Annotated in this window: 43 protein-coding genes (2 of these 43 cut by a window edge); 13 read left to right on the top strand and 30 right to left on the bottom strand. The window is 32.8% G+C overall.

All coding sequences use genetic code 11. The annotated features are described in order from the left end of the window. Window positions 1-160, top strand: the 3' portion of a protein-coding gene (locus Q4Q40_RS13065; RefSeq protein WP_303302291.1) for a hypothetical protein. It extends 47 nt beyond the left edge of the window; only the last 160 of its 207 coding nucleotides appear in the window; its start codon lies off the left edge, out of view; its stop codon occupies window positions 158-160. A gap of 239 nt (window positions 161-399) precedes the next feature. On the opposite strand, the gene Q4Q40_RS13060 is transcribed toward Q4Q40_RS13065, so the two are convergent. The 13 genes from Q4Q40_RS13060 to Q4Q40_RS13000 all read right to left on the bottom strand — a co-directional run bounded on the left by Q4Q40_RS13060 (window position 400) and on the right by Q4Q40_RS13000 (window position 17498). Then, entirely contained in the window at window positions 400-933 is a 534-nt protein-coding gene (locus Q4Q40_RS13060; protein ID WP_303302290.1) for a hypothetical protein, read from the bottom strand. A gap of 301 nt (window positions 934-1234) precedes the next feature. After that, the gene (locus Q4Q40_RS13055) at window positions 1235-2494 is read right to left on the bottom strand and encodes an acyloxyacyl hydrolase (RefSeq protein WP_303302289.1); all 1260 of its coding nucleotides are present in this window, start codon (window positions 2492-2494) and stop codon (window positions 1235-1237) included. Between the two features lie 268 nt (window positions 2495-2762). Beyond that, window positions 2763-3239 carry a DUF6155 family protein gene (locus Q4Q40_RS13050; RefSeq protein WP_303302288.1) on the bottom strand — a complete coding sequence of 159 codons (477 nt, stop codon included), beginning with the start codon at window positions 3237-3239 and terminating at the stop codon, window positions 2763-2765. A gap of 498 nt (window positions 3240-3737) precedes the next feature. Further along, window positions 3738-6317 carry a DUF6923 family protein gene (locus Q4Q40_RS13045; protein ID WP_303302287.1) on the bottom strand — a complete coding sequence of 860 codons (2580 nt, stop codon included), beginning with the start codon at window positions 6315-6317 and terminating at the stop codon, window positions 3738-3740. Between the two features lie 512 nt (window positions 6318-6829). Then, window positions 6830-9403, bottom strand: a complete 2574-nt coding sequence (locus Q4Q40_RS13040) for a DUF6923 family protein (protein ID WP_303302286.1) — start codon at window positions 9401-9403, stop codon at window positions 6830-6832. A gap of 404 nt (window positions 9404-9807) precedes the next feature. Continuing rightward, window positions 9808-10527: a LytR/AlgR family response regulator transcription factor gene (locus Q4Q40_RS13035; protein WP_303302285.1), complete on the bottom strand. Its 720-nt coding sequence runs from the start codon at window positions 10525-10527 to the stop codon at window positions 9808-9810. Between the two features lie 9 nt (window positions 10528-10536). Beyond that, a complete protein-coding gene (locus Q4Q40_RS13030) occupies window positions 10537-10857 on the bottom strand; it encodes an Hpt domain-containing protein (RefSeq protein ID WP_303302284.1) in 321 nt (106 codons plus the stop codon). Between the two features lie 12 nt (window positions 10858-10869). Then, on the bottom strand, window positions 10870-11919 hold the full coding sequence (locus Q4Q40_RS13025) for a sensor histidine kinase (protein ID WP_303302283.1): 1050 nt from the start codon (window positions 11917-11919) through the stop codon (window positions 10870-10872). After that, the gene (locus Q4Q40_RS13020; protein WP_303302282.1) at window positions 11919-13052 is read right to left on the bottom strand and encodes an FIST signal transduction protein; all 1134 of its coding nucleotides are present in this window, start codon (window positions 13050-13052) and stop codon (window positions 11919-11921) included. The genes Q4Q40_RS13025 and Q4Q40_RS13020 overlap by 1 nt, the downstream gene beginning before the upstream one ends. Before the next feature lie 3 nt (window positions 13053-13055). Then, window positions 13056-14645 carry a PAS domain-containing sensor histidine kinase gene (locus Q4Q40_RS13015; protein WP_303302281.1) on the bottom strand — a complete coding sequence of 530 codons (1590 nt, stop codon included), beginning with the start codon at window positions 14643-14645 and terminating at the stop codon, window positions 13056-13058. Next, the gene (locus tag Q4Q40_RS13010; protein ID WP_303302280.1) at window positions 14645-15184 is read right to left on the bottom strand and encodes a heme NO-binding domain-containing protein; all 540 of its coding nucleotides are present in this window, start codon (window positions 15182-15184) and stop codon (window positions 14645-14647) included. Before Q4Q40_RS13010 ends, Q4Q40_RS13015 begins: the two co-directional genes overlap by 1 nt. Window positions 15185-15192: 8 nt before the next feature. Further along, on the bottom strand, window positions 15193-15606 hold the full coding sequence (locus tag Q4Q40_RS13005; protein ID WP_303302495.1) for a response regulator: 414 nt from the start codon (window positions 15604-15606) through the stop codon (window positions 15193-15195). 677 nt (window positions 15607-16283) lie between these two features. Further along, window positions 16284-17498 carry a glycoside hydrolase family 88 protein gene (locus Q4Q40_RS13000; RefSeq protein WP_303302279.1) on the bottom strand — a complete coding sequence of 405 codons (1215 nt, stop codon included), beginning with the start codon at window positions 17496-17498 and terminating at the stop codon, window positions 16284-16286. A 605-nt stretch (window positions 17499-18103) separates the two neighbouring features. On the opposite strand from Q4Q40_RS13000, the gene Q4Q40_RS12995 reads away from it, so the two are divergent. Both Q4Q40_RS12995 and Q4Q40_RS12990 read left to right on the top strand, forming a co-directional pair. Beyond that, window positions 18104-21367, top strand: a complete 3264-nt coding sequence (locus tag Q4Q40_RS12995; protein WP_303302277.1) for a SusC/RagA family TonB-linked outer membrane protein — start codon at window positions 18104-18106, stop codon at window positions 21365-21367. 38 nt (window positions 21368-21405) lie between these two features. Further along, a complete protein-coding gene (locus tag Q4Q40_RS12990; RefSeq protein WP_303302276.1) occupies window positions 21406-23181 on the top strand; it encodes a RagB/SusD family nutrient uptake outer membrane protein in 1776 nt (591 codons plus the stop codon). A 286-nt stretch (window positions 23182-23467) separates the two neighbouring features. On the opposite strand, the gene Q4Q40_RS12985 is transcribed toward Q4Q40_RS12990, so the two are convergent. From Q4Q40_RS12985 to Q4Q40_RS12975, 3 genes are all read right to left on the bottom strand, one after another. Beyond that, window positions 23468-24898 (bottom strand): rubredoxin, encoded by a 1431-nt coding sequence (locus Q4Q40_RS12985; RefSeq protein WP_303302274.1) that lies wholly within the window; start codon window positions 24896-24898, stop codon window positions 23468-23470. Next, a complete protein-coding gene (locus Q4Q40_RS12980; RefSeq protein WP_303302273.1) occupies window positions 24898-28419 on the bottom strand; it encodes a nitrate reductase in 3522 nt (1173 codons plus the stop codon). Before Q4Q40_RS12980 ends, Q4Q40_RS12985 begins: the two co-directional genes overlap by 1 nt. Window positions 28420-28551: 132 nt before the next feature. Beyond that, on the bottom strand, window positions 28552-29973 hold the full coding sequence (locus Q4Q40_RS12975) for an MFS transporter (RefSeq protein ID WP_303302272.1): 1422 nt from the start codon (window positions 29971-29973) through the stop codon (window positions 28552-28554). 681 nt (window positions 29974-30654) lie between these two features. On the opposite strand from Q4Q40_RS12975, the gene Q4Q40_RS12970 reads away from it, so the two are divergent. The 3 genes from Q4Q40_RS12970 to Q4Q40_RS12960 all read left to right on the top strand — a co-directional run bounded on the left by Q4Q40_RS12970 (window position 30655) and on the right by Q4Q40_RS12960 (window position 32836). Further along, window positions 30655-31218 carry a hypothetical protein gene (locus Q4Q40_RS12970; RefSeq protein WP_303302271.1) on the top strand — a complete coding sequence of 188 codons (564 nt, stop codon included), beginning with the start codon at window positions 30655-30657 and terminating at the stop codon, window positions 31216-31218. A 187-nt stretch (window positions 31219-31405) separates the two neighbouring features. Beyond that, window positions 31406-31993, top strand: coding sequence for a GrpB family protein (locus tag Q4Q40_RS12965; protein ID WP_303302270.1), 588 nt, complete (start codon window positions 31406-31408; stop codon window positions 31991-31993). Window positions 31994-32026: 33 nt separating this feature from the next. After that, the gene (locus Q4Q40_RS12960; protein ID WP_303302269.1) at window positions 32027-32836 is read left to right on the top strand and encodes a CPBP family glutamic-type intramembrane protease; all 810 of its coding nucleotides are present in this window, start codon (window positions 32027-32029) and stop codon (window positions 32834-32836) included. Window positions 32837-32906: 70 nt separating this feature from the next. Here the strand turns inward: Q4Q40_RS12960 and Q4Q40_RS12955 are convergent, their stop codons facing one another. Together Q4Q40_RS12955 and Q4Q40_RS12950 are read right to left on the bottom strand one after the other, a co-directional pair. Then, window positions 32907-33161 (bottom strand): hypothetical protein, encoded by a 255-nt coding sequence (locus Q4Q40_RS12955; RefSeq protein ID WP_303302268.1) that lies wholly within the window; start codon window positions 33159-33161, stop codon window positions 32907-32909. Next, the gene (locus tag Q4Q40_RS12950; RefSeq protein WP_303302267.1) at window positions 33118-33975 is read right to left on the bottom strand and encodes a class I SAM-dependent methyltransferase; all 858 of its coding nucleotides are present in this window, start codon (window positions 33973-33975) and stop codon (window positions 33118-33120) included. Before Q4Q40_RS12950 ends, Q4Q40_RS12955 begins: the two co-directional genes overlap by 44 nt. 212 nt (window positions 33976-34187) lie before the next feature. Between Q4Q40_RS12950 and Q4Q40_RS12945 the strand changes: the two genes are divergently transcribed. The 5 genes from Q4Q40_RS12945 to Q4Q40_RS12925 all read left to right on the top strand — a co-directional run bounded on the left by Q4Q40_RS12945 (window position 34188) and on the right by Q4Q40_RS12925 (window position 38829). Next, a complete protein-coding gene (locus Q4Q40_RS12945) occupies window positions 34188-34751 on the top strand; it encodes a TetR/AcrR family transcriptional regulator (RefSeq protein ID WP_303302266.1) in 564 nt (187 codons plus the stop codon). Between the two features lie 63 nt (window positions 34752-34814). After that, window positions 34815-35561 (top strand): SDR family NAD(P)-dependent oxidoreductase, encoded by a 747-nt coding sequence (locus tag Q4Q40_RS12940; RefSeq protein ID WP_303302265.1) that lies wholly within the window; start codon window positions 34815-34817, stop codon window positions 35559-35561. 156 nt (window positions 35562-35717) lie between these two features. Beyond that, on the top strand, window positions 35718-36698 hold the full coding sequence (locus tag Q4Q40_RS12935; RefSeq protein WP_303302264.1) for an alpha/beta fold hydrolase: 981 nt from the start codon (window positions 35718-35720) through the stop codon (window positions 36696-36698). Window positions 36699-36843: 145 nt separating this feature from the next. Further along, window positions 36844-37824 (top strand): alpha/beta fold hydrolase, encoded by a 981-nt coding sequence (locus Q4Q40_RS12930; RefSeq protein ID WP_303302263.1) that lies wholly within the window; start codon window positions 36844-36846, stop codon window positions 37822-37824. Window positions 37825-38034: 210 nt separating this feature from the next. Then, window positions 38035-38829, top strand: a complete 795-nt coding sequence (locus Q4Q40_RS12925; protein ID WP_303302262.1) for a cation efflux transmembrane domain-containing protein — start codon at window positions 38035-38037, stop codon at window positions 38827-38829. 57 nt (window positions 38830-38886) lie between these two features. Here Q4Q40_RS12925 and Q4Q40_RS12920 read toward each other — a convergent pair whose 3' ends face one another. The 6 genes from Q4Q40_RS12920 to nirB all read right to left on the bottom strand — a co-directional run bounded on the left by Q4Q40_RS12920 (window position 38887) and on the right by nirB (window position 46139). After that, window positions 38887-39540 (bottom strand): response regulator, encoded by a 654-nt coding sequence (locus Q4Q40_RS12920; protein WP_425555821.1) that lies wholly within the window; start codon window positions 39538-39540, stop codon window positions 38887-38889. Window positions 39541-39593: 53 nt separating this feature from the next. Next, window positions 39594-39983 (bottom strand): RidA family protein, encoded by a 390-nt coding sequence (locus tag Q4Q40_RS12915; RefSeq protein ID WP_303302261.1) that lies wholly within the window; start codon window positions 39981-39983, stop codon window positions 39594-39596. Between the two features lie 575 nt (window positions 39984-40558). Continuing rightward, a complete protein-coding gene (locus Q4Q40_RS12910) occupies window positions 40559-42382 on the bottom strand; it encodes an ATP-binding protein (RefSeq protein WP_303302260.1) in 1824 nt (607 codons plus the stop codon). 11 nt (window positions 42383-42393) lie between these two features. Further along, window positions 42394-42978 (bottom strand): DUF4202 domain-containing protein, encoded by a 585-nt coding sequence (locus Q4Q40_RS12905; protein ID WP_303302259.1) that lies wholly within the window; start codon window positions 42976-42978, stop codon window positions 42394-42396. 92 nt (window positions 42979-43070) lie between these two features. Then, window positions 43071-43448 (bottom strand): nitrite reductase small subunit NirD, encoded by a 378-nt coding sequence (gene nirD, locus Q4Q40_RS12900; RefSeq protein WP_303302258.1) that lies wholly within the window; start codon window positions 43446-43448, stop codon window positions 43071-43073. Between the two features lie 171 nt (window positions 43449-43619). Continuing rightward, window positions 43620-46139, bottom strand: coding sequence for a nitrite reductase large subunit NirB (nirB, locus tag Q4Q40_RS12895; RefSeq protein WP_303302257.1), 2520 nt, complete (start codon window positions 46137-46139; stop codon window positions 43620-43622). Window positions 46140-46404: 265 nt separating this feature from the next. Between nirB and Q4Q40_RS12890 the strand changes: the two genes are divergently transcribed. Then, window positions 46405-46905, top strand: a complete 501-nt coding sequence (locus Q4Q40_RS12890; RefSeq protein WP_303302256.1) for a hypothetical protein — start codon at window positions 46405-46407, stop codon at window positions 46903-46905. A 46-nt stretch (window positions 46906-46951) separates the two neighbouring features. On the opposite strand, the gene Q4Q40_RS12885 is transcribed toward Q4Q40_RS12890, so the two are convergent. The 5 genes from Q4Q40_RS12885 to Q4Q40_RS12865 all read right to left on the bottom strand — a co-directional run bounded on the left by Q4Q40_RS12885 (window position 46952) and on the right by Q4Q40_RS12865 (window position 53811). Then, a complete protein-coding gene (locus tag Q4Q40_RS12885) occupies window positions 46952-49249 on the bottom strand; it encodes an FdhF/YdeP family oxidoreductase (RefSeq protein ID WP_303302255.1) in 2298 nt (765 codons plus the stop codon). Window positions 49250-49295: 46 nt separating this feature from the next. Then, window positions 49296-49910, bottom strand: coding sequence for a nucleotidyltransferase family protein (locus Q4Q40_RS12880; protein ID WP_303302254.1), 615 nt, complete (start codon window positions 49908-49910; stop codon window positions 49296-49298). Between the two features lie 11 nt (window positions 49911-49921). Continuing rightward, the gene (locus Q4Q40_RS12875) at window positions 49922-50935 is read right to left on the bottom strand and encodes an XdhC family protein (protein WP_303302253.1); all 1014 of its coding nucleotides are present in this window, start codon (window positions 50933-50935) and stop codon (window positions 49922-49924) included. 9 nt (window positions 50936-50944) lie between these two features. Then, window positions 50945-53161 (bottom strand): xanthine dehydrogenase family protein molybdopterin-binding subunit, encoded by a 2217-nt coding sequence (locus Q4Q40_RS12870; protein WP_303302252.1) that lies wholly within the window; start codon window positions 53159-53161, stop codon window positions 50945-50947. A gap of 188 nt (window positions 53162-53349) precedes the next feature. Then, window positions 53350-53811, bottom strand: a complete 462-nt coding sequence (locus Q4Q40_RS12865) for a (2Fe-2S)-binding protein (RefSeq protein WP_303302251.1) — start codon at window positions 53809-53811, stop codon at window positions 53350-53352. 415 nt (window positions 53812-54226) lie between these two features. On the opposite strand from Q4Q40_RS12865, the gene Q4Q40_RS12860 reads away from it, so the two are divergent. After that, entirely contained in the window at window positions 54227-55366 is a 1140-nt protein-coding gene (locus tag Q4Q40_RS12860) for a sodium:calcium antiporter (protein WP_303302250.1), read from the top strand. A 603-nt stretch (window positions 55367-55969) separates the two neighbouring features. Here the strand turns inward: Q4Q40_RS12860 and Q4Q40_RS12855 are convergent. Next, window positions 55970-57671, bottom strand: the 3' portion of a protein-coding gene (locus tag Q4Q40_RS12855; protein WP_303302249.1) for a CASTOR/POLLUX-related putative ion channel. Its footprint extends 236 nt past the window's final position; only the last 1702 of its 1938 coding nucleotides appear in the window; its start codon lies off the right edge, out of view; it ends in the stop codon at window positions 55970-55972.

Below are 57671 nucleotides of genomic sequence, written 5' to 3'. Positions count from 1 at the left end.
CATTTTGGTTTTAGAATATTTGTATGTACTTAGGCAAGCGTATTATGAAGAAAGTGGACAAAAAGGCACGCGGCTTATTATGTTTTTAAACTCTGTTTGGTTGGATGTGTATAGGCTATTAATAAGTTTTTATTTTAGCTTACGTTTAAATGGTGTTTGACAGTATAAGGTAAACTAGCTGGCTTTATCTATAACAAAATGATGCCTATTATGTTTGTCTACAAGAGAATATCATGCCATTTAACAAATTGTTTTTAGACTAAAAAAAGCCCCTAAATTAAGGAGCTTTTGAGTTAAATTCTGTATGTTTTTAGAGACTTGTGCAACGATTACCGTTGTTGGCAACAATACTTTTATATTCTGATTTTATAGTTTAAAATTTTATAATCAAGTACATTTTTATAAAGCTGTTATACTTTTAATTGTAATTCCGATAAAGCAATCATCCATACATCCGTTTTCAAAATAACCGCAAGTTGAGATTAGCCCATTGTTTTCTATTTCGAAGTATGTCGTTGCATTGTCTCTTTTTATTAACCATACCTCTTTAGCTTTATCATATATTTCATCTAAAGTTAAAGCAGAAAAAGCACTTGTATGTTCGTGTTCTGAATTATTAATGTCATTTTCATTCTCTGTCCATTCCAATTGGTCTACAGGAATAAAGTTTTCTGCCCCAGATGTGTATTTAAAATCCCGTTCAATTATAACCCCATTTGATACGGTTATAGTCGTTTCCCAACCATAACTTGTAAAAACAGAGCCCCCAGATACCACATATTTATATGAATTATTTGAAGATTCTTTAAAATCCAACCAAGCTTCTTGGCTATTTTCGAAATCAGTTTGATAGTTCAAATCGTCATCAGACTCGCAAGAAGCTATTAAGAAACTAACTAATAATATTGTAATAAAATAAATTTTATTTTTCATATTTATACTTTATCAAGTAGATGTGAAATTCACTTATAGGTTGCGTCAAATTATTAGGTTGCGTCAAATTATTACCAATATTTGACACAACTTACTTGTATAAATTAAAGTTTGAAATATTCTTTTAAATTCTATTTATGAATTTAGTTTTTGAGTTATTAATAGTCAGCGTTTTATTCCTCAAATAACAAAATTCGATTTTTGTCTCACCCAGAACTTCAAAAAAAGGCAGTTCTGATGGTTCCAAAAGAGTCATAAATTGGAAATCCCAATCCAAGGATCGGAGAATTTTTACATTCAATCATCTACTTCTGGATTTAAAGGTTTTCACATAACCTACGGCTAATTCTGTAAAATCTGCTTGTCCAAGATTTGAATTTATAAAAACACCCGTGTAAAGATTGTTAACAGGTCTTTTAGCAGTTCCTATCAGGTAATATTTTAGTCCTAATCGAGCAGATATTGTACGCTTAACTTTGTAGTAAGACTCATCTAAATTACCGAGTTTATAATAACCACCGCTTTCGGTAATAACTCTTGGTACATCTCCCCAACCTTGATTAATACGCCAATCAATTTTATATGCTGGTTTATAAATGTTTATACCCACCTGTAAGTCTATTCCAAAATGATTTAATAATAATTCGCTATTGGCTGTTATGCCAACGTTTAAAGCATTGGTAAATGCATTAGACTTTAAGCCTGAAAATTCTCTGCCATCTTGAACTAGAGATTCATTATTTGTAATATAATTGTAATACGCTTCATAAAACCTGAAATATGCCCCCAGACCAAGTTTTAATACATTGTTGTATACCTTACCGTAATCGCCAGAGATAGTATATACACTTTCTTTATCATCAAAAACTTCAGAAAGTACATTTAGACCATAACCATAACGTATTGAAAAATAATCAGAAATAGTCCTTTCAGATATTTTTATAGGTGTTGCATTTTTTGACAAATTTTTAGAGGTTTTTATTTCTGCTCCAACACTAAATAAAAAAGCGTTGTAACCTTGGTTTGGCAATTTTGTATGTCCGTTAGAATTATGGGCATATCCCAATCCAATTCGCCAATTAACTTGTTTAGATTTTATCATGTTATAATACATAAATAGTCTAAATGACCAAGTAAAATCTGTAGATACTGCTTTATTAAATTCGTTTGTAATTGGGTGGTGTTTTTTAGTAAGATAAGAAATTCCTGTGCCTAAATACAGGTTTATATCTTTACATTTAAAAGCATTGAATTCTAAAAAAGGTTGTAGTGTAAAAATATCTCCTAGTTGCGCTTTGTTCCCTAGATTAGCGTATCCTATATTTATACCTGTTTTCTGAACTTTCAGGTATGAAGCCCATTCTTTTGTATATTTTGTGTGATGCCAGCCTAAACTCATAAAGACTTGTTTTTGAAGACCTCTATCTGGAAAGTTAGTATTTGGTTCTCCTGTAATACCAATAAGAATTTCTGGAGTAATACTAAATAAATTAGAATCATTTCCTTGTCCTGTCGAAATTAAAACACTCAAGAACAATAGAAAGGTTAGTCTGTTTATCATAAATAAAATTATATAGGGATTTTTTTAGGAATAAATATGTGAACAGCGTTTATGTATAATAGTGCGGTTTTGTGTGCGAGTATTTCCCATCCTGTTACACTTTTTTATCGAGGAGGAAAATAAGACATAGCAAATGTATACTAACATTTGATTAAGCTAACTATCTGATTATTTTTTATATGACGGTGGCGGTTTATGCACTGGTTTTTATTTTTTTCTACTTCGGTCAGTTTTATATCCATGGCATAAATGTAAGGTTTTATTAAAACTAATAAATAAGTTCTATTCCAAATTCACTTGCTTTATCCGAAATTAAGTTAATTTTTTCTTGGTATTCTTCCTCTAATCCTAATTCTGAAATTCCGCTTGTTGCACTGTCAAACATTTTTTCTAATGCTATATAATAACGCTCATCCCAATATCCAAAATCTTCAATAATTTCCAAACAGCAACTTACATAGTGTAATTCCAATTCAACATTAAGTTCCGTAATTTTCATTTTTCGGAGGGTTCTGATTAATTTTCGTGCTTCAGCTTCACGTAAATTCATATTTCTACCGCTAGGGTAAATATATTTTTCGACTTCTTTTTTATATTTTTCTACCAGTAGTTTTATTTCTCCAGTTGAAAAAATATCTAAAAAGGTTTTTACGGACGGTATTTTTTTGTACATGTCTGAAATCAGTTTAATGATTTCAGTTTTGTCCATTTTATTCAATTCTTTTTTTACCTCTCTAAGTGCCATTTTAAAATCTAATGTTGTTTTTTTTATTTGTGATTAATGATTTGTAAAAAAACATCAAGTTCGTGCTATATTTCCTGTATGCACAATGTCATTAAGTTAAGGATTTTTCAACCTCAACTGTCTGGTTGAGCGCAATCGAAACCTCTTTATTTGTTAGAATGATGAGTTCTCGACAAGCTATGCTTGCTGCTTTCACAACAAAATATATTTTGTTGTTCAGTAATGCTCGAACAGACATAAATCACCTTAACTTAATGACATTGTCCTGTATGCCACTAAAGTAATAAAATTTCTCCTTTGATTTATTAGTGCAAAATGTAAATAAAACTATATGATTTAACACATTACGTTTCCAGCTTCTAAAACTTTTGACACGAACCAGCCTCCTGGCTGGTTTCACGAAATAGACTTTCTGTCTGTCTAAACATTTTAAAATATAAAAAGGCAAAAAAACTTACGTCTTTTGCCTTTTCAAAAACAAATTAGAGTAGCCACTAGTTATTCTAGTAGTAATTTAATGGTTTTATAGTTTCTATACTTGCTTTTCACTTTACAGAAATACATTCCAGAACTTAGATGGTCTCTCTTTATTCTAATGTTGTTTTGACCTTTTACAGTTTGAAAGTCAATTTGCTTTACCAAATGCCCTATTTGATTATACATTAACAGTTCTACTGCTTCTGAAGCTTCTGCTGTAAAATGAATTTCAGTATTAGATTTCATCGGGTTTGGTATGGCTGTAATTTGTAATGAATCGTCTGCGTTTAAAGTTGCAACTGACAATGTATTACTTACCGAGAAGCGTAATTGCTCTAAGGTCATTTCTTTAGTTTCCTCTTCGCCACTTTCAGATAGCATCGTAAACACGACAGATGTTACATCATTTACTGCCATAGCTTCATCTGTAATCGATTTAAATTCTGAAAATGGGATACTGTAATCTTGTAAATTATCTGTTAATGTTATCACAGCCTTGTATTGAGATTCCCAATTACTCACACTTTGTTTAACTAATCTTATAATCATCGTACCTGTTCCTTTGGCTTTTAATTGAAAGCTATTATAACCAGATAGGTCTATAGGGTTAAATTTTGGTGTTAAAGCTCTGTATGCTGCAACATACTCGCTGGTGTTCGCTTTTAATGTGATGTTTCTCTCAATAGGGAATTCATCATCATTAAACTGTTCTTTATTAACTTCAACTTCATAATTATTAACGGTGGTACTAGGCGCTGCATCATCATAACCCCAAGGACCATCAGACATAAACAAATCGTCTGGAGTTGCTACACCATCCCCTATTCTAAAACCAATATCAAACAGATTTCCTGCATCAAGTTCTATATTAGTAATGTAGTTTCCATCTAAATCTAAAGAAGAGGCTACATATTCAACGGTGTTTGTTTCTGTGACTCTTAAACCACCATCAAAATTTACAGTTGCTGTTCTATTAGTATTTACAATTTCTAAATCAAGTTTTCCATTAATGTATTTTCCTTTTCTAACAAATACTGATGGTGGTGCTGAATTGTTATACTCTGAAATTGGTTTTTGAACTTCTAACAGTCTAACAACCTCTTCCCCTAGCCTTAATAAATCATCTAAAGAATTAGACCATATTTGAAAGTTATAAAAAGGCACATTAGTTTCATACTTATCTAAATTCCAGTGGCTTTCTATTGAAAAATCTGTATCATTATTTACTGATTTTGCCGACAAGCTTAATACAAACTCTAAGGAGCCATCAACATTTTTTATAAGTGCTTTTATGAATTGTTGTTCTCGTATTTCTATCGTTGACACGGATATTAATTCTGCACCTAATAAACGATCACAGATGTATTTTGTATGCTCGTAAACCCCTTTTTCTGTTTTTAACAATAGTATGGAAGCGACTGCTTCACCTTGTTTCATATAATCTACCGAATATACATTTGTAGCATTGGTTATGCTTAACAGATCTGTTGGTGATGATTCTATAACCCCATCTTCTCCTATGGTTTCAAAAGGAATAAAATCGCTTAATTGTAAACTTCCTTTTGCTGTTTTCTTTCCATATTTGGCAGATTTCGAAAAACGTTTCGCCGTGTTTTTATCAAACTTATAACTTGCTTTTGCTCTATTAAAGTTTCGTTTACTAATTTGCTCGGATAGTCTGTTGTTACTTTCTAATCCTCCTGCATTAGCACTAGATGTTGGTGCTGCTATAACAGGACACGCTGCATAACCAGAACATGAAGGATCTTCACAATCTATCAATCCGTCGCCATCATCATCAATACCATTGGTACAATCTTCTTGTGGTACTGGAGCTGTTGGACAACGTGCTCCATCATTTTGTGAACTTGATGGTCCGAACGCAAAAAGATTTGAGTCCATAGCATTTGTACCATTTAAATCTTGAACATTTTGAATCACATATATGGTCCCCGTTTGATTAGCTGACACATAAAAACGACCAGAAGCATCAAAATAAACGGCACCATAGGTATAGTTTAAACCAGAAAGGATAGGGACTTCACCCATATTTTCTATACTACCTGTTTCTGCATCTATACGGTATAAAATATTTGTTTTCTTTTCTACGGTATATAATTTACCATCTACTGAATTAAATGCCCAGTCGTGAATGCTTATATTTTGTGATAAATTCTTAGTTGCTATATAATTTCCATAATTATCAGATTCTGGATTTAAATCTATGGCATAATATGGCGTTCCTCCTCCTTTTAAGTAATAAACACCTTCGGCACTTACATCACCTACATAACGTCCGCTAGTAGGTAACTCATCAACATAAAAAATAAGCGTTGAAAAGTTTTTACCTATTCTAACTATAGATTTTGATGGAAAACTTAATGAGCCCCAGATAAATCCATCTGCTGGATTATAGGCAGCAGCGTTAATAGTTCCTTCGGTTACATCGGTGGCTACGGCATATGAACTCCCCGAAGCTAAATCTATAGCATACACGTCGTTATATTGAAATAAGTAAGCATTATAATCACAATTGAATGGAATATCTTGTGTATAGGCATTCGTGTAGATAAGTACGAGTAATAGTAGTATTTTTTTCATAATAGTTGTATTTAATACTCTAAAGTTATATGACTATAAGGGGTTATATTTTTATTTTCGGTAGATGAAAATTAAGTGTAGACGAATGGAGGTATTACCTAGATTAGTTATTTTTCACCTAAAGAATGGACAGGAAGTCTACAGGTTTGCTTTGTTAGACTGAAAGTCTGCTTCGTGTTTATGGTAGACATAGAAATCTCAAATACATTGAGTTTCTATTCGTATAAATTTGTGCAACCTGCCATTCGGCAGGCTGGTTCGTGTCTTAATTATCGTTTGATACTCAAGCCTTAGTTTGCAGTCGTAGTTTATATAGATTAAAGTTCTATAGGGAAAATAATTTAAAAAAGATGTGGGTACACCTTAGCAACTAGCAGGCTGGCTCGTATCAAAAAATTTTTAAAGATTGAAAAAGAAGTACACTAAAACATCTTTTTAACGTCATTCGAGATCAATAAAAAAGGCAAAAACATAATGCTTTTGCCTTTTAGGTCTAAAAATAATTGTCAATGTTACTCAATGAGCAATTTTATCGGGTCATAAGTTTTAGTATTACTCTTTATACTGCAGAAATACATTCCTAAGTTTAATCCTATTCTGCCCAATTTTATTTCATTTTTACCTTCAACAGTTTCATGTGTCGTCCTTTTCACCAAGCTTCCTAATTGATTATAAACCAATAATTCAACGCTTTCTGAGTCTTCACTTGTAAAATGTAACGTTGCATTAGATATCATAGGATTTGGAGATATAACTATTTTATCATTTAATGATTCCACTAAAACGGCTTTACTTGTTGAAAAACGTAATTGTTCTAAGGTCATTTCTTTAGTTTCTTCCTCGCCCGTTTCAGATGTCATAGTAAATATCATAGATGTTATGTCATGAGTCGTAAAATTATTACCGTTAGTAGATGTAAACTCAGAAAACGGCATACTATAGTCTTGTAATTTATCTGTTAACACAACGTCTGTTTTATATTGTGCATCCCAATTACTTATACTTTCCTTAATTAATCTTACAGTCATTGTTCCTGTTCCTTTGGCTTTAAATTGTAAGCTATTATAATTGGATACATCTACAGGATTATATTTAGGTGTTAACGCACGATAAGCCGCTATATAGTCATTAGTATTCGCTATTAGCTCTATATTACGCTCTATAGGGAAATCAGCAGCATCAAATGCTTCTTTATTTGGTACTATGTCGTAGGTAATAAGCTCTGTTCCTGAAGAAGCATCATCATACCCCCAGGGACCATCAGACATAAACAAGTCATCTGGTGTTTGTATTCCGTCTCCTATTCTAAAACCAATATCAAATAGACTCCCTGTATCTACTTCTATATTAGTAATGTAATTACCATCTAAATTCAATGTTGATGTTATATTCTCTAAAACATTAGTTTCTGTAGCTCTTAAGCCTGCATTAAAATTAATAGATTCACTCTTATTGCTATTTACAATTTGTAATTCCAACTTACCATGGTGGTATTTTCCTTTTTTAACAAATACTGTTGGAGGAGCCGAACTATTATAACTTGTTACTGGTTTTTGAATGTCTAATAATCGTACCACCTCTTCACTTAAGTGTAATAGATCATCTAATGAATTAGACCATATTTGAAAATTATAGAATGGCACATTACTTTCATATTTATCTAGATTCCAATGGCTTTCTACCTCAAAGTTATTATCACCATTAGATGGTTTTGCCGATAAACTGAGTACAAACTCCAAAGAACCATCAACATTTCTAATTAAAGCTTTTATAAAACTGTGGTCTCTTATTTCAATAGTTGATACCGAAAGTAATTCTGCTCCTAATAATCTATCACAAATGTATTTAGTATGTTCATAGACACCACTATCTGTTTTAAGAACCAGTATGGTTGCTATAGCTTTATCTTCTTTCATATAGTCTACAGAATATATATCTGTAGCATTGGTAATGTTTAACAGATCGGTTGGAGACGATTCTATAATATAATCTTCGCTTATCGTTTCTATGGGCACAAAATCGGATAATTGTAATCCTGTTTTACCTGCTTTTTTACCATACTTTGCAGATTTTACTAATCGTTTTGCTGATGCTTTATCAAACTTGTAATTATTTTTTGCTCTGTTAAAGTTTCGTTTATTAATAAGTTCTGAAAGTCTGTTGTTACTCTCTAAACCACCTTCATTACCACTAGATATAGGTGCTACTATAACTGGACAAGAAGCATACCCAGAGCATGAAGGATCTTCACAATCTACAAGGCCATCTCCATCATCATCAATGCCATTAATACAATCTTCTTGAGGTACTGGTGCCGTTGGACAACGTGCTCCGTCATTTTGAGAACTCGAAGGTCCAAAAGCAAATAAATTAGAATCTATAGCATTAGTACCATCTATATCCTGTACATTTTGAATCACATAAACGGTTCCTGTTTGATTCGCTGATACATAAAAACGACCAGATGCGTCAAAATATACAGCACCATAAGTATAATTTAAACCAGATAAAATAGGCACTTCTCCTAAGTCCTCTATAATATTAGTATCTGGGTCTATACGGTATAATTTGTTCGTGTTCTTTTCTACCGTATACAATTTATCATCTACAGCATTAAACGCCCAGTCATGGATGCTTAAACTTTGGGAAAAATCGTTTGTAGCTATATGATTTCCATAGTTTTCAGAATTCGGATTTACATCTATGGTATAGTAGGTTGTTCCCCCACCTTTTAAATAGTAAACACCTTGGGTATTTATATCACCAATGTAACGTCCACTTGTAGATAATTCATCCACATAAAAAATTAATGTTGAAAAATCTTTACCTATTCTCACTATGGATTTTGACGGATAACTTAACGATCCCCAAATAAATCCGTCTGCAGGATTGTATGCTGCTGCATTAATTGTCCCTTCGGTAATATCGGTTGCCACATTGTATGAACTTCCAGATGCTAAATCTATAGCATAAACATCGTTATACTGGAATAAATAAGCATTGTAATCGCAGTTAAATGGCTCGTCTTGTGCATTACTATGGGTAATAAATGCAAAAACGAAAACAAAAAGTAGGTTTTTATTCATGGTTTTGTTGTTTTATACTACAAGTATAAGTTATTATATGTTTTGAAACTTTAATTTTCGGTGAATGCAAGAAAAAGTGTCGACGAATTGATTGTTTTAATCGTTAAACGGTAATTATGAGACCAATAAAAAGGCAAAAACCTAAGTATTTGCCTTTAAATGACACATTATATTAATTGCATAATCACTCAATTATAAAAGGATCACTATAGTATTGTTTCAAGTCACCTCATCACTTATATTTCGCTCTGTAACAAACGGATTAGGAACATGGAATTATAATTTAGGAATCATGTCGAAATAAGGTACGATTTTGAGACATCGCATTATAAAATGAACTCTTATATGATATCTCGTCACTCATACTTTGTTCAGTCAAAAATAACGCCCTGTTGTTTTAAAGTTTACAACAAATTCAATCGTTTCATTAACTCTGGACGGTTTGAGCGACTTACTGGAATTACATCTTTTTTAATCAATACACTATTATCTTCAATATCTATGATTTTTTTAATGTTGATAATATATGAGCGATGTACTTTTAAGAATAAATCGTTAGGCAATTTATCTTCTATTTTCTTTAATGTAGAATGTACTGTATAGTTTTTGTCTTCGGTTTTTACATTGATATAATCTCCTTTAGCTTCTATAAGATAAATACTAGGAATATCTAGTTTTATTAAACGCCTGTCTATATTTATATATAAATCATTACCAGATAACGTTTCAACATCATCTGTTGCCATTGCCGTTGTTGGTACTTCTGTTTTTATTTTAGTTGATTCTGCTTTTTGAATCGCCTTTTCAAAACGCGGCAATGTAATGGGTTTTACTAAATAATCGACAATACAATCATACTCAAAAGCTTCAATAGCAAATTGAGAATCGGAGGTCGTTAAAATTATTTTAGGCAGACTTTTTAGTGTTTGAATAAAATCAAAGCCTGTAAAATCTGGCATATGAATATCTAAAAAGATAAGATCTACATCATTCTGATTTAAATATTTGATAGCTTGTAGTGCATTTTGGAATTCTTCTAAAACATTTAAACTTGGAATATTAGTACATAGTTGTGCTATAATAGCTCTGGCAGTGGATTCATCATCAATTATAATACAATTCATAAAATAAAATTATAAAGTATCTAAAAAGTTGGTCATGTTTTCAAGAATGATTTTAAACGTTTCTTTTTCCGCATCATCATGATTGTTTTTTAAATTGTTTTCATAATCTGTAGCGACCTCATAACTCTTTTCAAGCCCTAAAATACTAATTTTATGTTTAAGTTTGTGTACATTTTCCGAAGCTTCGTTAAAGTTTTTAGCTTCAATGTTTTTAAAGTATACCGCTTTTTCTTCTGGAAATTCAGCTTTAATAATAGAAATCATCTTTTCTTTAAAGGCTTTATCATCTCCAGAAAGCGTATCAATGTATGATAAATTAGGTTGCTCCATAAGCTGTGTAAGTTACTTTTTTATGGTGAAATAGAAAGTTGTTCCTTTACCTAATTGAGAGGTTAACCAAATCTTACCATCGTACAGGTCGATAATTTTCTTAACTATAGATAGTCCAATACCTGTTGATTGGGTGTTATTCTCTAATTTATGAAAGGTTTTAAAAATTTTATCGAAATAGGGAGCATCAATCCCCTTACCATTATCCTTTATATAAAACTCCCAAAAGTTTTCCTGGCTTTTTACACCAATCTCAATAAGCCCTGATGTTTTATCATTATTATTTATGGCATTATCGATTAGGTTTTGAAAGAGTTGTTGTAACCTATACTTATTCCCTATTAAAACAGGTAAGCTTCCTTTTTTCACTATAGAAATATGTTTAGGTATCTCAATAACATTCAGAATGTTATCTATAATTTTATTGAGATCTACATCATAGCTTTCTAATTGATTTTTACCAATGGTAGAATATTCTAAAATACCCGTAATAAGGGTATCCATTTTTTCTACATTATCTCTAATAAGTTTTATATTATCCTTACCACTATCGTCAAGCTTATCGTGATAATCACTATTTAACCAAGACGTTAATGCATCAATGCTTCTTAACGGGGATTTTAAATCGTGAGATACCATATGTGCATAATCACTTAACTCCTGATTTTGATGCGCTAACTCATTTAAGAGCTTTTCACGTTGCTTGTTCATCTCTACGATCTCTTTAGTTTGATTGTCTATAAAATCTATCAATTTTATACCATCTAAATCTACATTTTCCAGACTGTTATTATTTGGAAGTTCATAAAATTTAAGTGTTTCTATAACCCGCTTTAATTTATTTATAACTTCTTGTTGCGTATTCGTTTCTTGTTTTAATTGTTCGTTTGCAACAGACAACTCATCAGAACTAATAGCCATAGCCCGTTGCTGCATAACATATTGTTCGTCAAAATTATGATACGATCTATCTACAGCATCTATAAATCGCTCCAAATCTTTAGAGCCTGTCAATCCTTCTGGAAAACATTTACGTAATTGACGTTTTAGTAATGAATTCATTATTCGCTAATTAACGTTATAGTCATGGTTTGATTATGAAGTTGACAATTATTCTCACCATGAAAAGGTGCAATTTCTCCGTAAGAATAAAAGCCACAAATAGTGGTGTCTTGTCCAACAACCGCAACAACTTCTTCAATTTCTTCTTCAACACGTTGGTCTAAAACCAATTTTCTCCCAATACAACTTACTAATAATGCCAATTGAGAGGTATTGGTTCTTAGTTCTAATGCTTGTTTAGCTGCACGCTCTGAGGCATTGGCAATATTATCCACATTGGTCATCATGAGTTGTACCTTAGAGTTTTCTGGAATATCTCCAGCGAGAATCATGGCATTATCTTTTTCATTAATATTTAAAATAGTTCTAACAAAAGATTGTTTTTCTTTTAAGGATTTTACGTTAAGAGGATACAATAAGGCGGCGGCTGGTAATTCGTTAGATTTATCTCCTAAATATTTTTTATATAAATCGAGCGCTGGTTGATTGTCTAATTCATAAAGGACATTCGACTCTGATTTTGTTACCACACGCTCTGGACCAAAGGGTGTCCAACCACCATGAATAGAAAAAGAAGCTTCCAACGTCTCACCATAAAATCCTATGGCAACAATTTCTCCTGGTTTAGGGTTTTCGTTATAGGATGCTACCGTTTTTTCAAATCTGGCGGCATCACCACAAAGTCCGCCTGTAATTAAAATATTGTTTTGGATTGAGGCATTCATACCTTTGGTTAACTCACTACCATTAATAAAACTACCTTCAGACAATACAAAAATGTATTTTAATCCTTTTTCTGGAAACTGATTTACTAAATCGACTCCTGTTTTATAACTATCTAAATCTGAATTTAAAATATTACTGGTTTTAATTAAAAACTGACTTTTTTCAAATTCAATGGCTGTAACTGTAATGCTATCATCATCAACACTATTGGACGTTATATCGCCACTGGTAGAACCAAACACTAAATGTCCGTCTGGATAAAGCGCTTTCACATCTTCAAAAATAGTGTCGTCTTCTAGCATATACCTATTACCAAAAACTAAAACTAATGGTTTTTTTAGTGTTATATTTTCTGTTAAATAGTTCCAATCAGCAGTTTTGTGTTTTTTTAATTGTACCGTTTTCATCTTTTATTTTTTAAGAGTGAAGAAGAATGTAGTTCCTTCACCAGGGTTACTTTCCAACCAAATTTCTCCTTCATGCAAATCAATTATCTTTTTTACTATGGATAATCCAATGCCAGTAGAGTCTTTACTTTTATTTAAAGCATGAAATATTTTAAAAATCCTATTATGAAATTGCTTCTCTATCCCCATGCCATTATCTGCTATAGAGAACTTATAATGTGTACGAAGTGATTTAACCTGGATAGTAATGAAGCCTTTTTCTTTATCAATAAATTTAATAGCATTCCCAATTAAATTTTGAAATACTTGTTGTAGTTTCATACGTTCTCCTTTAATGGTTGGTAACGTATTTTCAATATTGATAGAAATATGATCTGGCACATAAAGAATCTTAATTAGATCTTTAACAACTTTATCCAGATCGACGTCTGTTTTCTCATTTTTTTCGGAACCTATACTCGAATAACTTAGCACATCAGATATAAGTTGTTCCATTTTCTCTAATGTCGTCTCAATTAACTCAAAATTCTGAATACTGGTAGGATCTAATTTACCTTTATTATCTTCTTTAATCCAACTAACTAAAGCATCTATACTACGTAAAGGTGATTTTAAATCGTGCGATACAACATGTGCATATTCTTTTAATTCTTCATTACTTTTAGATAAATCATTCAGTAATTTTTCTTTTTGATGTTCTAATTTTCTTATACCAGTTATATCTAAATGAACCCCTATAGAACCTACAACCTTTCCTTCTAAATTATAATTTGCAGCACCACTTACTAACCAATACCTGTCTTCTCCTAATTTGTTTCTAACCTTTATTTCATAAGAATGCGCTTCACCTCTATGGCGTTTCGAATCTTTAGTTTCAATAATTTCCGCATTTTCTTCTGTTATAAATAGTTCTTTTCCTGTTTTTCCTATTATCTCTTCTTCTGAATATCCAGACATTTTGGAAAAACTTTGATTAACCATTAATATTTTATCGTCAATACCAGTTTCAACCAAACCTAAATTCATATTAGCGATAATGTTACTATACTTTTGGCGCTCTGTTTCTAACCGATTTTTATATTTATTATCTAATGTTATATCTCTAACAATACCTTGGGCTGCTACAGGTGTTCCATTATCGTAAATAATACTGGCATTAATATGTACTAATTTCGGTTCGTTTTTCCTTGTAATAATATTTAAATGAAAATCTGTAAGTGACCCCTTTTTAAAAAGAATATTAAACGATTCTAAAACACGCTGTACCTCTTCAGGGGCTGCCATTTTTATAAGGTTGAAATTTTCTTTAGCGTGATTAAAACCTAACAAAGATACAGCAGCTTCATTCATTTTAAGAATATTGCCCAAAAGATCCATAATAACATAGGCATCTACAATGTTTTCAAAAACACCCTGTAATTGCGAGTCTTTTTTATTCAACGATGCTTCCAACTCTAAATATGATTGTTCTAACTTTTCTTTAGCATCGTATAACTCTAAAGATTTATCTTCAAGGATTTTTTCCGCCTGTTTTCTGGCAGCTTTTTCGCGGGCAAGTGCACGCTGTAGTACGTCAATTTTATCTTGACTCATTAATTTTTATTAATTATAAACTTAACTTCGGTACCGTCTTCTTTTATTTTTTCTAACTCAATCGTAGCAGCTGTGTTAAAATGTTCAAATGTTTTATTCATTAATCCCAAACCAAAATGATGCATCGCTCTACTTGATTTGTATATCATTATAATCGAATGGCCTGTTTTCTCAAGAACTTCAAATGTTGGTAGTTCTGCATCTGGATATATTTTTCTAACTTCTATATGTATATGGTTTTCAATAGATGAAATCATTTCTATAGGGTCTTTGTAGGTCTCTAGGATTTCAGGATAGCTAGTTTTTAAAACACTAAAAAAATGTTCTGCATATACCAATAGTAAATCATCGATAGATATTCCTGTATTGGTACTTAAATGATTAAGCAATTGTAACATTTCTGAAAACTTGTAGGTACCTACAGAAGTGTAAACACCACCAGATTCTAGATTAGACTTGTTTATTATTTCATCAACCATTTCTAATCCAAACTTATCTTCTACTAAATCTAAAAATTCGGTAAAAACAATACCTTTCATATTATATTTTATATTTGTTTTAACTCGTTAATACTCCAATACGCTAATATCTTTTCCATTTTAGAAACATAATCATCGTATTTCAAAGGTTTTAAAACATATCCTGCAATCCCTATTTTATAACATTCTAATAAATCATTCTGGTTATTAGAGGTTGTTAAAATAATAGTTGGTATATATTTTAAAGTGTTATCTTTTTTAAGAATATTTAAAAATTCTATGCCATTAATTTTTGGCATGTTTAAATCTAATAAAATTATGTCAGGTAATTCGTCTTTTTTTTGTAAAATTTTTAAAGCATCTTCTCCATTGTTCGCTTCAATGATAGTATGCTGAAGTTTTAAAGACGCCACAACCCTATTAAATTTCATGATTTCAATCATATCATCTTCTATAAGAAGTACTTTTAAATTATTTTTCATCATTTCCAAACTTTAATTATAATGTAAAAATAATGTAGTAAGATAAAATGAATGACCACCCTTAGCTAGATTGAAATTAAGTGTAGATGAATAACGGTTAAGTGTCGACGAATGGTTTTTTTGTATAGATTTTAACCTGTTCTTAATAAAAGGACAAGTTTATCCTTTATTAAATTTAGTATTAGATTTACAGCATAAAATAAAAAAATCTTGAAACTGATTATCCTTGCCTTTGCAGATTCTAGACAAGCTATAGTAGTATTTCGTCAGTTTTATTTTGACTTTAGAGGCAAAAACCTAATTTTTTTATTTTGTCTCACCCATAACTGTGAAAAAAGGCAGTTCTGGGTGAGGCAAAGGAGAGGCTATTAAGAAATCCTACCTGTATCTGCTACGGTGTACCGGCATCTTTTATATATTTATTAATTACTTTTAGTTCACAAATCTTATTTGATAAATTAGGAATTCATGAATCTTCAATTTCTTTGCTCATCCAAAGAAAAGTAACAAACCTGTATAGGTGTTATAACTGACTGAAAGTCTGATTCGTGTTTACGGTAGACATAGAGATCTCAAATACATTGAGATTCTATTCGTGTAAATTCGTGCAACCTGCCATTCGGCAGGCTGGTTCGTGTCTTAATTATTGTTTGATCTTCAAGCCTTAGTAACACTATTTATTTTTGGGTTTGTGCGGCATTATTTGCTGCCTCCATCTTTTTTAATCGCGTTAAAGCTTCCATATAGTAATAATCTGCATAAATTATTGGTACGTCAATTTCTGAATTCTTAGGATGATTTCCTGTAGAGTGTAATAAGAGAGCCTTACTTGTATCTCCACTAAAGTAATCTTTAGATGATAGTTTTTCTACAAAATTATTTGCTGCTTTTATATATTTTTCTTTCAATTTTTCATCTTTAACTAAACCTGTCAATTCTAGCAACCCACAAGATGTTATAGCTGCAGCTGATGCATCTTTTGGGGCATTTGGTATTTTTGGATCATCAAAATCCCAATACGGTATACCATCTTCAGGCAAACGGTTTAAAAAATGATTCGCTAGCTTTATAGAGGTATCTAAAAATTCTTGCTTTCTTGTTTCTCTATAAGCAATTGCGAAACCATAAATGCCCCATGCCTGACCTCTAGCCCACATAGATTCATCTGCATACCCTTGGTGTGTATGCCCTTTAACAAATGCTCCTGTATTACCGTCAAATTCTCCTACATGAAAAACAGCATCATCTGGTCTAACTAGATTCTTCATAGTAACTTCTGCATGGCTTACTGCAATATCATACAAACGCTTATTACCTCCATTTTTAGCTGCCCAAAAAAGCAACTCCAAATTCATCATATTATCTATTATCGTATTATGACCATACTCCTCTACCTTTACTGGCCAGGAAAGAATAGACCCAACCTTTGGATTGTAAAGTGTTGCCAAAGTATCTGCCGCAGATAGTAATACTTTTTTATATGCTTCGTTACCTGTCAATCTATAACCATTTCCATAACTACAGTATACCATAAAACCTATATCATGATCCTCTGCTGGCGAGTAGGCTATTGTTTTTATAGAAGCTGTAAAATTTTCGGCACGTTTCTTTATTGTTTCATCCCCAGAATTCTCATAAGCATACCACAAAATACCTGGCCAAAAACCACTACACCAATTTTTAACTCCTACAACTTTCCAATCTGATTTCCCTTTCGGAATATTTCTTAGAAAGCTATTTGAATCGGATATTCCTTTAAGGTTCTCTTTGGTTTTTAAAACACTTAAATCCAACATTTCTGTTGGGCTAAATACTGGTTCCTGCTTTTTGGGTGAAGCACATGCAACTATTAAAAAAACGGTCGATATTAATAATGATAATGATCTAGTCATGTCTATGGTTATATGTTTTTGGTTAAAAAGGACTTTATTCCTTTTAAATCTTTCTGAAAATTCCTGTGAATTATATCGCAAGTATAATAAAGAATGATGAATATAAAGGATAAATTATCGTTCAATAATTATAAATTATCATCCTTTTTCATTGTATTCTCACTAATTACACATCTTTTAACTCCATGGAATATAATATTTATTTATGAATCTTAATAATTAAGATATTTTTATAAGAATAATTATACAAAAAAATATTAAGCCTTCATAGATGGTAAAAAAAAATGCACATTCTTTATAATATATTCATACTAATATATTAAAAATAAACACATTACATGTATTTTCATCTTTTTAATAGCCTCATATAATCTTATCCAAAAACTATTAAATAGATGTACATTAAATTTTGGTTTTCAAAATAATATTGAGCCAAAAAACACTCTCTAAATAACATTTTAATAGAAATCATTCAATTAAAACTTATTTTTTCTTACAAAAAGAACCATAATTTACAGCTATTGAATGAAGGTTTATTATTACTTATATTCTTAATAATTACATTGTATTAACAAATTAAAACTAATCTTTTTAAATTAAAATTTATGATTAAACTAAGTCCCAGTAAGTTAATACTTAATTTTTTCGCAAGTCTATTTTGGATAATAGGTTTTCTATTTTGTGGTACATTTACACAAGTACATGCAACCACAGAAATTTCTTATCTCGAAAAACCAATTTCAAATTTAGACATTGAGCAAAATAGAACCATTTCGGGTAAGGTTATAAGTGCCGAAGACAACATGAGTGTCCCTGGAGTAAACGTCATTGTAAAAGGAACCTCCAAAGGAACAGTAACAGATTTTGATGGGAATTTTTCTATTAATGTACCATCAAATGAAAGCGTAATCATTTTTTCTTATTTAGGATATGTAACTCAAGAAATAACAGTAGGAAAAAACAATACTATTCATGTAACATTGCAAACCGATCTTGCTGCTTTAGACGAAGTTGTAGTAGTCGCATACGGAATAGCAAAAAAGGAAACACTTACAGGATCTATTGAGCAAGTAAAAGCTGAAGCTTTCGAAGATTTAGCAGTTGGTAGCACTGCTTTAGCACTTCAAGGTAGAACCCCTGGTTTGGTAATTACTCGTAATTCATCTCGTCCAGGTGATGAAGACATTAACTTTCTTGTTCGTGGGGTTAGTTCTATAAATGGAATATCTCCTCTTATTGTTATAGATGGCGTTCCAACAATAAATGATGCCTCTTTCAATGATATGAATCCAAATGACATTGAAAGTATTAGTGTTTTAAAAGGCGGGGCTGCATCTGTATATGGTTCTCGTGCTGCTGGTGGTGTTATTTTAGTTACAACCAAAAAAGGGAAAGGAGATGTTAAGATTGAAATAAGTAGTATTTTACGTGTAGGTACCATAGGGATTCGTCCACCAACACCAACAATGCAAGAATGGGGAGCCCTTTGGTTAGCAGCTACTTCTCAGGATGAAACTCCTAATTTTGGTTTTTGGCTAGGAACTGAAAATTTAGAAAGATTCGCTGCAGGAGAAGAGGGAATCTATCATTTTACTAATTTTTTAGGAGATGTATATGTAAGTGATTCCAATAGATTTGATGAAATGTTTGGAAATTCTTATTCTAACCAACATAATATAAGTGTATCGGGAGGTAGTGAAAAAAGTAATTTCCGTATGGCTGCAGGTTACGACGAAAATGTTGGTGGTTTAAAGGTTGCAGATGATAGTAGAGATAGATATAATTTCTCATTAAATTATGGTGTTAATGTAAGCGAGAGGTTAAAATTAAGCACAAACATATCTTACTTTCATACGTCTTTTTCTGGGCCATCAGGTGGTTTAGATAGAGAAGCTACAACCATTGATCCACCAATATTTGCCTCGAAAAATCAATTCGGTCAATGGTATGCAAATTTCGGGGGTAATATTGCTGGAGGTAGAAATGCTGTTGCAAGAGTTATAGATGGGGGTCGAGAGAATAATATAGACAAACAGTTAAGATTAACAACATCAATAGAATATAAATTAACCGATAATTTAAATATTACAGGGTCTTACTCTTATAGCGATCAAGATTCAGAAGATCAGATATACCATTTAACTGTTCCAACATATAATTGGTTTGGAGATGTAGCTCCAGCCCAGATAAATGGCACATCATATATTCAAGAAACAACAGATAGAATTACTTATAAAAACTATAAAGCATCTTTAAATTATAGTAATAATATTGGCAATCATAACCTCTCTGGTTTATTAGCAATAGAAGCCGATAGAAATACAAATAAAAGACTCAGAGCTAGAAGAAATGGTTTTGTTGATTATGGGGTTTACGATCTAGCCATAGGATCTGAAGATTTAGCAGTTACAACCTTCGGAGGAGGTAACACATGGGGCTTTTTTGGCTATATAGGACGTATAAATTACGACTACAAGGGTAAATATTTATTAGAATTACAAGGGAGACGAGATGGTTCTTCTAGATTTGCTAAAGGACAAAAATGGTCTAATTACGGTAATGTGTCTACTGGTTGGGTTTTAAGCTCCGAAAATTTCTTAAAAAATAGCAATGTCGTGTCGTTTTTAAAAATACGTGGTGGTTATGGTGAATTAGGAAGTACGGCTGGTATTGATGAATTTGGATATTTATCGACCGTTGCCCTTAATACGATCCCTAACATTGACTCTATAAAATCCAGAATTACTGTTTTTGGTGCTACTGCAGCGCAACAAGGAAATTCTTCAGGAAGCAATTTATTTAGCACTACAACGACATGGGAACGTATTGTTTCTAAAGAAATTGGTGTCGACTTTAAATTATTCAACAATAAAGTATTTGGTGCAATCGATTTTTTTAATAAGAAGAATATCGGCATGCTTATACAAAGGCAAATCCCTGCTACCATTGCACCTTTAGCTCCATATACAAATTCAGGTACATTAGAATCTAAAGGATGGGAAGTTGTTTTAGGATATGCGAATACATTTGGTGATTTCAATGTTAGCGTTAGTGCTAATATGAGTGATAGCAGAAACAAAGTAACTTCATTTTTCTCTGAAGATAATTTTGGCGGGGTACCAGTAGCGGGGCTTAATGCTGCAGATGATTCTGAAATAATTGAAGGCAAACCTATTAACTCGTTTTATATGTGGGAAACTGATGGTTTTTTCGCAAACCAAGCAGAAGTTGATACCTATTATAGTAGTCTTAAACCAGGAGGCGAATTACCTTCGCAAACTTCAACAGGTGCATTACGCCCAGGAGACACTCGTGTTGTAGACACTAATAAGGATGGTACAATTGATAGTGAAGATTTAACTTACCAAGGAGATGCTTTACCTCATCATGTTTATGGGTTCAATTTTGATATAAAATATAAGAGTTTTGATTTTAGTGCATTTTTTCAAGGGGCTTTAAATCATAAAATATTAAGAACAGGTTTTTTTGCATCACCCTTTCAACAAGTATGGCAAAACCAGTCTAATACATGGTTAGGTAGAACTTGGACCGAAGATAATCCCAATGCAGAATTCCCTAGGTTGACTACTATTAGTCCTTTAGCTGCTTGGAACTATACAAATAAAGATTTCATGTTACAAAACAACAGATATATTAGATTAAAATCTCTTATTCTTGGTTATAATATAAAAGACCTCAAAATGGGGAATACGCTAATAAATACACTACGTATTTATTTCTCAGGAAATGATTTATTCGAGTGGAGTCAAGTAAAAGACGGATGGGATCCAGAATCAAGGGCAGACACCAATGCGAGTGCATATCCATTTATGCGTACTTGGGCACTAGGTGTAAAAGTATCCCTATAACTAACATTATAGTTCTTTAATAATTAAAAAATATAGAAATGAAAAAAATAATATATATAATATTACCTAGCATCCTATTGCTATTTGCATCTTGTGCAGACGAATTTATAGATTTAACTCCACCTGCAGAAATAACGAATGAGGTTTACTACAACGAACCAGAACACTTTTTAACGGGCTCTAACACGTTCTATACTGGTTTGATCCAATGGAAAGGTAATATGGGATATCTTATGGATCATGGTTCCGATTTAACTGGTTTGAAAGAAAATTCTGATGAACAAAAATATAGTAGAGGAGATTTGGTTGCCTCCGAAACTGATGATTTTTATAATAATACTTACACATCCATTAGAGATATAAACCTATTAATAGAAAGAGCAGAAAGTTATGCTGGAGATCCAAATGATATCGCAGAGTATGTAGCAGTCTCTTATTTTTTTAGAGCTTATCAACATTTCTTTTTAGTACAACGATTTGGCGGTGTTCCTTTAATAACAAAATCATTACTGGTTGATTCTGAAGAAGGATATGCCCCTCGTAATAGTAGATATGAAGTTGTTGCCCAGGTTTTATCTGACTTAGATGTGGCTATAGCTGGTTTACCTACAGAACAAAACATTGCTTCTAATGATAAAGGTAAAATTAGTAAATGGGCGGCTATGGCATTTAAAGCAGAAGTTTTGTTGCATGAAGCCACATGGATGAAATATGTAGGAACAAGTACAGATGGTGATGGTGTTTCTTCTGGAGCGGGAAGTGCAGGGTTTAATGATTCTAATATTGATTTGTATTTACAAGAAGTCATTACCTTAACAAAAACGGTTATGGATCAAGGTGGTTTTGAGCTTTGGAATTATAATGATGTTCTTGATAATATGAGTTCTTATTTCTTATTTATGCTAGAGGATAGCGGATCAAACCCAGCTGGATTAGACAAAACATCAAATAAAGAGTATATCTTTTATGGTAAGTATGATGCTACTTTAAAACCAGGTGATGCTTTATTTAGTCACACTGCGGTAGGTAGATTAAAACCTAGTAGAAAAATGTTAGATATGCTTTTATGCATAGATGGATTACCTATTGATCAATCGCCATTATTTCAAGGTTATGTAAACGTGTCTGATGAGTTCCAAAATAGAGATTATAGAATGAGAGCTTATTTTACTGATAATGCTACCCATGAAATCCCTGTAGATGGCACGGTACTTTTAAAAGGTGAAAATGATTTTGGATCCTTTAATTCAAAATTTGTTTCATGGAATTGGCCTGTATATAGAGCATCCCATGAAGAATCTCCAGATTTACCCTATATACGTTTAGCAGAAGTGTATTTAATGTATGCTGAAGCTTTATACGAACTAAATGGTAGTCTAACTGATGCACAAATGAATGAATCTATTAACTTAGTTAAAGCTAGAGCAGGATTACCAGCTATTAGTAATGCGTTTTTGGCAACTAATAACATGAACATTGAAACAGAAATTAGAAGAGAGCGCACTATTGAACTTTTTGCAGAGACTTCAAGGTATAATGATTTAAGACGTTGGGGTATTGCAGAAGAAGAATTAAGTGCGGATATATTTGGTGCTGTTATAGAAGGTACTGCTTATCAAGATAACGATGCTCTTTATACACCTAGTTCTTATGCTTTTGGAGAAAAAACCACGAAAACAGGTGTTGGCGATAGAAGATGTTTATTACTTGAGAAAGGGGAGGTTCGCAATTTTACTAGAGAAGATTATTTATACCCGTTACCTATTGTAGAACTAAATTTAAATCAAAACTTACTACAAAACCCTGGCTATTAAACAAATAGATATAACAGAATTATTCTAGTTATTTTTGCTTTAGTTTTTTTAACAGCTGTAGATAATTTCTGCAGCTGTTCTTTTTATGGCATAAATGCTAACTAAACCATACCATAGACAGAAAGTCATCTTATAATTATGGGAAGTAATGATCTTTCGATTTTAACCTGTCCTGAGCCGAGTAGAAAGACTCAAAGCGACATGTAACACTATTAGTGAGTTTATTGTTATAAATATGCTTGCATTAAATCGAACCCTGTTTTAATCAAACTCACGTCTATATTAATTATTTAACTAATATCTTTTTCCTAAAACTACTTTTGGGAGCTTCACATAGGGAACATTCATAAGTATCAGAAAGGTTTTCAAAAGATGTTTTTGGTGGAATTTGTTGCGTGATATCTCCATAAACTTCGTTGTAAATGGTTAAGCAATCCTGACATTGATATACTTCTTCTTCAATTTTATCTGAGACCACTTCAGCTGCTTTTTCTTCTTCTCGTTCTGTTCCTAATTGTTCAAAATACAACTGACTTAATTCCATTAACAACCCTGGTAATTCCACTTTATCAACATCCTGTACATGCATGATGTATTTGCGTGTATTAGGATCGAAATCCTTAGCGTACAATAAATTATAGGTATCTCTTATCTTAAAATCTCCAATAGCTTCAGGTTGCTTATTTTTTTCGATAACGATGGAAGTAAAATTATAAGTATCGCTCTTGTAACTCGTAATTCCAAAAGTTAGTCCGTAAGTACTAATATCATTTTGATCAAAGTTAGTAACCAGATATTTTTTTAAGTTCAAGGCATCAGGATCGTTTACTGGAATATGCCAATTCATCTCTAACATAGAATGACGCACATTAATACCAAATTTACCCAAAAGTTTTTCCCACTGAAGTTTCGCCTTTAACGGAATCCCTTTTACTATAAAAGATTTCCAGGGTGTGATTGAAATCTTACCTAATTTATTCTCAAAGCACAAGTCGCACATCGCTTTTAAGAAATCTAAATCATAACGATTATTTCTCCAATATAAACCCAACCAATATCTATCAGTTCCAATACGATTCATACCTTCATAATACGGAAATGGGTAAAAAGGAACTTCTAAAGGCTTATCTACCGTTCTGTTATTGGTATCGACAGAATCACTTACCAATTCAAAAACGGTTTCGATAGTTTCTGGTTCTTCTTGTAAAATATCTTCTATAGCCAGTTCTATCTTATCCATATCCCAGCTATATATTAATGCTGGATACATTTGTGTTTTTTTCCAACCAGGAAGCCTAATATATAAATACCAATAATCTTCATGCTCTGAAGCTATAAAATTAATATTTCCTGTAAATAAGGGGACTAAACGTTGTTTTGGGTCTGTAACATTAACTCTTAAACTCAGTTTATGCTTAAACTGTTCTATAATATATAAATACCGATCGCTGGTAAGCCATGAGGTACTAGGTAATATATCTGCCGAAACATAAGAAGATGTTATATTTTCAACACGATCTCGTTTGGGTTTTACAAATTGCACTTTATCAAACTGATCGAACTTACTTTCATCTATTTCCTCAGGGAAAATAATATCCTGCCTAGAACCAAATGATATGGCATCTAAACCTAAGCCTTCAGCAGCTTCACAAATGTATTTTAATTCTCCAGGAGATAATACGCCTCCATTTATTCTTAATCTGTAGCGTTCTTCCATTATGCTAATACTTTTGAATTATGAAGTATGTCTCTAACTTCAGTTTTACAGCTCCCACATCCTAAACCTGCTCCTGTTTTACTGCAAAGCTCAGTAAAATTAGTACATCCACTTGCTATAGCTTCTTCTATATTACCTTCTCCTACCTGACTACAAGAGCATATTAATTTTCCTAAAACGGGTTTATCATTGGATGAACCGCGAAGTAATGTATTTCGCTTATCAGACATCTCAATCTTACTCTCAATCATCGTTTTAAATTCGGCAAATTCATTCTTATCGCCCATTAAAACAGCACCGACTAGCAAATCATCTTTAACAATACACTTTTTGTAATAACGCTTGGAAATATCTGTAAAGATCACTTCTTCGTATGTATCGTCATTTTCTGGTACTTCTATATTTCCAATGCTGCATAAGTTAAGATTGTTGAATTTTAAAATATTCATAAGCACCGATCCATGGTAAGAGCAACTAATATCTCCTGCTATGTAATTTGCCAAAATAGTGGCTTGTTCCTCTGCTGCCGATGTAATACCGAACAATTGATTTTTAAATTCTGCAATCTCACCAATAGCAAATATATCTGGATGCGACGATTGCAAATGCTGATTAACTCTAACACCACGACTGCAAAGAATGCCATTTTCTCTGGCAATCTCTATGTTAGGAATTGTTCCAATAGCATAAACAATAGCATTCGCTGTAATTAACTTACCACTTTTTAAATTGATATTAAGTTCCCCAGTCTCATCATCATCAAATACCGTACTAACCTCATTATCAAAGTATATTTGAATACCTCGCTCTTGCACATCTAAAGCTAATAACTTACTGGATACTTTGTCTAACTGACGTTCCATAAGCCTAGAGGCTCGTTGAACAATCGTGATTTTTACATTTTTATGCTTTAAAGCTGCCGCTAACTCTAAACCAAGCAATCCGCCCCCAACAATAACAACATGTTGTTCTTCTGGAGGTAAATTAGTAGCATCTAAATACGCTTTAAACCTATCGGCGTCAATTTTATTTCGCATGGTAAAACGTCCTGGTAAATCTATCTTGGCATCTTTAGGAATAAAAGCGCGACTTCCCGTAGCAAGAATGAGTTTATCGAATGTATGTGTCTCACCATTACTATCTGTAACTTCTTTCTTCTCTTTATCTATACTAGAAATAAACGTTTCTGGATGAAGTTTTACTTGAAGTTTATTCAGCTCAATAGCCTTAATTTTTAATAACTGCTTCCAAGTTAACTCTTCGGTAACATACTCTGGAAGTAACACTCTATTATAAAACAGATTAGGTTCTTTTGAGAATACATGTATATCGTCTACCTCATTATGCTCTCTATAATTTTGAATAAATCTAAACGCTGCGGCTCCTGCTCCAACAATTATAATTTTCTCTACTGGTTTCTTATATTTTTGAACCGAAACACAGGTAAATTTAAAATCTGGCTCTTTAGATATGGGATCTATAGCCGTATTCGTTAAATTATTGGCTCTATTTAAATCATTCTGCAACTGTTTTCCCCAATGCATTGGTAAAAACACGACACCTTTTTTAATAGCTTCCGTAACTTTTGCGCGTACTCTAACCACACCATTACTACTCTTAATTTCGGTAATATCGCCCTCTTTAATTTTATTTAAGTAGGCATCAACAGGATTAATTTCTAAAACAGGCGTTGGATAATGTGTTTTTAACCTAGATACTTTACTCGTTTTAGTCATGGTATGCCATTGATCCCTAATACGTCCTGTAGTAAGAATCAAAGGAAATTCCTCAGTTGGTTTTGATGATGTGTTCTCTATCCTGGTAGGCGTATTGAATATGGCTTTTTTTGAAGGCGTATAAAACTCCTTATTTTCAAAAAGTCTGGGCGTTCCAGGATGTCTATGTTCTGGTACTGGCCATTGAAAAGTGCCTTCGTTTTTAAGCCTGTCGTAATTTAAAAACGATACATCTATATTGGTACCTTTAGTCATAGCGGTATATTCACTATAAATCTCTTCGGCACTGTTGTAATTAAATCCACGGAAACCCATTTTTTGTGCAAAATCACAAAGAATTTCTACATCTGGTCTTGCTTCTCCTGGGGCGTCTATTTCCTTTGGTAAATATGAAATACGACGCTCAGAATTTGTCATCGTCCCCTCCTTCTCTAACCATCCTGCAGCTGGAAGCACTAAATCGGCATACTCTAATGTATCTGCTTTATGCGAAATATCTTGAACAACAACAAATTTAGCCTGCTTCATGGCACGCTCTATTTGATGTGTATTTGGCATACTCACTAACGGATTGGTACAAATAATCCAAACCGCTTTTAATTTCCCACTTTCCAACGCATCAAACATTTCGGTAGCTGTTAACCCTGGTTTCGGAGATATTTTATCAACACCCCAAAACTGAGCCACCTCTCGCCTATGCTCTTCATTCATTAAATCTTTATGAACAGCTAATAGATTAGCCATACCTCCTACTTCGCGCCCTCCCATAGCATTGGGTTGACCTGTAAGTGAAAAAGGCCCTGATCCTGGCTTACCAACCTGACCTGTTATTAATGACAAATTTAAAAGGGATACATTTTTGTTGGTTCCTATAACACTTTGGTTAAGTCCCATAGCCCACATGCTAATAAACCCTTTTGATTGTCCAATAATATCGGCCGCCTTTTTAATATCTTTTTCAGGAACGCCACATAATTTTGAAGCTTGCCTTATCGAAGTTTTAAATATGAGGTCTTTGTAATCTTTAAAACCTTCGGTATAATTTTTTATAAAATTTTTATCAATCAAACCACGTTCGAACAAACGCCTTCCAATGGCATTGTAAAGAATAATATCGGTACCTGGTAGTAATTGAAGATGTAAGTCTGCAAAACTAGCGGAATCTGTTTTACGAGGATCAATAACTATTATTTGAACTTCTGGATTTTCCTCTTTACGCTTTTCAATTCGTCTAAAAAGAATAGGATGGCACCATGCTGGGTTAGCACCAGTAATAAGAAAACAATCTGCTAATTCTATATCTTCATACGAAATTGGCACACTATCTTCTCCAAATGTTTTTTTATAGCCAACAACAGCAGAACTCATACACAAACGTGAGTTTGTATCTATATTATTAGTTCCTAAAAACCCTTTTGTAAGCTTATTGGCAATGTAATATTCTTCGGTAAGGCTTTGTCCAGACACATAAAACCCGACGCTATCGGAACCATACTTTTTTATAATCGATTTAAAAACACTACTTGCTCTATCTAAAGCATCATCCCAACTCACACGCTCACGTGGGTGTGATCTGCTCCATCGCATTTCTGGATATAAAATTCTGTCTGAAGTATCATTTACAACATAGTGTAAATTCATGCCTTTAGAACAAAGCATACCTTTGTTTACTGGATGATCCTTATCCCCTTCAACAAAAACCTTATTATTGATGTCTTTCTTTACAATAATACCACATCCAACACCACAATAAGAGCATGTTGTTTTTACTTCATTTTTGACCATTTACCACAACATTTTATACTAATTAAGAAAATAAAACAATACGATGCAACCTCTATTTCAATTATTCTGAATACTATAAAAATCAATACTGATATTCATAAATTGATAATTTTTGGTTCCCGTTTTTTTCAATTAGTTATTAGCAGTTGCTAATTTTCCTAGAGATTGTTTTAATTCTGTATCAGCTATTTTTTCATCTTCGTTAGAAAATTTAATGGCTAATGCCACAATTCCCGTTACGACTACTATAAAACCAATTATTAAATACCCTTGAGAGACGGCTGCAGAAGATGCTGCTGCCTGTGCACTATTTATAATATCTTCGCCTAAACCTTCATTGGCTGCAATAGCGGCTTTTTCTGCTACAGAAGATTTAGATTTAAGTAATATTGCTGCTAAAAAAGCACCTACATTTCCGCCTGCTCCTACGATACCCGATACAGAACCAATCGCTTTTTTATTTATAAATGGTACTACCGAAAACGTGGCGCCTTCTGCCATTTGAACCGATAAGCTAAATAGAATTAAAAAGACAAAACCAATAACAATGCTGGTTGTTAACGAAAATGAAACGAGTATGATACCTTGTAATGTTAATATGAATGACAGGAATAATACACGACCTCTCAATCCTTTTAGTTTCCCGAATTTATCACCAAAGAAACCACCCAAAGTACGCGCAAATATATTCATTAAGGCAAACGACAAAACAATGTTACCTGCCGTAATCCGCTCTAATTGAAAGGTGTTTTGAAGATAATCGTCCATAGTTCCATAAACCGTAAGTTCAATACCAAAACTCGCTGCGTAAACCACAAAAAGTATCCAAATTCTATAATCTTTAAGCACTTTTAAAAAACCAATTTGGTCTTTTTTGGTGGTAACCATTTTACCTGCTTCTCTTAATTCTTTGATGTTTCCTTCTGGTGTATCCTGAGTAAAAAGATAATATAGAATCCCCATAAAAAAACAAATAGTACCAGCAATAACCATTGAATACCTCCAAGCCTCTCCTTCTGCTATGCCAAAACTTACAACCATAGCAGCAATTAAGGGCATTCCTAAACGATTAGCGCCTCCTCCTAGATTACCCCAACCAGCAGACGTTGCATTTGCTGTACCAACAATATTAGGAGCAAACATTAAAGAGGTATGTACTTGGGTGATAACAAATGAAGCACCTATAAAACCAATGAATAATCTACATATTAAAAATTGAAGTGGTGTTTGCACCAATCCACATAAAACAACTGGAATAGCGCCTAAAACCAGTAACCAGGTATAACATATACGGGGTCCATATTTATCGCATAATTTACCAATAAGTAAACGTGCAAACACCGTTCCTGAAACGGCTAAAATGATGGAGTTCCATTTTTGGTCTGGTGTTAAACCTAACTCTTTAACAACATCTGGCATAAATGGAACAATACCAAACCATGCGAAGAAACACATAAAAAAAGATATAGATGTGATCCAAAAAGTACGAATGGACACATTTTTAAAATTCAATAAATTTAAGTTTGTAGACTTAGTTGGTGTTGAACTGTTCATAATTAAGTATTTTTATACGTACAAAACTAAGTAATTATACGTAATTTAAAAATATTAAAATACGTAATTTGGAATAAATATCAGATTGATAATTATTGAAAGTGAATTTTAAGGATTTGATAAAAAAGAGAATATATTAGAGAAATATTTATTGGATTAATAAATAGAAAAACTTCAACATACGTAATTGACCTTAACTTAAAAGATTTATTATTTTAGTCTTATTAATGTGGATATAAGCAATTGTTTATATCAAATTGTTATTGGTAATTAATAAAATATGGCAAATCACGAATATATTATATCCGAAGTAATGTTTTTTAAAGATAATGATGGTGTTTATACCGCTACATAAATTTGAAAGAAAACTAGGAAGTCCGTAAGTTCGCTTTCGCAGACTAAAAATCTGTTTCGTGACATACCAAAATGTAAAATAATAGTAAAACTGAATTCCTGTGAATTCGTGAAATTCTTGTCAAAATTTTTAGAAGCTGAAAGCGACATGCACTAAAATACATCCTTGTTAAATACAGTTGAGACCAATAAAACTGTTACACTACCTAATTAACGCTAGTAACATAAAAGATTAATAAAAACCGTATAGTTAATATAACTTTATTGTAAGTAATTTGACGCAACCATATTGAGTAAAATACATCTATGAAATAAAATAGATTATTTATGAAAACGTATCTGAAAACAATATCTCTTGGGATTTTTATATTACTTTTAAGTTGTAATGAATCTGATGACACTAATATTTCAAACCCTACGCCAACGAGCGATTCATTTCTTCCTATGCACATAGGGAATTATTGGAAGTATGATGAAGACAATTACACTGAAATCACCGATACACTTCGAATAGAAGGGGATTTATATTATAAATTTTATTCACTAATTGGAGGAGATGCAGTTACTTTTCAGTATTTAAGAATTGATACTAATCAAAACCTTATTCAAGGGTATCCAGACAATCCTGATTTTAAACACATACATGCTAAATTTAATACATCACTTGAGGATACATTTTGGACTCTCAATAACAAATCAGTGAATGACTTTAAAGCCACTCTAATTGAAAAAGATGACAATTTAAGAACTTATGCATTTCAAAGATTTTACAAAAACCCAGAAGAAGAAAAACTCTTTGTTTCATATATAAGGGGATTAGGTTGGAATTATAATTTTTATACTACTAGTTACAAACAAATTAAAATAGATGGGGAAATATATAATTTTTAGGTTACAATTTTCCTCTTATAAAACAAAAACTATTTCAACATAGATGTATAAAATAATTGCTTAATTTTGAGTCTAACAAAAGATTGTTGCAAGTTTATTACATCTGATTTTCCTGAGTAAAATCCTCGCACGTAACCCGAAATTATTCTTATACAAGACGCTGTTCACCGAAAAAAAACGAGAAACAATGAAAAAAACTTTATATGATTTAACCAAAGAGGATTGGAACACACTTTTTCCAATTGAATTAGTTGACCATAATCCCGAATGGAAAAACATTTATGAAAGCGAAAAGAAACGAATAATTGAAAAAATTGGAAATGAAACAATCTTGCGAATAGAACACTTTGGAAGTTCTTCAATTCCGAGTATCAAATCAAAACCATATATCGATTTGATGATAGAAATTCCTAAAGAAACGCTATTTGACGAAAATCTAATCGCAAATTTCACAGAATTAGGTTATTCTCATTTTGTAGTTCCAGCCAGAGAAGATATCGAGGCATATTCAACATTCGGAAAAGGCTATAATATTGACGGAAAAAAAGAACAGATTTTCCATATTCATATGTGTCCGAAAGATAACGTAATGTGGAAACAAATTGACTTTCGAAACTTTTTAAATTCTAATTCTGAAAGAGCGAAACAATACGAAAATCTAAAGCTCGAATTAGCAACTAAATTTAAAAATGACAGAGGTTCTTATGTCCTTGGAAAGACCGATTTTGTGAATGAAACTTTGGAAATCATCAGCGGAAAAACCAGCGCACAATAACATGAAAAATAATTACCTGGTTATTACAATACAATGAACCTATTAAAAACCTATCCTAATTTAAGCCGACTGCTTCTTTTTGTGGTTCTGATTATCATTGCTCTTTTTTTACCTGATTTCATACCCTTGCCGAAAGGGACTAAACAAGTTTTCCCATTTGTTGGACTGATATTGATTATAATAGCAAATTGGACTTTATATAAAACGGAAAACAAAAATCTAGATGAGTTAGGGTTCAATTTTAGTGGACAAAATTTAAAATATCTCCCCATTGGACTTGTATTAGGAATTTTAGCTGTTCTAATTGGTTATTATTTAAAATGTTTGCTAACAGGTGATATTATAATAACAAACAACTCTTTAGATTATCGAGAAATATTAAAAGAACTCTATTGGATTTTGCCAACAGCGGCAGTACAAGAATTTATATGTAGAAGTTATGGATACAAAAAACTGATTTCAATCTACAATTTGAGAATAGCAAACCTAGTCACTGTTATAGTTTTTGTTTCAATGCATAATGTATTTAACATTGGAATATTCGGAGCAATTTTCTACTCTATTTCACTAATTATAGGACACTTTGTTTTTGCAAATGCTCTTTTAAAGGCTGGAACCATTTTCTTTGCTATTGGAATTCATTGGGGAAGTAACGTGGCAAACAACCAACTGTTTACTGAAGAAAAACTATCCACATCTATTTTATTTCTAGAAAAGGCTGCACAAGAGGAACCAACAGGGTTCAATCCATTGGGAATTCTACTTTATATTATCGCAATGAATATAGGTTTTATTCTGTTATGGAGATTTCTTAAAAGATGGAGGAAACCAAAGAAAAATTAGAACTAAAACTACACAGAAGAACGAGATTGTTGTTTATAATGATGACGTTTATGCAGTAGTTACCCAAAATTCAAATATTCGTGAGTACCCAAAGTTCTACTTCTTCCAAAGCACGCCAATGCTGATCTCGTTTTGTTTTACTGGAAGCAGCACTTACAGATTTTTTAAAACATCTTTCCAATTGAAACCTGTTACCTTCATCTAATTCTTTTTGTATAGGATGATCTGTTGTTACATTAGTTATTTGAGCTAAGTTTGAGAAGATGAGTACCAGTTTCCCTTCAGGTAACAGTCTTTTTTTTGCCGCAGCAAAAAAAATCTGCAAACAAGGTTTTATTGTAATAAATAGCGGCATCAATATGGCTCAAGTCATGAACTTCTGGTAGCCAAGGCGGATTAAACACAATCAATTCGGTCTGTTTTTCCCACTTACCAAAAAGGTGTCCAAAATCCAATTCAATTTTTCGAGACAGCTTAGTTGTTCCCATAAATTCTATCAATCCAACAATGGCATTAGGGTTTATATCCGTAGCATACACCTTTTGAAAATGATGTTGTATCATTTGCAAAGACAAAACACCACACCCAATACCTATTTCTATAGCTGTCTTTTTTGGCCCTTTATAACGCTTTAACCAATTATCAAAAAGGACTAAATGTTCAAAACGCGTAGGAAAGTAGGTTCCGTAATAAGGATGCATTTTGTTCCGAAGTACAGGTATAGAAATCCCATTTTGGTACCATTGCCAAGCACTATTCAAGCCTTGTATTTGAGGAAAAGTTAAAAAGAAATGATTATTTTCTGAATAAAATTTTTCTAACCAGCCAATACCAGGAGATTTCTTTACACATAGTTTTTGATCGACAATTTCTAATAAAATTAAATTTGAAAGTCTATAATACTCTGTGCGATACGCCTGTTGCTCCAGAAAAGACTTGTTAGGTAATTTTAGTTTTAGATATGTGTGTAAATCATGAAGCAGAGATATTCCATCATTATAGAACTCCTTAATTAGTATCGATTCACCTCGTTTTAAGGCCTCGATCGTAGCCTTAACGGCTGTTCCTTGTTTAAACGATTTAAGCTTTTTACCAATTGCAATAGGCTCTGGCTTGTTTACTTCTATATCAGTAATCATAGCTTAATTTCCTTTTTTGATAAGGTAGGCAATCCTATCTGCCTATTACTGTTATCTAAGGATAAATATTAAAAAATACTATGCAAGCTTACTTATGAAAATCCACGCTCTTAAAAGCATAACTAATAAAATCAGAAACTTATACAAACCATTAATTTAAAAATAAAGACAGACTTGTCTTTATTTTTGAATATTTGTTTTATATTTGCCTCATGAAACATTCTGAGGTAAAAAATAGAATCATTGAAACTGCTTCATTCTTATTTTATAAGAATGGGTATAATTCCACTGGAATAAATGAAATTATTTCAGAAACTGGTATAGCCAAAGCAACACTTTATAATCATTTTAAATCAAAAGAAGATATATGCCTTGCCTATCTTCAATTCAAGAATGCGACTTTTATTTCAGATATTGAAGCGTTCACCACTTCCAAACAAAAAGGGAAAACTCAAATACTTGCTATTTTTGATTTTCTTGAAGTCTTTTTTCGGGATAAAGATTTTAACGGTTGCTGGTGCATCAAAACAGTTTCAGAAATCCCAAAGGATAATGAAAAAATCAGAAATGAAATACAAGCCCAAAAAAACAGTTTTATTCATCTTATCTCAAAACTTATTACCAACAATTTGGAAAATATTAAAGAAGAACAAATCGATTCTCTTTCCCGACAAATTTACTTACTCTACGAAAGTGCTGTAAGTGAAAGTCATTTACATCAAGAAAATTGGCCTATAAAAGAAACAAAGAATTTGTGTTCACAAATCATAAGATAAAAAAATTTTATCCATTTAAAGACAGACTTACCTGTCTATTTATAAATTAAATAAACAAAAAAAATGAAAGAATTCGAAAAAAAAGTAGCCTTAGTAATTGGAGGTACAAGTGGCATTGGAAATGAAACAACAAATGCCTTATTAGAAGGCGGTGCAACGGTACACATTGTAGGTAGAAATGTTGATAAAGTAGCTGATAATCCTAATTTGATTAAACATGCAATAAACATATCTAAAACAGATGAAGTAGAAACTTTAATTTCAGAAATCACAGCATGGGATAACTTAGATTATCTCGTTAATGCATCAGGGATTTTTGGACCAAAACCATTTTTAGATCACACATTAGAAGATTATAATTCTTACTTAGATTTAAACAGAGGTTTCTTTTTCATTACACAAAGTGCCGCTAAAAAGATGAAAGCCACTAATGGAGGAGCCATCGTAAATGTAGGATCTATGTGGGCTAAACAAGCTATAAAAGCAACACCATCTTCTGCTTACTCTATGCAAAAAGCGGGTTTACATTCTTTGACTAAACATTTAGCAATGGAACTAGCAGATGATAATATCCGAGTAAATGCTGTATCTCCAGCAGTAGTAAACACACCTGTTTATCACGGTGTTTTTGGAGGAAAAGAAGAAGCTCAAAATGCATTAGCAGGTTTTAATGGATTTCATCCTATTGGAAGGATTGGAGAACCTAATGATATTGCAAATAGCATACTCTTTTTACTTTCAGAAAAGGCATCTTGGGTTACTGGTGCCATCTGGGATACCGATGGTGGTATCATGGCTGGAAGAAATTAAGCAGACACATAACAATGCAAGCCATAACAGAGTTTAGGCTCTGTTTATGGCTTTTTTTATGTTTATTATCAATATTACTCACTCAAAATATTTTGAAATACCCTTGCCCGAAATCAATACAAAAATTAAAAGTGCCCTTATTTAAAATAAAACACAATGAAGAATTTATTAATCACATTAATCACAGTTTTCCTTTTTGTCTCTTGTGGAGACAAAATTAAATCTAAAGTACGTACTCGCCCCAATGATATAGAGCAAATAAGAGAGAAAAAAACAATAACACTTAAATATAAAACGATAGACATTAACGGAATCAACATAGCCTATCGAGAAGCTGGTAATCCTAAAAATCCAACTATAGTATTATTACATGGTTTTCCTGCTTCTTCTCATCAATATAGAAAAGTTTTAAATCAATTGTCAGACGAATTTCATCTCATAGCACCAGACTATCCTAGCTTTGGTAATAGTGATTTTCCAGATTCCAACACCTATAAATACACCTTTGATAACCTGGCATCAACAATTGATGCGTTTCTAGAGAAAAAGAAAATCAACTCATATGCACTAATGATTCAGGACTATGGAGCACCTATTGGTTTTAGAATTGCAACGGCACATCCAGAAAGGGTTACTGCTATAATAAATCAAAACGGTAATGCCTATGAAGAAGGTTTAGGAGAGGCTTGGGCAGGAATTAAAGAGTTTTGGAAAAACAGAAATAAGCAAACAGAAGAAGCTTTATTACCTGTTTTTTCTTTAGAAGGCTTAAAATGGCAATATACACATGGTGTTAGAGATATAGAAAATGTGAATCCTGATAATTGGCATTTAGATTATTTGAGGCTTTCCAGACCACATGCACATGCTATTAACCTAGATTTATTTTATGATTATCAAAATAATTTAAAATTGTATCCAAAATGGCAAAAATATTTGAGAAACAATCAACCTCCTCTATTAATTGTTTGGGGTAAAAACGATGCTTTTTTTCCTGAAAGTGGCGCAGAAGCTTTCAAAAAAGATGTTAAAAATATTGATTATAATATATATGATACAGGACATTTTGCATTAGAAGAAGATGGCGATGATATCATTCAAAAAATCAAAATATTTATGAGAAAAAACATAGAATAACATCTCTAATCTAGATAAAAATCGGGTATTAACAAGTCATAAAAAATAGCGATTTTGGGTAGTAACTCAAACCGTTATTTTTTAAATTACATATCTTTTAACTTGAAAGATAGCAGCGATTAATCAAATAATTATAGTCAAAAAAATGAAACAATTATTAATCATTATACTTTTTACAATCGTAATAACTGGATGCGACAATCCAAAATATAACAAAACCGAATCAAACCAAAAGGAATACTTTTTACCTCCTCCAACAACATATAATTATAAGATGATTGATAGTGTTAAATTATTTTATAGAGAGTCAGGTAATAGAAAAAATCCAACAATTGTTTTATTGCACGGCTATCCATCTTCTTCCCATTCGTATAGGAATTTAATACCCATGTTATCCACGCATTATCATATAATTGCACCAGATAATCTGGGGTCGGGTTATAGTGACCATTTAGACCCAAATACAACGACTTATACCTTTGATTTATTAGCAAACTATACTCAAAAACTTTTAGATAAGCTCGAAATTAATAACTATGTTATGTACATGCAAGATTTTGGAGCCCCAGTAGGCTATCGCATGATGATGAATGATCCTAATAGAATAGATGCACTAATTGTTCAAAATGCAAATGCATATCTTGATGGACTAACTCCAAAACGACAAGACTTTTTTAGAACAGCTCAAACAGATACTACACGAACAAAACACGATTTTTTATACAGTCTTACTGGAAAAGATGCAATAATTAACAAACAGTATTTGTTCGATCTTGACTCAACAAATATTAATATTCAAAGTCCTGATGCTTGGACACACGATCTTGTTTTTTTAAATTCTGATAAGGATAGAGAAATTCAAGTGCAACTTTTTCAAGATTATAATAACAATTTAATTAGATATCCTAAATGGCAAAAGATGCTTAGGGAGCATCAACCTAAAACCCTTATTGTTTGGGGTAAAAAGGATTTAAAATTTAATTCTAATGGCGCAAAAGCTTACTTAAAAGATTTACCAAAAGCAGCACTCCACCTTCTTGATGCAGGTCATTTTGCTGCTGAAGAAAAAACAAGGGAAATCGCAAAACTGATATTAGAATTTCTAAATAATAACGAAGTAGAATAACTGAGAACAACAAAGAAGTATAGAAATAATAAGGATTTCGTTTCAAACCTAAAATGAGTATTTTTAACAAAGTCTGCAAAATTTAAAATTTGACGATTCAAAGAAAATTAATCGTAAATTTAGCTAAGTGTTAACCCTATAAGAAAGTGATATATACCACTTAATATTGCACAAATCGTTGTGATTAATACAGAAAACGCTAGAAACCGAATGAACAAAACAATATTTGAAATTACCAAAATGGATTGTCCATCGGAGGAAAACCTCATCCGAATAACATTGGACGGAATTCCAAATATTGCAAATTTAGACTTTGACATTCCAAACCGAAAATTGACGGTTTTTCACAGCGGAGAAATCAACCAAATCGAAAAGTCTATTATCGAACTGAATTTAGGTGGAAAGAAACTTTCAACCGAACCAACCGACCAAACGGATTTTAAAGAAAACACAAACCAAAAAAAGTTACTTTGGTCTGTACTTCTAATCAATTTTGCTTTTTTTATTATCGAAATAACAACAGGGGTGATTTCAAAATCTATGGGACTTATTGCCGATAGTTTGGATATGCTTGCAGACAGTTTCGTTTACGGAATTAGTTTGTTTGCAGTTGGCGGAACGTTGATTAAAAAAAAGCGGATTGCAAAACTTGCTGGATATTTTCAAATCACACTTGCGATTATCGGATTTGTGGAAGTTTTAAGAAGGTTTTTTGGAGACGAGAAACTTCCAGATTTTTCAACAATGATTATCATTTCGATTTTTGCCCTTATTGCAAACGGAATTTGTCTTTACATTTTACAAAAGTCAAAAAGCAAAGAAGAAGCCCATATGAAAGCAAGTATGATTTTCACCTCAAACGACGTGATTATCAATTTAGGAGTAATAATTGCAGGAATTTTGGTAAATTGGTTGAGTTCCAGTAAACCTGATTTGATTGTAGGAACAATTGTTTTTATCTTGGTCATTCAAGGAGCCTTTCGAATACTGAAATTGAGTAAGTGAAAGAAAAACATTAACCACAAAATCCCCTTTTACTTAAACAGAACTTAAAAACACAAACTAAATCAACTGATATTCCTTAGCTTTATTATTAAGTTCCATAATATTTTTTACTTCTAACTTTTTCATTAAATTGAAACGATGTACTTCGGCAGTACGTTTGCTTATTTGAAGTTCTTCGGCAATATCTTTATTATTTTTAAGCTGTAAGACCAAACCAAGTATTTGTTTTTCTCTTTTAGTTAGATGAAACGGATCTTCAACGGGTTCTTTTTGTGTTGAACTGGCCGCATTTCCGTTCACAAAATTATTCATGATAATGGCAGATACATCACCTGTAAAATATTTACCTCCCGATGCTACTTTATTTATAGCTTTTAAAAACTCCTCTTTACTTGCTCCTTTTAATAAATAACCATCAGCGCCAGCTTGAATCGCTTTAATAACGTATTCTTCTGAGTCGTGCATAGACAAGACCAAGGTTCTTACTTTTTTATGCTTTTTTGACACTTCAGTAACCACTTCAATACCATTAAGCTCTGGCATTCTTATATCTACAATTAACAAATCTGGCTTGGTACGTTCTAAAACTTCCAATGCTTCTTTACCATTTGATGCTTCATCTATAACGGCTATCCCTTGCTCATCTTCTAAAAGCGCTTTAATACCATCTCTTACCAAAACGTGATCGTCTGCTAAAACTATATGAATCATATCTATTTATTAAACTTGAATTATAAGTACAAAAATAACGATTTTAAGTAATACTACGTATTTTGTGACTTCAAAGCTGTCACTTGAATTTCAATTTTCATTTTATCATCTGCAAGTAATGCCGAAAACATGGTTGCCGCTGGCCTAACCTCACCAAAATATTTTTTTAATACTGGCCAACAAGATTCAAATGCTTTGGCATTTGGCAAAATATAAGTCACGCGTACTACATCAGACAGGCTTGCATCTGCTTGCTCTAGTGTATTCTTTATATTAATTAAGCATTGCTCGGTTTGCTCAACGATATCATCACTAATACTCATGGTTTCATAATTATAGCCTGTTGTTCCAGATACAAATACCCAATTGTCTTGTACAACTGCTCTGGAATAGCCTATACTTTCTTCAAATGTTGAACCTGAGCTTATTAATTTTTTATTCATAATTTAATTTATAATCGTTTGTCAGAGCACAGCGAAGAATCTTTATAATTAGTCTCTAAAGATTCTTCAATCGTAAGCTTCGCTTATATCTTCAAACAAAATATATTTTGTTTTCGATAGCCTACCATTAACGTTTTTTATAAATACTTAATTTATAATCGTTTGTCATTCAGAGCGCAGCGAAGAATCTTTATCATTAATCTCTTAAGATTCTTCAGTCGTACCTCCTTCTGAATGACACTAACCTCTGAATGACACTAACCTTTTGCAAACATAGGATGATACCCCAATTATGTCATTTCATCCGCTAGTTAATTTTTTTATCTGGTGCCTAGCATTGACGGATTTTCATAAATACCTAATTTACAATCGTTTGTCATTCAGAGCGCAGCGAAGAATCTTTATCATTAATTTCTAAAGAGTCTTCAGTCGTACCTCCTTCTGAATGAACTAACCTCTGAATGAACTAACCTTTTGCAAACATAGGATGACACCCCAATTACGTCATTTCCACCGCTAATTAATTTTTTTTATCTGGTGCCTCAGACTGACATCTGATATATTATTAATTTTTGTCATGTACTAAAAACCAAAGGAATATTTAACGTCACTCTTGTACCCTTTCCTTTTTCAGAATTAAGAAATAATCGTCCGTCAATATATTTAATGCGTTCATTCATAAAAGTCATTCCCATCCCTCCTTCTCCATTCTTTACATTTTTAATCTTAGTGGGATCAAAGCCTTTACCATCGTCATCAATAACAATACTAAGTATTTTTTTACTATGCGTTAAGGATACTATAATATGTTTGGAATCTGCATATTTTATAGCATTATTAATGGCTTCTTGTACAATTCTATAGATATTAATCTCAGCAAGTGAATCTAATCTATCTGCAAAATCTGTTTTGTTATAAAGCACAATATCTTTCCCTGTAAGTTTAGAAAGTTCTTGAGTAAGCTTAGTCATTGCAGGTACAATGCCGTAATCTGATAATTCTGGAGGCGTTAAATTAAATGTTGCTGTTCTTACGCCTTTTATAATATTAGATGTGAGTTCTTTTAGGTGTTCAATTTTTACAGCCGTTTTATCAACATCCTTTATATCGATACTTTCCAGATTATACTTTAATCCTGTAAGCATTTGGCCTATGCCATCATGTACATCTTTAGCAATTCGGTTTTGCTCCTTTTCCTGATTTTCTATAATCTTACTGGAAATGGTTTTTTGTTGACTCATTCTCTCCTCAAAACTAGCTTTTGTTAAGCGCTCTATTTCTATAAGTCCTTCCTTCTTTGATGTGATGTCTGAGGCTATAATCAACAATTCTGATTTATCATTAGTTGGGCTAAAAGGAATAATCGCCATTTCTAACCATACCGCTACAGCATCTTTAGTGGTTGCTTTAACCTCTCCTTGCCAACCTGTTTTTTTATGTTGCGAAACAATATCGTCTATAATGGTTTGTTCTTTTTCATGAATAGATAAAACTTCAGAAAAAAGCACATTCGTATTGAATTTACTAAACTTAAACAAGCGGGAAAACTTATTCCCCATATGCATAACAATACCATTGGGTGCAATACGTGCAAACAATAATGTTTCGTCAATCGCAAGACTTAGTGCACGTAACTCTTTTATTGATTTTTCTTTAGCTTCACTTAAAACATCGGCATCAAAAGCCATTTTTTTTGCTTTCTTCTCTGCTTCTAACAATTCGGAAAGACTATTTTTTACTGTTTTAGCGGTAGGCCAGAATATAAAAAGGAATTCCCCTAATAAAAGTAATAATGTGATTGCCATTAGAAGCATTTCTAAATTCCGTAACCAGGCTACTTTTTCTTCAGCTTCTAAATCAAATTGATTTACAATTTGATCCATTTGCAATAAAAATACCCCTTCGTTTTTTTGGATAATGCTTAACTCATCTGCAAATACTAAAGTGGAACCATTTGAAATATTCTCATTTTTTTTTATAATTGAAGAAGCCGCTTCATTTATAGCGTTGAAAGACAAATTAATGTCTTTAAACATGGCTAAAATCACATCACTATTATTCCCTGGAAGTCCAAGGCTATCACTTCCCTCTTGAAGCGCATGGTGAGACGACTCCCAAAGTTGAAGCGTCTTTTTAAGTCTATTTTTTAAGGTAAGCCGTTCTTCCTGATTGTTTTCTATTGAAATTGACAAAATTTCTTTTGTTAATTTCTGACTCAACATACGCTGTCTTCCAGCGATATTTATTACTGTAGAATCGTTTTGTTGATCATTTAAATGTTTTCTAATAAGAATCTGACTAATAATAACAGAAATTGCAATGGTACTTAAAGCAATAATATACAAACGACTCAACCGTTGGAAAGTACGTTGATCTAAAGAACTGCCATGTTTAGTCATTTTTTATTTTGTTACGCTAAGGCTTGTTTTACCAAAGACAAACTTTTCTCTGAGAAGTTAAGCTTCAATGCTGCTTCATGTCCTTTATCAGACATTTTTACCCAGGTCTTTTTAAGAATATCAATGATCTTTTCATCATTATGCTTTGCTGCAAACTCTTCAAAATAATAGTCTAAAAAAACCAAACAGATCGTATCTTCTAAAATCTGAGATTCTTCATTTTTTTTGATTAGCTTTTTGTTTATCAATAGAGATACTCTATCTTTAAACTGCGTATCATATCCTACCTGATCAAGAATTTCGACTGTTAGCTCTGCATGCATTTTTTTTAGAGTTTCTCGCCATTTTAGATACCCAATCCGATCCATCGGATATGTATCTCTTGCTATTTTCCAACGACAAATATGTTGAGCTCGTGCTGCTATTTGAAGGGCTCTTGATGCATTTGGATTAAATTGTAAAAGTTTTCTAGACATACGCTGCGAATACAATAATTCCTTTGGATAGTCTAAACCATAAACCTGATATGTATTAATATCTTCAGCGTTTTTTTTATCTATCAACGCTATGGTGGTTTCAAATCTTGTGGGCTTCATTTTTTTATGTGTTTTGAACTAATCACAACTTTTAATTTCACCTCTAAAAACCAAACTTTTTGGTATAAAACTAAAAAATTAAGACGCGTTCATTAATCTGAAAAGCCAATATACACATTTCCGTTTTCAATTTTAACAGGATAGGTCGCAATTTTTAAATCTTCTCCTGCCAGGTTAGAACCATCTTCTAAAGAAAAATTCTTTTTGTGCATCGGACAAGCCACTTTTGGGATATCGTCTTTATCCCCTATCATTCCTAAAGACAATACCATTTCCATTTTATGCGGACACAAATTTTGCGCGGCATACCATTTAGACGTTCTACTAAAATTATAAACCGCTATTTGCTTGGTTTTATATTTAATACAAGCACCGCTATTTTCTGGAAAATCGGATACTTCCCCAACATTAAACCATTCTTTTACACTAGTTTCTGTTACTGTTTCGTATTGATTAAGTAAATCTTGCATCTTTATAATAGGTTATATTTTAAATCAATCTATTCTTTATTTGGTTTTCTGTTTTCAGTGTTCAGTGTTCAGTGTTCAGTGTTCAATATACCACTTCAAACTTTAAACTTCCAACTCCTAACTTCAAGCTCCCAACTTCAAACTTCAAGCTCCTAACTCCCAACTTCAAACTCAACTCCAAACTTTCGGCATTTTTTGATCACGCATTGGTACAAACACTAAGTTATCATCGGTATCATCAGAGTTCACAAAATGTTTAAAACGTTTCATCATTTCTGGGTTTTCAACCGCTTGTTTCCACTCACACTCATACTTATCAACCAAACCTTGCATTTCTATGTCCAAATCTTCTGCAATTCCAAGAGAATCTTCTATAACTACTTGTCTTAAATACTCGATGCCTCCTTCTAGTTTATCCAACCAAGGCGCTGTTCTTACTAATGGTCCCGCAGTACGTATATAGAACATTAAAAATCTATCCAAATATTTAATAGCTGTTGCATCATCTAATTGTTCTGCTAATAACACCGCATGTTTTGGTGTTGCGCCGCCATTTCCACATACGTATAAATTCCACCCGCCGTCTACAGCTATCAATCCAAAATCTTTTCCTCTGGCTTCAGCACATTCTCGAATACACCCAGAGACACCTCCTTTAAGTTTGTGTGGTGAACGTAAGCCTCTATAACGATTTTCAATTTCTATAGCAAACGTCACACTTTCATGCATACCATAACGACACCAAGTAGACCCTACGCAACTTTTAACCGTACGAAGTGATTTACCATAGGCATGACCACTTTCAAACCCTGCATCAATAAGTTCTTTCCAAATTAGTGGTAATTCGTGTAGCTGGGCACCGAATAAATCGATACGCTGTCCACCAGTTATTTTTGTATATAAATCGTATTTCTTAGCGACTTCACCAATAACAATTAACTTATCTGGTGTAATTTCTCCTCCAGGAATTCTTGGCACCACAGAATACGTTCCGTTACGTTGAATATTTGCTAAAAACCGATCGTTTGTATCTTGAATACCAACCTGTCGGTTAGGTGTTTCCATATGAATACTTGCAAATATTGAAGCTATTAATGGTTTACAGATTTCACAACCATGTCCTTCTCCAAACAGATTAAGGGTTTCATTGTAATCTGCAACTTTATTAATTTTAATGAGATCGTATAATTCTTGACGATTAAAATCGAAATGCTCACAAATGGTTTCTTTTACTTCTTTTCCAAGTGATTTAAGGGTTTCGTTAACCAAATCGACTACCATAGGTTTACAACCACCACAACCTGTTGTTGCTTTTGTTTTGGTGATAACGTCTCCTAAATTCTCACAACCTTCTTCTGTAATGGCGCAACAAATATCTCCTTTAGTAACGCTTTCACAAGAACACACTTGTGCTGCATCTGGAATGTCCATAACGCTTCCAAACGATGAACCGCCTTCTCCTCTGCTTCCTATAATTAATTCTTCGGCATCTTCTGGGATTGGTAATCCGTTTAAATAAATTTGATGAAACATATTATAATCACTGGCATCACCTACTAAAATACCTCCTAACAATTTTTTACCATCGTGACTTATATTGATTCGTTTGTATAAGTTTTTTGTTTTGTTTTCGTAAATTATTGAATAGCCTTTTTCTACTGGCATAAAAGGTTCTCCATAACTGGCTACATCTACACCTATTAACTTAAGTTTGGTAGACATATCGATATCACTTGCCATCAATACTTCAGAATTACCTAAAATTTGATTCACTGCTACTTCTGCCATATCGTAACCTGGAGCTACCAAACCATAAATCATTTGGTTATATAGAGCCACTTCACCTATAGCATAAATTTCTGGATCGGACGTTTGCATTTTATCATTTACTACAATACCGCCTCTTACTCCCATTTCCAAATCGCAGGTTTTTGCTAATTCGTCTCTAGGTCTGATACCCGCCGAAACAACTAGCATCTCTACATCTATTTTATCGTATTCTCCAAACTCCATGCCTGTAATAGCATCATCACCCAGAATTTTATTAGTTGCTTTAGATAAATGAACATTAATACCTATAGATTCTATTTTCTCTTGTAAAACCTTACTCGCACGTGTATCTAATTGCCTTGGCATTAATTTTGGTGCAAATTCTACCACATGAGGTTCAAACCCCATATCCATAACCGCTTTGGCAGCTTCTAAACCTAAAAGTCCACCGCCTAATACAGCTGCTTTTACTGTCTCTGAATTTTTAGATCTTAAAACCTCGGCATAGGCCAACATATCTTCTAAATCTTCTATAGTTCTGTAAACAAAAACACCTTTCTTTTCTATACCACTAATATTGGGCACAAAAGGCGCAGATCCTGTTGCTAAAACTAAATAATCGTACGTATAGTTTAATTCTTTACTAGTTGTAATTTTTTTGGAAGACCGATGTATGTCTGTAATACGCTCATCGGTAATTAATTCGATACCGTTTTCTTCGTACCATGATCTAGGAGCCATCTCTAATGCTTTGGCATCACTATTTTCAAAAAACTCGCTTAGATGTACCCGATCGTAAGCTGGTCTTACTTCTTCTCCAAAAACAGTAAGTTCAAATCCTTTAGAACCAGAGTGAGCTACAAATTTTTCACAGAACTTGTACCCTACCATACCATTACCAACAACTATAATTTTTAACATAACTACGTATTTATTGAAAAACAAAATTAAGTAATTATACTTAGTTATTAATATATAACTTAAGTAAATTGCGCTATAACCTGAATTATTATAGATTTCTCAAATTGATACTATGTATATTGATTAATAACTAAAATATGAGGGTTTGAATTAAATTGAATTAAACAATTCAATGACATCATTCAAAATTCATATGATATTATTTTAGAGGTGATTTTTGTTATATTTGAATGTATATTTGATTGTTGCCACACATATGAGAAAAATGCAGTTACCTGAATTAATAAATAGTTTTGAGAAGGAAAATCAAATCGAATTAGCTATCGAATTGATTGAAATTGGATTACCGATTTGGGATAATTACAACTCTGAAAATCGAATTGAATACACAGATTCTGTTGTTGGAATGTATCATAAAATTGATAAGAATTTAATTAACAAATCAATCAAACTCTTAAAAAAAATAAATGGACGGAATAACTTCTTATCTGACAAAATAAACGGAGCTAAAATTGAACCTCTTCACAATGAAATTAGAGAGCCTGTTGTAGCAAGAGAAGATGACGACTTTGAAATTCCAACAGAAGTTGAACTGATTTTATACTCAACCTCAAACTTGATTGAATATGTAATGGGAAAAACACATAATTCATTAAATGAAAATTTAGCTTACATCTCAATTAACCAATCAATTGATGCAATAACCAAAAGTGGAATCTTAGACTTCGATGAAATAAGAAATATTTTGGAAAGTAAAAAAGCGTGAGGCAACCAGGCAAGGGTCAGAGAATTTTTAGATTAAAAAGCAAAACCTAATCTACTCCCACCACATTAACAACAATACTCTTAGAAGCTGGTGTTTTAGCAGTATGCGCATAACTATCTATAGGCACTAATACGTTAGTCTCTGGAAAATAGGTGGCACAGCAGTTTTTAGGAATATCGTAACCAACCACTTTAAAACTATTGGCTTTTCTAAGTTTACCATTGAATTCTGAAGTTAAATTTACAACTTGGTGTTCTTTAAGGTTTCTAATTTTCATGTCTTCCCGATTCATAAAAATAATCCGTCTTTCGTTAAAAACACCGCGATAACGATCGTCCAAGCCATAAATAGTCGTGTTAAATTGATCGTGGCTACGTATCGTCATCATAATTAATTCAGAATCCTTAAGCTTCCATTCTGGTAATTTATTTAAAGAGAAATTTGCTTTCCCTGTTTTTGTTTTAAATTTTCTTTCTCTGGCACCATTTGGTAAATAAAATCCAGAGGGTTGTTTAAGTCTTTTATTATAATCCTGAAACCCTTCAACAACCTCCTGAATGTCGTCTCGTACTAAATTATAATCATCTTTATATTGCAACCAATTGATTTTGGAACGTTCTTTTAAAGTGGCATGTGCAATATTACAAACCACAGCTACTTCACTTAATAGTTGGTCTGAGCAAGGTTCTAAAATACCTTTGGTAGATGATACAATACCCATAGAGTTTTCTACACTTTGAGTTTGAATGCCTGTTTTTTGATAATCTTTTTCGGCACGTCCTAAACAAGGTAATATTAAAGCTTCTTTACCTGTAACTAAATGTGATCGATTTAGTTTAGTACTTACATGCACTGTTAAATTACAATTTGCCAGACCTTGGGCAGAATAATTTGTATCTGGAACGGCAGAGATAAAATTACCACCTAAGCCAAAAAATACTTTGGCTTTTTTCTCGTTCATGGCTTTAATGGCATCAATTACAGAATAGCCATGTTTTGTTGTTGGTTTAAAACCGTATTTATTTTCAATTTTATCTAAAAAGGCTTGTGGTGCGGATTCCCATATTCCAACGGTTCTATCTCCTTGTACGTTAGAATGTCCCCGTACGGGACAGGTGCCAGCACCTTCTTTTCCTATACTACCTTTTAACAATAATAGATTCACTAATTCTCGTATATTATCAACCGCATTTTCATGCTGCGTGAGTCCCATCGCCCAACAAATGATTATCTTTTCGTTATTTAAAACTAAATATAATACAGCATCAAAAGTCGATTTAGAAACCCCAGATAAGGCCAAACAATCATCAAAATTAAACTGTTTTAAGTCTGAAATAAACGCCTCATAACCATGTGTATGTTCATTAATAAAATCTTTATCAAATACGTTGCCTTCTAATGTTTCTTTTTCTAATAACTTAATCAACAAGGCTTTTACAAAAGCAACGTCTCCATTGATGGTGATTGGTACAAATACATCGGCTAGTTTTGTACCTCCTGTTAATAATTTAATTGGATTTTGCGGATTGGTAAACTTAATAAGTCCTGCTTCTGGTAATGGGTTAATGGCTATAATTTTACCGCCGTTTTTTTTACACTTTTCTAAGGCAGTTAGCATCCTTGGATGGTTTGTTGCTGGATTCTGACCAATAACCATAACCAATTCTGCTTTGTATAAATCATCTAATGTTACCGAGCCTTTTCCAATACCTAAGGTTTCAGAAAGCGCGCTACCACTTGCTTCATGACACATATTTGAACAGTCTGGAAGGTTCGCTGTTCCGAATTCCCGAACAAACAATTGATATAAGAAAGCTGCTTCGTTAGTGGTTCTGCCTGATGTGTAAAAAACAGCTTCGTCTGGATTATCTAACGCATTTAAATGTTTGCCTACTTTTTCAAACGCTGTTTCCCAAGATATGGGCTGATAGTGGGATGCACCTTCTGCTAAAAACATAGGTTCTGAAAGGCGCCCTGATTTCCCAATTTCAAAATCGGATAAGTTAGCAAGTGCGTCAACGGAATGGTTTGCAAAAAACGCATAGTCGATTGTTTTATTTTGCATTTCTTCCGACATTGCTTTCATACCATTTTCACAGTATTCACCTAATAATGAACGTTCATCGTCTGGGTCTGGCCAGGCACAACCTGGACAATCGAATCCGCCTTTTTGATTTATTTTGGTTGATATTTTAATAGCATCTGTAGGTTTCATATACTTAGAAACATGCGTAAATGCGGCTTTCAATGCTTTAAAACCACCTGTGTTTGTTGCAGGTTTTGTGGTTTTTATGCTTGTAAACTCTTCTGGTGTATTTGCTTTATCGATTGGAGATCTGCTCATGAAACGCTGCTATATTTAACTGCTATTGCTGTAAATTTAAGTTTTTTTAAATTTGATCTTTATAAAGATTCGCATAATCTTCTTTATAATCTAAATCTATATTCTCAAATTCGGGCTTAAAAACTTTTACTAAAGGGGCATATTTTTTTAGAAGTATTTTAGCGCCATTATCATGCTTTAGTTTTGATAATTCTGAGAGGTAGACCTTATCAAATATCACTGGAACACCAGAAACGCCATTTTTATAGGAACTTGCTATTATTTGACCTGTATTAATAGTAACGTTTTGAATTAAAGTATTTAAAAATTCAGGATCTATAAATGGCTGATCTGCTAAACAAATAAGTACGGCATCAACCTCTTGTTTTAAGTTTAAAATATATTCGGCAGCACAGGCTATAGATTTTCCTAAACCCAATTCCCAATCTTTATTTTTAATAATAGTAACAGGCAACTTATCTATGTTACTTTTTATCGTAGCATAATTTGCTCCTAATACCACAAAAACCTGATTCGTGTTCGTTTTTAATGCCATTTCAATGCTATGTTCTAACAACGTATTACCTTCTCTCCAAGGAAGCAATTGTTTTATAGTCCCCATGCGTTTTGACGCACCAGCAGCTAAAATAACTATGGGAATATTTAAAGAATCTTTAGGCACTTTTGAATATATTAAGAATGAATTTTCCCTGTTTTTTTACTTAATGGTATAGGGTCTTTTTTTCTGGCAACAGACAGTATTTCCGACACAATAGAAACGGCTATTTCTTGTGGGGTCTCAGAACCAATATTAAGCCCTGCAGGACCGTGAATCGTATCTAAAAAGACAGTATTTACATCTGGACAATATTCTATAAATTGAGACAACAAATCATCCCGCCGTTTCGATGGTCCTAATAGACCAATATAAACGGGGTTAGTCTCTTTTAGTTGTACTAAATACCTCAAATCGTTAGCAAAATTGTGGGTCATTAGTACAACCGCTGTTTGATTATCTATGGCTGCTATTTCCATATTTTCTGCCGAAACCGCTTGAAAACTAATAGCGCCAGGGAAATTCGCAATAGATTTAGACTCTGATGGTCCAGAAATAATAGCAACCTCCCACCCTGTTAATGCTGCATATTTACATAATTGTACAGCATCGTGCTCTGCTCCTATAATTACAAGTTTAAAACAGGGGGTCATGTTTTGCTTAAAAAGTGATAACGACTTGTTTTCTTTTAGTTTTTGCTTATTGCTTTGCAATGAAAAAAACGAACTATTCATTTTAACCCAAGACCCTATTCCAGAAATGACGCCTTCTTTTTTATCAAAATAAGACCAAATTTCGAAGGTCTTTCTGTCGTTCATTACTTTAGAAAACACGTCTTTAAAATCGGACTCAAATAGTTCTATTAAAATATACAAAACACCTTCACAACCTAATCTATATCTACCGTCGTAAGTCATTATTTTAGAATCTCCTGTCTTAAAAACAGATTCTGATTGTAACAAGATTTCCTTTTCTACACAGCCCCCACTCACAGCACCAATCATATTGCCATCTTCTAAAATAAGCATGCGTACTCCAGGTTTTCTATAGGAAGATCCATCAAGTGCTACAACAGATGCTAATACAGATTTAATGCCTGCTTTACCAGCTATTGCTGCTTGATTGACGATGTTTTTAAATTCATGTGTCATAGATAAAAATTACCCAATAACTTTTTCTAAATTCAGATTATTAATATAAGGTTGTTTTCTTAACCTTTTTCCCGTTGCTTTATAAATAGCATTGGCAACCGCAGCGCCTACAGGCGGTAATGTAGGTTCTCCTAAACCTGTTGGAGCAACATCTCTTTTAACAAAATGGACATCTACTTGTGGCGTCTGTCCCATACGAATAAGTTGATATGTATTAAAGTTATTTGATTGTGGTACGCCCTGATTAAAAGCGAAATCCGAATACATAGCATGTCCAACACCATCAATAACGCCTCCTTTTGCTTGATTTAAAGCGCCTAATGGGTTTACAACGATACCGCAATCAATGGCACAAGTCACTTTTTCAACAATAGGAAGGCCATTTTTCATGGTAATATCTGCCACCTCAGCAACATGGGTATTATGACAATAGTATACCGAAAATCCTTGATAGGTGCCTGCTTTGGTTTTTCCCCAATGAGATTTTTCGACTGCTAATTTTATAACATCTTGCAATCTTTCTGGATTGTAATCTATATTTGGATTTGGGTTTTGTTTTACTTTTTCCAATAAATCCATATGAAATTGCACACGGTCTACGCCTAATGCTTCTGCTATTTCATCAAAAAAACTTTGTTCTGCACTTGCTAAAAAGTTCGTAAAAGGAGCGCGCCAGGCACCTGTGGTAATATTACTTTTATAATGAGTTGTATCGACTTGATAATTTTCTAGAGCGCCAGCTGGAAAAAAGTGAGGAATTAAACCATACATATTTCCATTTATACAAGCTTCTTTTAAATGATATCCTGTTAGCTTACCGTCTTTTATTGAGGCAGCTATTCTATATTTTGTGGATGGACGATATACTCCAGTACTCATATCATTTTCTCTGGTAGAAATCATTTTGACTGGTTTCTTGATCGCATTCGAAATTTCGGCTGCTTCAAAAACAAAATCACTGTACAGTCTTCTTCCAAAGCCGCCTCCCATTCTTGTCATTTCTACTTGAATGTCTTCAATAGCTCTACCCAAAAAGCTAGAGATGGCTATTGCTGTTGCTTCTGGAGTTTGTATAGGACCAACTAAATGTACCTTATCTTTTGTAACATTTGCGAAAAAATTCATGGGCTCCATACAATTATGTGGTAAAAATGGTGCCTCATACGTACGTTCTATAATTTTGTCTGCTTGTGCAAATGCTTTTTTTACATTGCCGTCTGAGCGTCTGGTTTTAAATACATCCCCATCTAATAAATCAAACAATATTTTATCATGATTTTCGGTACTCTCCAGTGGGGATTCATTTTTCCAAGCTGCTTTAATAGCTTTCATACCTTTTATAGCATCCCAGGTTGTTTTTGCTATAACCGCTACTTTATTACTTGCACTTATTTGTGCTGTCCAACTCTTTTCATCTTGTTTATAATAGTCTTTAACTTTTTCTCCAATGGTAATAACATCTATAACTCCTGGTATAGCTTTTGCTTTCGAATCGTCAAAAGATTCTAATTCTTGTCCAAAAGCTGGTGGTCTTAAAACAGAGGCATATACCATACCTTCTTCTTTATAATCTAAACCAAACAATGGTTTTCCTGTTATAATTTTATCGATATCTACATTTCCTGCTCCATTACCTACAATCGTAAAATCTTTGGGATGTTTTAATGTAACATCTTCTGGAACTTCTAATAAAGCAGCATCTTTAACCACATCACCATAACCTAGCGTTTCTCCTTTTGAATTTGTTATAACTCCCAATTTAGCAGTGCATTCCGACGCATCAACGCCCCATTTTACAGCTGCTGCGTTAATTAACATCTGTTTTGCTGTGGCTCCTGTTTGTCTTAAAGGTTCCCAGCCATGTCTTATGGATTGGCTACCTCCAGCGACTTGTCGTGTATAGTTTTTAGTATCAAGCTTACCTTGTTCGACATAAACATCTTCCCAAGCTACATCTAATTCTTCGGCTATTAACATGGGCATGGATGTTTTAACGCCTTGTCCGATTTCTGGGTTGGGTGAAAATATAGTGACTTTACCTTCATCTGAAATCTTTATAAAGGCATTGAAATCATTAAAATTTAACTGACTAATATCTATGGGCGGTTTTACATCAGATTTACAGGCTGTAAATAAGTTAAAACTAATAAGCATGCCTCCACTTGCCAAGGCTGACGTTTTTAAGAATGACCTTCTACTAAATGTTTGTTGTTTTGAAAGATTCATTTTGTTTCTTATTTAGTGTCTGATCGTAAACAGACTATTTTTATAATTTGAATTATTTTTGATGTCATTTTTATTTACTTTTTATGAGTTGATGCCTTAGCATCAATCGATTAAAAATAAATAAAAAGGGCGCGAAAAGAAACAAATTTAATATTGCTATGTTTCCGACCAGACACTATCTATTAAGATTAACTTATTTTTTCTGATGCCACTTTTACTGCTTTTTCTATACTATTATAGGATGCACAACGGCATATATTCCCATGCATAGCGTCTCTTATTTCCGAATTACTAGGATTGGAATTTTGATTTAAAAAAGCTGAAGCTGTCATAATTTGTCCAGATTGACAATAACCACATTGTGGGACATCAATTTCCTTCCATGCTTGCTGTACAGGATGGTTTCCATCTTCTGATAGTCCTTCGATAGTTGTAATACGCATGCCTTCTGCTTGCGAAATTGGAAGCAAGCAACTTCTCATCGCGTTACCATCAACATGTACTGTGCATGCACCACATTGACCGATACCACAACCATACTTGGTTCCTACTAAATCTATTTGATCTCTTAAAACCCAAAGTAAAGGGGTATCTGCATCTGCTTCGACTGTATGCTTTTTATTATTAATTTTTAAATTGAAGGTTGACATAACTATAGTTGTTAGAGAGTTAATTATCAGTTAGCTAAGTACATGACAAAAAAAGCAAAAACCAACACAAACACCTATTTAACAAGTATTTAAACCGCGTCTCCTCGAGCATTATCGAAATATAAAATGTATTTTATATTGAAGATACCTAGCGAAGCTTAACGAGGGGTTTTTAAATTAAAATCAATTAGTTAAAAACTTAACTTTTCTAAAAGTACGAAAAAACGAAAGTGGTCATTGTCTCTATACGGCTTTTAACATAGTTTTAATAAAATGCTATGGGTCTATTATAGCAAAAAAGTCAATAGTTTACTGAGGTATAAAAGAGGCGGTTTATATTGAAATATAATATAACAACAAGAGCCTATTTTCTACTTTATTTTTTTTTAGATTTGCCTATATATAATTACTTTTTATGGCTATTATTTCGTCCTTAGGGCTTATTTTAATTACATGCATTATTATTTGGAGAGCTTGCGATGGTTTTGAAATGGCCTCCAATTATTTAGGCAGAAATATGAAAGAGGGTGTTAAAGGCGCTACTATTAATGCTATTGGAAGTAGTTTGCCCGAATTATTTACGACCCTTTTTTTCTTATTTGTATTAAAAGATAAAGATGGGTTTTCTGGTGGTATTGGTACCACAGCCGGAAGCGCTGTTTTTAACGCAATGATTATTCCAGCTGTTGTTATTTTAGTGGTTATAGGAAAAGGTATTTCTTCTAAAATCGAAATCTCCAGAAAAGTTATATGGCGTGACGGAATCTCATTAATTATTGCTGAATTAGCATTGATTTTTGTAATTACTGGTACCTCTTTACATTGGATTCACGGACTTATTTTAATGGTACTATACTTTGCTTATGTTGCTTACATGTTAATAAGTCAAGGCACTGGTGATGTAGAAAATGATTATGAAGATACTGCGGATGGTGGTAACAGAACTGTTGCTCTATTTAAAGGAGATTTGTCTACTGTCGTTTTGGGAGGTTCTAAAATCAATAAAGTCAAAGCTATTGGTTTATTAGTACTTTCTGTTCTTTTTATTGGTTTAGCCTGTTTTTGGCTCGTTCAGGCTTGTGAACAATTTGGAACTGCTATCGGGATGCCAATTTACTTTGTTTCTGTAATACTGGCTTCTGCGGCTACAAGTGTGCCAGATACTATTATATCGTATAAGGATGCTATGAAGGGTAATTATGATGATGCTGTTGCCAATGCTTTAGGAAGTAACATTTTTGATGTATGTTTTGCTTTAGGACTCCCTTTATTCTTATTTACTCTTATTTACGGTCCTATTGAAATGAGTGCAGAAACCATCGAAAATATTGGTCAATTGCGTGTACTTCTCTTAATTTCGACTATACTAGTCTTCTTTATATTCGTTTTTGCTAAAAAAGGCATTAAAAAACTTCATGCTAGATTACTCTTATTATTATATGTGCTGTTTGTTGCTTATTCTATTGGTAAAGGTGTGAGTTATAACATTCCTGTTATTAATGAAGTATCGGATTTGTTATCTACAATATCGCGTTGGTTTGCTTCTATTTTTTAGTGTTTATAGATGAATTAAGACTTGTATTTAAATATTTTGTCATTCTTTGTTTGCAAAAGGGTCGTATCATTCCAGAACATTCCGATAATTGTCGGAGCTGAAGAATCTGTTTTGATTTTTAGATAAATAAGATTCTTCAATCCTCCCTCCTACCATTGACGTATTTTATAAACAACTAACTTTCAATTATTTGTCATTCAGAGCGCAGCGAAGAATCTTTATTATTAATCTCTAAAGATTCTTCAGTCGTACCTCCTTCTGAATGACACTAACCTTTTGCAAACATAGGATGACACCCCAATTACGTCATTATATAGGCTTGATATTTTTTTATCTCAAATCTACTATTGACGTGTTTCACAAACAACTAACTTTCAGCTATTTATCATTCAGAGCGCAGCGAAGAATCTTTATTATTAATCTCTAAAGATTCTTCAGTCGTAAGCTTTGCTTATATCTTCAAACAAAATATATTTTGTTTTCGATAGCCTTCTGGATGACATTACGTTTTACTTTTACATAGGAATAATGTCAACCTGAAGAATACCAGAGTGTAAGCGAACATTTGTATATTAAAATATTACGCTAGCTTGAAAAAATCATCTAAAGTTCGTCCTCACTCAAAACAATTAAGAAATCATTTTCAGTAAGCTCAATAGCCATATCCTTTTCTGGGTTAAGTTTAATACCAAAGTTATCATCTATAGATTTACTTAAGTTTCCTTTTCTAACTCCTAAACAAATTTCGTCACGTTGATGTGCACAGAAAATAGCATCCGTAAATGTTATATTTTGTGGGAACGTATCAAAATATAAGGTTGCTGGTTTTACATATATTTCGCTACCATCTTCTGAGAAAATATCGTCGTAAAAGTTTTTCATTAAGGTCTCTTCACTTAATTGCGCTAAAATCATAGTGATTAACTTATTACTAATAATGAAATCGTCTACATTGGTTTGTGTGATGATCTCTTGGTTCTCTGAATTTAAGACCTGTGTAATAATATGTAACCCGCTATCTTTACTCAATACTTTTCTTAACAGTAAGAGAATAATTAGTGTATCTGAATCTATTTTATCTGCAGATTGCTCTTCCATACTCTGAGATAAAATAACAACGGTATCGTAGTTTTCTGGATTTACGGCTTGTAATTTTTCTAAATCTAATGGGTTAGAGTCATGAAGGTTTATATTAAAATCTTCATATTCTGTATTTATATTTTTAACAATATCTTGTAATTCTTCATTAGGCGCATCGAACATAATATCAAAATCTGAACCTTCTAATAAATAATCTGTGGCTTCTTCTATAAAGACCTCTGCAACCTTATGCCAACCTAAAATAAGGATGCGTTTCTTTTTCTGTTCTAAACGTTTATCAATAATTTTTTTAGAGGTATCTGGAAAGAAATATTGCTTATTTCCGAAGGCTATAGTGGAATCATCTTCGGCTAAAATAACAACGGTATCTCCATTTTTAAGAACTGTATCTACTGGAGGGCGTAAAACTAACCCGTCTGCTTCAGAATATATTCCTAATGGGATTCCATCTTTCATATAATAACTTAACTCGTAGAAATTAGTACCGTTCCAGTCATCCTGATAAAAATAGATCTCACAGCCATCAAAGGATAATATTTCTTTATAAACCGTATCCAATCCACTTGTTAAAGAGGTTTGAATGAGCAGTTTTCCCATAATGTCCCAGCTATCGATCGCTATAATATTATCATCTTCGAAAAAACTGATAATATCTCGTTTTTCTTTAGTGAAAATTTCAGCAATTATTGGCAGTTCATTTTTACCGTCTTGACATGCCGTGACCGCTAGTATGGACTTTACAGATTGCACATCGCTAGCTACTTTTTTATCTGTGGATGCACTCTCTGAACAGTTTGCCAATATAATTATAGAGCGTGCGGATTCTAAATTTACACGTTTTAATTCATTGATATTTGCATAATCCCCTTGTGTTGTAATGATCTCTGTAGTTAACGTGTCTGGAAGACGCTTTGTTATAAGGTTATCCATCACCTCTTTACTCTCTCTAGATAAGATTACAACAGCCGCCTTCGATTCACTTTCATTGGCTAAAATAAGTTCTCTGATAACATCAACTACACGTTCGTTCCAACCTAATATTACTGTATGGTTATTTTCTATAACCTTACCTCTACCTTTTCTAAAATCGTAAAGCATCGTATCTAATGCGGTCGTAATAAAACCTATAAGCATAGACAATAAAATGACGCCTGTTAAACCAGAAAGCACTGTTATAATTTTAAGATATGTTGGAGCTTCGTTA

Source organism: Flavivirga jejuensis (assembly GCF_030540765.1).
GTDB lineage: Bacteria > Bacteroidota > Bacteroidia > Flavobacteriales > Flavobacteriaceae > Flavivirga > Flavivirga jejuensis.
This window is presented reverse-complemented; position numbering and strand designations above follow the sequence as displayed.

What these genes read in the sequence shown, in the direction of transcription:
- Q4Q40_RS12890 (WP_303302256.1), top strand. Translation starts at nt 46,405, where the DNA reads ATGCAGTTACCTGAATTAATAAATAGTTTTGAGAAGGAAAATCAAATC.
- Q4Q40_RS13050 (WP_303302288.1), bottom strand. Translation starts at nt 3,239, where the DNA reads ATGGCACTTAGAGAGGTAAAAAAAGAATTGAATAAAATGGACAAAACT.
- Q4Q40_RS13010 (WP_303302280.1), bottom strand. Translation starts at nt 15,184, where the DNA reads ATGAAAGGTATTGTTTTTACCGAATTTTTAGATTTAGTAGAAGATAAG.
- Q4Q40_RS12995 (WP_303302277.1), top strand. Translation starts at nt 18,104, where the DNA reads ATGATTAAACTAAGTCCCAGTAAGTTAATACTTAATTTTTTCGCAAGT.
- Q4Q40_RS12980 (WP_303302273.1), bottom strand. Translation starts at nt 28,419, where the DNA reads ATGGTCAAAAATGAAGTAAAAACAACATGCTCTTATTGTGGTGTTGGA.
- Q4Q40_RS13060 (WP_303302290.1), bottom strand. Translation starts at nt 933, where the DNA reads ATGAAAAATAAAATTTATTTTATTACAATATTATTAGTTAGTTTCTTA.
- Q4Q40_RS13030 (WP_303302284.1), bottom strand. Translation starts at nt 10,857, where the DNA reads ATGGAGCAACCTAATTTATCATACATTGATACGCTTTCTGGAGATGAT.
- Q4Q40_RS12930 (WP_303302263.1), top strand. Translation starts at nt 36,844, where the DNA reads ATGAAACAATTATTAATCATTATACTTTTTACAATCGTAATAACTGGA.
- Q4Q40_RS12920 (WP_425555821.1), bottom strand. Translation starts at nt 39,540, where the DNA reads ATGATTCATATAGTTTTAGCAGACGATCACGTTTTGGTAAGAGATGGT.
- Q4Q40_RS12915 (WP_303302261.1), bottom strand. Translation starts at nt 39,983, where the DNA reads ATGAATAAAAAATTAATAAGCTCAGGTTCAACATTTGAAGAAAGTATA.
- Q4Q40_RS12885 (WP_303302255.1), bottom strand. Translation starts at nt 49,249, where the DNA reads ATGAGCAGATCTCCAATCGATAAAGCAAATACACCAGAAGAGTTTACA.
- Q4Q40_RS12985 (WP_303302274.1), bottom strand. Translation starts at nt 24,898, where the DNA reads ATGGAAGAACGCTACAGATTAAGAATAAATGGAGGCGTATTATCTCCT.
- Q4Q40_RS12990 (WP_303302276.1), top strand. Translation starts at nt 21,406, where the DNA reads ATGAAAAAAATAATATATATAATATTACCTAGCATCCTATTGCTATTT.
- Q4Q40_RS13020 (WP_303302282.1), bottom strand. Translation starts at nt 13,052, where the DNA reads ATGAAAACGGTACAATTAAAAAAACACAAAACTGCTGATTGGAACTAT.
- nirD (WP_303302258.1), bottom strand. Translation starts at nt 43,448, where the DNA reads ATGCAAGATTTACTTAATCAATACGAAACAGTAACAGAAACTAGTGTA.
- Q4Q40_RS12940 (WP_303302265.1), top strand. Translation starts at nt 34,815, where the DNA reads ATGAAAGAATTCGAAAAAAAAGTAGCCTTAGTAATTGGAGGTACAAGT.
- Q4Q40_RS12925 (WP_303302262.1), top strand. Translation starts at nt 38,035, where the DNA reads ATGAACAAAACAATATTTGAAATTACCAAAATGGATTGTCCATCGGAG.
- Q4Q40_RS12950 (WP_303302267.1), bottom strand. Translation starts at nt 33,975, where the DNA reads ATGATTACTGATATAGAAGTAAACAAGCCAGAGCCTATTGCAATTGGT.
- Q4Q40_RS12860 (WP_303302250.1), top strand. Translation starts at nt 54,227, where the DNA reads ATGGCTATTATTTCGTCCTTAGGGCTTATTTTAATTACATGCATTATT.
- Q4Q40_RS13000 (WP_303302279.1), bottom strand. Translation starts at nt 17,498, where the DNA reads ATGACTAGATCATTATCATTATTAATATCGACCGTTTTTTTAATAGTT.
- Q4Q40_RS13035 (WP_303302285.1), bottom strand. Translation starts at nt 10,527, where the DNA reads ATGAATTGTATTATAATTGATGATGAATCCACTGCCAGAGCTATTATA.
- Q4Q40_RS12905 (WP_303302259.1), bottom strand. Translation starts at nt 42,978, where the DNA reads ATGAAGCCCACAAGATTTGAAACCACCATAGCGTTGATAGATAAAAAA.
- Q4Q40_RS12935 (WP_303302264.1), top strand. Translation starts at nt 35,718, where the DNA reads ATGAAGAATTTATTAATCACATTAATCACAGTTTTCCTTTTTGTCTCT.
- nirB (WP_303302257.1), bottom strand. Translation starts at nt 46,139, where the DNA reads ATGTTAAAAATTATAGTTGTTGGTAATGGTATGGTAGGGTACAAGTTC.
- Q4Q40_RS12870 (WP_303302252.1), bottom strand. Translation starts at nt 53,161, where the DNA reads ATGAATCTTTCAAAACAACAAACATTTAGTAGAAGGTCATTCTTAAAA.
- Q4Q40_RS12975 (WP_303302272.1), bottom strand. Translation starts at nt 29,973, where the DNA reads ATGAACAGTTCAACACCAACTAAGTCTACAAACTTAAATTTATTGAAT.
- Q4Q40_RS13045 (WP_303302287.1), bottom strand. Translation starts at nt 6,317, where the DNA reads ATGAAAAAAATACTACTATTACTCGTACTTATCTACACGAATGCCTAT.
- Q4Q40_RS12910 (WP_303302260.1), bottom strand. Translation starts at nt 42,382, where the DNA reads ATGACTAAACATGGCAGTTCTTTAGATCAACGTACTTTCCAACGGTTG.
- Q4Q40_RS13015 (WP_303302281.1), bottom strand. Translation starts at nt 14,645, where the DNA reads ATGAGTCAAGATAAAATTGACGTACTACAGCGTGCACTTGCCCGCGAA.
- Q4Q40_RS12875 (WP_303302253.1), bottom strand. Translation starts at nt 50,935, where the DNA reads ATGACACATGAATTTAAAAACATCGTCAATCAAGCAGCAATAGCTGGT.
- Q4Q40_RS12970 (WP_303302271.1), top strand. Translation starts at nt 30,655, where the DNA reads ATGAAAACGTATCTGAAAACAATATCTCTTGGGATTTTTATATTACTT.
- Q4Q40_RS13040 (WP_303302286.1), bottom strand. Translation starts at nt 9,403, where the DNA reads ATGAATAAAAACCTACTTTTTGTTTTCGTTTTTGCATTTATTACCCAT.
- Q4Q40_RS13025 (WP_303302283.1), bottom strand. Translation starts at nt 11,919, where the DNA reads ATGAATTCATTACTAAAACGTCAATTACGTAAATGTTTTCCAGAAGGA.
- Q4Q40_RS13005 (WP_303302495.1), bottom strand. Translation starts at nt 15,606, where the DNA reads ATGAAAAATAATTTAAAAGTACTTCTTATAGAAGATGATATGATTGAA.
- Q4Q40_RS12960 (WP_303302269.1), top strand. Translation starts at nt 32,027, where the DNA reads ATGAACCTATTAAAAACCTATCCTAATTTAAGCCGACTGCTTCTTTTT.
- Q4Q40_RS12945 (WP_303302266.1), top strand. Translation starts at nt 34,188, where the DNA reads ATGAAACATTCTGAGGTAAAAAATAGAATCATTGAAACTGCTTCATTC.
- Q4Q40_RS12965 (WP_303302270.1), top strand. Translation starts at nt 31,406, where the DNA reads ATGAAAAAAACTTTATATGATTTAACCAAAGAGGATTGGAACACACTT.
- Q4Q40_RS12865 (WP_303302251.1), bottom strand. Translation starts at nt 53,811, where the DNA reads ATGTCAACCTTCAATTTAAAAATTAATAATAAAAAGCATACAGTCGAA.
- Q4Q40_RS13055 (WP_303302289.1), bottom strand. Translation starts at nt 2,494, where the DNA reads ATGATAAACAGACTAACCTTTCTATTGTTCTTGAGTGTTTTAATTTCG.